This is a genomic window from Paraburkholderia sp. MM6662-R1 (assembly GCF_050436245.1).
Taxonomy (GTDB): Bacteria; Pseudomonadota; Gammaproteobacteria; order Burkholderiales; family Burkholderiaceae; genus Paraburkholderia; species Paraburkholderia tuberum.
The window spans coordinates 3143000-3197934 of record NZ_JBNDLV010000001.1; the positions used below are offsets into that span (position 1 = coordinate 3143000).

A 54935-nucleotide genomic window follows, 5' to 3' on the forward strand; every position below is an offset into this window, starting at 1 on the left:
TAAGCGGATTTTGCAGGCGCGCGAGATGCGCGGCTTGTATCCCTGATGGACCGTGTCCTATCTTGTTTGAAACGGCGGTGACGCGGCCCGGTATCCGGGCCGGGAGGCGCACACCGCCGAAACTTCGTGCATCAACGCGGTCCACAAGACGGCGTGTTTGACCGGCGGGCGGCATCCTATCGATGCCGCCCGCCTTCTCATATGCACGAAACGGCCGTGCCACGGCGCCGCGAGCCTATCGCGGCGTGCGCGCAACAGAATGGTTAATAGCGATACTTTCAGAAAAATTACTTTGTTACACTGGCGCCGGTTCTTGCCAAGGAGATCTAGATGAAGATTAAAGAAGCTGCGCTGCTGCTCGCGACTCTCGGACTGTTTACGGTTGGCGCGCATGCGCAAGACTCGGGCACGCTGAAAAAGATCAAGGATACGGGCGTCATTTCGCTGGGCCATCGCGAATCGTCGATCCCGTTCTCCTATTACGACGAAAAGCAGAACGTGATCGGCTACTCGCAGGATTACGCGATGAAGATCGTCGAGGCCGTCAAGCAGAAGCTGAACATGCCGAACCTGAAGGTGAAGCTCGTGCCGGTTACGTCGCAGAACCGCATTCCGCTCGTGCAGAACGGCACGGTCGACATCGAGTGCGGTTCAACCACGAATAACCTCGAGCGTCAGCAGCAGGCTGCCTTCACGAACACGATCTTCGTGATCGGCACGCGCCTGATGACCAAGAAAGATTCCGGCATCAAGGACTTCCCGGACCTGAAGGGCAAGACGGTCGTCACGACCGCCGGCACCACGTCCGAGCGCCTGCTTCGCAAGATGAACCAGGACAAGAACATGGGCATGAACATCATCAGCGCGAAGGATCACGGCGAATCGTTCCTGACGCTGTCGACGGGCCGTGCCGCCGCGTTCATGATGGACGACGCGCTGCTCGCGGGCGAGCGCGCGAAGTCGAGCAACCCGGGCGATTTCGTGATCGTCGGCACGCCGCAATCGAGGGAGGCGTACGGCTGCATGCTGCGCAAGAACGACCCCGACTTCAAGAAGGTCGCCGACGACGCCATCGCGAAGGTGCAAACGTCGGGCGAAGGCGAACAGATCTACAAGCGCTGGTTCGAATCGCCGATCCCGCCGAAGGGCCTGAACCTGAACTTCCCGATGAGCGACGATATGCGTGCGCTGTTCAAGAACCCGAACGACAAGGCAATCGACTAAACTAGCTGCTTTTTCGACACTTTCAAAACGCTGAAAGGAACGGAAGGGGCCGCGCGCTTCTTCCGTTTCTTTTTGCCGGAGTCTTGGTCATGTCATATCACTGGAACTGGGGCATTCTGCTGAGTCCCGTCTCCACGGGCGAGCCGACCACCTACCTGGGCTGGCTGCTCTCGGGGCTGTGGGTGACGGTCACCGTGTCGCTGTCGGCATGGGTGATCGCGCTGATCGTCGGCTCGCTCTTCGGTGTGCTGCGCACGGTGCCCAACAAATGGGCGTCGGGCGTCGGCACCGTCTACGTTGCGATTTTCCGTAACATTCCGCTGATCGTGCAGTTCTTCATCTGGTATCTGGTGATACCGGAGCTGCTGCCCGTGTCGATCGGCAACTGGTTCAAGCAATTGCCGCCGGGCGCGCAGTTCTTCTCATCGTCGATCGTGTGTCTGGGCCTCTTCACCGCCGCGCGCGTGTGCGAGCAGGTGCGCTCGGGCATCAACGCGTTGCCGCGCGGCCAGCGCGCGGCCGGTCTGGCGGTAGGCTTCACGCAGTGGCAGACGTATCGCTATGTGCTGCTGCCGGTCGCGTACCGCATCATCGTGCCGCCGCTCACCTCCGAGTTTCTGAACATCTTCAAGAACTCCGCGGTTGCCTCGACGATCGGTCTGCTCGATCTGTCCGCGCAGGCGCGCCAGCTCGTCGACTACACGTCGCAAACTTACGAGTCGTTCATCGCGGTCACGGTCGCATACATGCTGATCAATCTGATCGTGATGCAACTGATGCGCTGGGTCGAAGTGAAGGCCCGGCTGCCTGGCTATATCGGAGGAAAGTGATGCATCATTTCGACTGGAGCGGTATTCCGGGCGCGCTGCCTACGCTATGGACCGGCGCGATCATCACGTTCAAGATCACGCTGATCGCGATCGTATTCGGCATCATCTGGGGCACCATTCTCGCGATGTTTCGACTGTCGCCGATCAAGCCGCTCGGATGGTTCGCGCAGGCTTACGTGACGCTCTTCCGTTCGATCCCGCTCGTGATGGTGCTGCTGTGGTTCTTCCTGATCGTGCCGCAGGTGCTGCAAAGCGTGCTCGGTCTGTCGGCCGACATCGACATCCGGCTCGCCTCGGCGATGGTCGCGTTCTCGCTGTTCGAGGCCGCGTATTATTCGGAGATCATCCGCGCCGGCATTCAGGCGGTGCCGCGTGGTCAGGTCAACGCGTCGTTCGCGCTCGGCATGACCTATGGGCAGGCGATGCGCCTGATCGTGCTGCCGCAGGCGTTCCGCGCGATGGTGCCGCTGCTGCTCACGCAGGGTATCGTGCTGTTTCAGGATACGTCGCTCGTCTACGTGATCAGCCTCGCCGACTTCTTCCGCACGGCTACGAATATTGGCGATCGTGACGGCACGAACGTCGAGATGGTACTGTTCGCGGGCGCGTGTTATTTCGTGATCTGCGTGATCGCGTCGAGCCTCGTCAAAGGTCTTCAGAAAAAGGTCGCAAGATGATCTCTATCAAGAATGTTTCGAAGTGGTACGGCCATTTCCAGGTGCTGACCGACTGCACGACGGAAGTCAAAAAGGGCGAAGTGGTCGTGGTGTGCGGGCCGTCCGGTTCGGGCAAGTCCACGCTGATCAAGACCGTCAACGGACTCGAGCCGTTCCAGAAGGGCGAGATCGTCATCAACGGCCAGTCGCTGACCGACAAGAAAACCAATCTGTCGAAGCTGCGCTCGAAGGTCGGCATGGTGTTCCAGCACTTCGAACTGTTTCCGCATCTGTCGATCGTGCAGAACCTGACGCTCGCGCAGGTCAAGGTGCTCGGCCGCTCGAACGACGAGGCGACCGCGAAGGCCCTGAAGCTGCTCGATCGCGTCGGCCTGCGCGCACATGCGGACAAGTATCCGGGGCAGCTGTCCGGTGGTCAGCAGCAGCGCGTGGCGATTGCGCGTGCGCTCTCCATGGACCCGATCGCGATGCTGTTCGACGAGCCGACCTCGGCGCTCGATCCGGAGATGATCAACGAAGTGCTCGACGTGATGGTCGAACTCGCGCAGGAAGGCATGACCATGATGTGCGTGACGCACGAAATGGGCTTCGCGAAGAAGGTCGCGCATCGCGTGATTTTCATGGACAAGGGTTTGATCGTCGAAGACGACCGCAAGGAAGACTTCTTCGCGAATCCGAAGTCGGATCGCGCGAAGGATTTTCTCGCGAAGATTCTGCACTGAGGGTGGGTGCGCAGGCCTCGTTTCGGGGCTCGCGCGGGACGAAAAAAAAGCCGCTCCACGGAGCGGCTTTTTGTTTCGCAGGCGTAAGGTGACGCGGCGGCTTACGACTCGAACGCTGCCGTGTCATCGGCGGCTTCGAGATCGGTTTCGCTGTCGGGTGAAAGCGTGGTTGCGCTCGTGCCCACCGCGTGCGCGCCGTTCGACGCCGCGATCGTCGTGGCCGACGCCGATGCGTCGAGTGCCGGATTGCGCAACTTTTCGAGCACCGACTTCGGCACCGGGATATTGGCGCGGCCGATCACGTCGCCATGCTGGAACATCAGCAGATCGCCGGGCTTGAACGCGGTCCACACTTCGTTGTCGGTCAGCGGCTTGGTCGCGATCACCGCGACGCGGTCTTCGGGTGTCGTGTATTTGGCGAAATCGATCGACACGTCCGCGTCGACCAGATGCGCGGTCGAAAACGGCCAGCGACGCACGACGTAATGCAGATGCGTCGAGCAATGCGCGAACAGGGCCTGGCCGTTAGACATCAGGAAATTGAACACGCCGTACTGCGTGATTTCACGCGTGAGCGTCTCGAGCGCGGCGAACAGCTCGTGAAGCGGCGGCTGCTGCGGGCCCGGAAAAGCCTTACGCAAACCTTCCAGCAGCGCGCAGAACGAGAGTTCGCTGTCGGTCGTGCCGACCGGCTGATACACGCCGTTCAGTTCCGGCGCGTAAGCCTGCAGGTCGCCGTTATGCGCGAAGATCCAGTGACGCCCCCACAGTTCGCGCATGAACGGGTGGCAGTTTTCGAGCAGGATGTGCCCTTGCGTCGCCTTGCGGATGTGCGCGATCGTGTTTTTCGATTTGATCGGATAGCGCTTGACCATCTCGGCGATCGGCGACGTGGCCGACGATTGATGATCGATGAACAAGCGGCACGCCTTGTCTTCAAAGAAAGCGATGCCCCAGCCGTCGGCGTGGTGATCGGTGACGCCGCCACGCGCCGCAAAGCCGGTAAAGGAAAACGTGACGTCCGTCGGCGCGGCGCAGTTCATTCCGAGAAGTTGGCACATGTTGCAGGTGAGCCTGTGAACGGAGTGAGCCGTTACAATGATGATTTCCCAAGCATATCACCGAGCCGGAGACGCCAAATAGCAAAATTGACATGTGTTTGGGCCGCTACAACGCGGTTTGACCGGTCGATCAGCGAGGCGCGCGAAGTCTCGTATTCCTGCCATGACTGCTTCCAACGTTTCCCCCGATTCCATCACACTGGTCCGCCCGGACGACTGGCATCTGCACGTGCGCGACGGCGCGATGCTCGCGGCCGTGCTGCCTGACACCGCGCGCCAGTTCGGTCGCGCGATCATCATGCCGAACCTGAAGCCGCCGGTCGCGACGACCGCGATGGCGGAGGCATATCGCGAGCGCATCATCGCCGCGATTCCCGAGGGCGCGAAATTCGAGCCGCTGATGACGCTGTACCTGACCGACAACACGCCGCCCGACGAGATCCGCCGCGCGCGAGAGAGCGGCTTCGTGCACGGCGTGAAGCTGTACCCGGCGGGTGCGACGACGAACTCCGACGCGGGCGTCACCGATCTGATGAAGTGCGCGAAGACGCTGGAAGTGATGCAGGAAGTCGGCATGCCGCTGCTCGTGCATGGCGAGGTGACCGATTCGGACATCGATCTGTTCGATCGCGAAAAGGTCTTCATCGATCGCGTGATGATGCCGCTGCGCCGCGCATTTCCGGCGCTGAAAGTCGTGTTCGAGCACATCACGACGAAGGACGCGGCCGACTACGTCCGCGAAGCGGGCGTCGCGCCGCAACTGCTTGGCGCTACGATCACCGCGCACCATCTGCTGTACAACCGCAACGCGATTTTCCAGGGGGGCATCCGTCCGCATTACTACTGCCTGCCGGTGCTCAAACGCGAGACGCATCGCGTCGCGCTGGTCGAGGCGGCGACCTCGGGCGATCCGCGCTTCTTCCTCGGCACCGACAGCGCGCCGCATCCGAAGGGGCTGAAGGAACACGCGTGCGGTTGCGCAGGCTGCTACACCGCGTTGCACGCGCTCGAGCTCTATACCGAAGCATTCGACAAGGCGGGCGCGCTCGACAAGCTCGAAGGCTTCGCGAGCTTCCATGGTCCGGACTTCTACCGTCTGCCGCGCAATACGGAGAAGGTCACGCTGCGTCGCGAGGAATGGACGCTGCCGGCCGAGCTGCCGGCCGGCGATACGCCGGTCGTGCCGCTGCGAGGCGGGGAGTCGATTGGCTGGCGTCTCGTTTGAGGCTGCGGTAGATGCGGGAGCGTGAGGCGGGGCAGCGCGCTGCCAAGATTGATAAGGCGGCGAAAGCGGGCTCCGCGGTAGCGCATGAAGCCGCGGCAACCAAAGCTGCGCGCGGCATGGCACCCGAGCCTCTGCCACCGTGCTTCGCCGCAATCGACTGGTCGAAGCCGTGGTTCGCGCAATTCGCCGCACGCGGTCAGCGTTGGCAGCAAGCCGCGCTGACCGGCTACGCGGACCTTCTCGCCGCGATGAACGCCGACGCCGCCCAGATGCAACAGACCACCGGCCGCGGCCAGCCTCTTGCGTTCATCGCGCAGGACGACCTGCCACCGGGTGCCGCGTACGAGGGGCATATAGCGTCGACCGGTTGCGTGCCGACGCGCCACAATCTGCACGACTTCTTCAACGGTTCGATGTGGTTCGCGTTTCCGCGCATCAAGGCGGCGCTGAACGCGCGCCAGTCGGCGGAACTCGACGTGCTCGGCGTCGGCCCGACGCGTGGCGGTGTGCGCGATATGCTGACCCTCTTCGACGAAAACGCGCTGCTGTTCGCTTGCGCCGATTCTTCGCTGAACGCCGCGCTACGCGGCTTCGAGTGGCAGACGCTGTTTGTCGCGTGGCGCGATGCGTGGGGGCGGCGCTGCGAAGTGCGGTGCTTCGGCCATGCGCTGCTCGAAAAGCTGATCGCGCCGTTCAAGGGCTGCACCGGCCATGCATGGATCGTCGACGTTCCGGCAGAGTATTTCGAATGGGACACCCCGCCGCGCGACGCATGGCTCGATGAAGCCGTCAGCGCGGCGCTGCTCGGCCCCGACGCTTTGACGAGCCGCATGTTCGCGCCGCTGCCGGTGCTCGGCATTCCGGGCTGGTGGCCCGAGAACGAATCGCCGGCGTTCTACGACGACGCGTCCGTGTTCCGCACGGGGCGGCGCAAGCGCTAGGCGCTTCCAAGTTCGGTGTTAAAATTCGCGCCAGCAAAGCAGGCCAGGCAGTCGCGGCCTCGACGGCTTCGGCCAACGAGGGCGAGGAAAGTCCGGACTCCACAGGGCAGGGTGATGGCTAACGGCCATCCGTGGCGACACGCGGAACAGGGCAACAGAAAGCAAACCGCCGATGGCCCGGCGCAAGCCGGGATCAGGTAAGGGTGAAACGGTGCGGTAAGAGCGCACCGCGGCTGTCGCAAGGCAGACCGGCACGGTAACCTCCACCCGGAGCAATTCCAAGTAGGCAGGCGCGCATCTTCGCGATGCAGGACGGGGCCCCCGTCTCGTCTGCGGGTAGGAAGCTTGAGCGCGTCAGTAATGGCGCGCCTAGAGGAATGGCTGCCACGCGGGTCGAGTCTTCGGGCGCGGCGCGTGCACAGAATCCGGCTTATCGGCCTGCTTTGCCGCTGTATAAGGAAAGCCGGCGTCCGTTGGGACGCCGGCTTTTTCATTTGGGGCGGGGTGGCGGCCGTGGCCGCCATCGCTTTCGCGCTCAGAGCGCGACGATGTCGAACGAATGCGTGAGCTCGGCGGTCTTCGCGATCATGATCGACGCCGAGCAGTATTTGTCGTGCGAGAGGTTGATCGCGCGCTCGACGGTCGCCGGGTTCAGATTCTTGCCCGTCACCGTGAAGTGGAAGTGGATCTTCGTGAACACCTTCGGATCTTCGCTCGCGCGCTCGGCCTTCAGTGTCACCGAGCAGCCGGCGATCTCCTGGCGGCTCTTCTTCAGGATCATCACGACGTCGTAGGCGGTGCAGCCGCCGGTGCCGAGCAGCACCATTTCCATCGGGCGCGGCGCGAGGTTGCGTCCGCCACCCTCGGGTGCGCCGTCCATCGCGACCAGATGACCGCTGCCCGTCTCGGCCGCGAACGCCATCCCGTCTTGTCCCATCCAGCTTACTTTGCATTCCATGCTGTCACTCCCACCGCGCATCGCTTTGTCGAGACGGCATTGTAGCCCGGTGTCTGACGATTGGCGCACGCTGAGCGCATCCCGCGTCCATGCACGGTGATTGCTTTCTTGTTGCGGTGCGGAATGGGCGGGTGGTTCCAGAATTCCTCGGACAGTTTAGGGTACTTACTCTAAGGCATGTCTGATGCGATTCGAATTTTTTGGCCTTTAGTGCTTGAGCCAAAAGGAGTTTCGTCAAATGTCCTCCCTGCATCGAATCTGTCACATTGTGAAAACTAATTTCACAATGCAAATCTTCTTGCGTTGCACAAGGGTGACTCTTATAATTTACTCCATCGTTGCAGCAGTTCTGCAACCTCCGCTGTCTCCTCCACCTCCTCCTTTGGTGGATTAAACCCGAGCCGCTCGTTCGGGTTTTTTTTCGCCCCCGTTTGTCAGGCGTTTCGCCCCGTTTCCTGGCCGCTCGCGGCGAGCGCATCGCACGTTTTGACTTGCCAGCACAAATTCCTTTATAATTCAGGGCTTTTCCGCATCCGCGCCCGCGGAAGAAGAACCAGGGAGAGCCTGCACGCGCCTCGATGCGCACACTACAAGCAGGAAAGAACACATTGGGCGCAGCAATTTTTTTGGATCGATCATGAAGACGTTTTCCGCAAAAGCCCATGAGGTGACGCGCGAATGGTACGTGATTGACGCGACGGATAAGGTTCTCGGGCGTGTCGCCAGCGAAGTGGCACACCGTCTTCGCGGCAAGCACAAGCCTGAATTCACTCCCCACGTCGACACCGGTGATTTCATCATCGTCATCAACGCCGGCAAGCTGAAGGTCACGGGCAACAAGGTTACCGACAAGAAGTACTACCGTCACTCGGGCTACCCGGGCGGTATCTATGAAACGACGTTCGGCAAGATGCAGGAACGCTTCCCGGGCCGTGCGCTCGAGAAAGCGGTCAAGGGCATGCTGCCGAAGGGTCCGCTCGGCTACGCGATGATCAAGAAGCTGAAGGTCTACGCTGACGCAACGCATCCGCATTCGGCACAACAGCCGAAGGCGCTCGAGATCGAGATCTAAGGGGAGCCCACATGATCGGTAACTGGAATTACGGCACGGGCCGCCGCAAGAGTGCCGTCGCTCGCGTGTTCATCAAGGCAGGCAAGGGCGACATCGTTGTGAACGGCAAGCCCATCGCCGACTACTTCTCGCGCGAAACGTCGCTGATGATCGTGCGTCAACCGCTGGAGCTGACGAACCACGGTGTCACGTTCGACATCAAGGTCAACGTGACCGGCGGCGGTGAAACGGGTCAAGCCGGTGCGGTTCGCCACGGCATCACCCGCGCGCTGATGGACTATGACGCAACGCTGAAGCCGGAACTGTCGAAGGCTGGCTTCGTCACGCGTGACGCTCGTGAAGTCGAACGTAAGAAGGTCGGCTTCCACAAGGCACGTCGCCGCAAGCAATTCTCGAAGCGTTAATCGTTTCGGGCGCGAACCGGCCTTCACGCCGGTTTGCAGCAAAAGCCGCCAACGCCACGCGCGAAGGCGGCTTTTTTTATGGTTTGCCGGGGTTCGCGGGCCGGTCTCGTTCGCTCAAGCGGCATCGGCTCGCCTTGCATCGACCTTGCAGCAAGAACCCATTGATTTTGTGGGCTTCAGCACGATATCCGGAACAGCCCTACAATATCGGCTAAAGCTATTTGGAGAGTTCGAATGAACGCAGTCACCGACACCCCCGTGACCGAGATGCCGGCCCCCTTCGTCTTCACCGACGCAGCGGCTGACAAGGTCAAGCAACTGATCGATGAGGAAGGCAACCCGGAGCTCAAGCTGCGCGTGTTCGTGCAGGGCGGCGGCTGCTCGGGCTTCCAGTACGGCTTCACGTTTGACGAAGCGATCAACGAAGACGACACCGTGATGAACAAGAGCGGCGTCCAGCTGCTGATCGACTCGATGAGCTACCAGTACCTGGTCGGCGCAGAGATCGACTACAAGGACGACATCAACGGCGCGCAGTTCGTCATCAAAAACCCGAACGCGAGCACGACCTGCGGTTGCGGTTCGTCGTTCTCGGTCTGAGCGGACAGGCTCTTCGTGCCACAGTGAAAACGGTGCCTCGGCGCCGTTTTTTTATTGTTTTCGCGCCGCAGAGGCAACCCGCGACGTCAAGAGGCGTGGGTTTGTTCGCATCTGCCTTTTCTCAGCGCGGATAAATAGCCCCCAACACCCGCTCCGCGGATGCCCCGGTCACGCTTGGCAGACTGCCCGGCAGACGCGCGATGCAGCGCATCGCGAGCCACGCGAACGCGAGCGGCTCGACCTGGCTCGGCGGCACGCCGAGCGCGTCGGTCGTCATCACGGGCACGCCGCTTACGCCGCTGTCTTCGAGCGCCTGCTGCAACGCCTTCATGATCTCCGGATTGCGCGCGCCGCCGCCGCACACGTACACGGCCCGCGCATCGGATGCATGCCGCTCAATCTCGCGCGCGACCGTCACCGCGGTCAGCGCGACGAGCGTCGCCTGTACGTCGGCTGCTGCGAGCGCGGAGAACGGCTCGAGCTTCGCATCGAGCCATGCGGTGTTGAACAGATCGCGGCCGGTGCTCTTGGGCGGCTGCTCTGCGAAGAATGGTTCGTCGAGCAACGCGTTCAGCAGCTTGCGATCGACCTGGCCACTCGCCGCGAAATGACCGTTTTCGTCGAATGGCTTGCCGAGCTGGCGCTCGGCCCACGCGTCGAGCAGCGCGTTCGCCGGCCCGCAGTCGAAGCCGCGCACGCCGCCGGTCGCGTTCAGGATCGTGATGTTGCTGATTCCGCCAAGATTGCAGACGACGCGCGTTTCGTCCTTCGCACCGAAGATCGTCGCGTGAAAAGCGGGCACGAGCGGCGCGCCCTGGCCGCCTGCCGCGACGTCGCGGCTGCGGAAATCGGCGACCACGTCGATATGCAGCATTTCCGCGAGCAGCGCCGGGTTGTTGATCTGTCGCGTGTACCCCTTTTCCGGCCGATGCCGCACGGTCTGCCCATGCACGCCGATCGCACGGACGTCATTGGCCGATACGCGGCTGTCGCGCAGCAGATCGTGGCAGCACACCGTGTAGCGCGTCGCGAGCGCGTTGGCGGCGAGCGCCTCGCGCTCGATCTCGTTGTCCCCCGGCTGTTGCAGCGCGAACAGCGCTTCGCGGATGCCGGCCGAAAAGCCGACGAACGCTTCGGCCAGCACCTCGGGCGGCTTCCCATTGGCAAACCGGACGGCCACGCCGTCCACACCGTCCATGCTGGTTCCCGACATCAGTCCGAAATAGATGCCGTCTGCGGGATCTTGCGTCACGTCGCTGCTCCTGTCGATGTTCATTCCGATTTGTTGTAGCAGATTATCGGCGCAAACGGCGAAGGTGACGCGAGCCGCAACGAATTGGCCCGTCGCGGGGCCGTGCGGGGCGCGTGAGAGGGCGCGGCGGCGCGCATCTATGGGACAATCCTGTTTTTTCGCGACTTCACGTTTCCAGCATGAGCACCGAGTCCACCCAGCCCAATCCCGCTTCCGCCTTCCCGATCACCGACGAAGTCCGTCACGCGCTCGCCGTGACCAGGCGCGGCGTCGACGAACTGCTGATCGAAGACGAATTCGCGCAAAAGCTCGCGCGCAGCGCGGCGACGGCCAAGCCGCTGCGCATCAAGCTCGGGCTCGATCCGACTGCACCCGACATCCACATCGGCCACACGGTCGTGCTGAACAAGATGCGCCAGTTGCAGGACCTCGGCCACACGGTGATTTTCCTGATCGGCGACTTCACGTCGCTGATCGGCGACCCGTCCGGGCGCAACGCGACCCGCCCGCCGCTCACGCGCGAGCAGATCGAATCGAACGCGAAGACCTATTTCGAGCAAGCCGCGCTCGTGCTCGATCGCGACAAGACCGAGATTCGCTACAACAGCGAATGGTCGATGCCGCTAGGCGCCGACGGCATGATCAAGCTTGCGTCGCGCTACACGGTCGCACGCATTCTCGAGCGCGAGGACTTCACGAAGCGCTTCCAGGGCGGCGTGCCGATCTCGATCCACGAATTCCTGTACCCGCTGATGCAGGGCTACGACTCGGTCGCGCTGAACGCGGACCTGGAGCTCGGCGGCACGGATCAGAAGTTCAACCTGCTGGTGGGTCGCGAGTTGCAGAAGCAGTACGGCCAGGAGCAGCAGTGCATCCTGACGATGCCGCTGCTCGAAGGGCTCGACGGCGTCGAGAAGATGTCGAAGTCGAAGAACAACTACATCGGCATCAGCGAAAAGCCGACCGACATGTTCGGCAAGCTGATGAGCATCTCCGACACGCTGATGTGGCGGTATTTCGAACTGCTGTCGTTCCGTCCGATGGACGAAATCGCCGGCTTCAAGCGCGAGGCCGACGCGGGCCGTAATCCGCGCGATTTCAAGGTGATGCTCGGCCAGGAAATCGTCGCGCGTTTCCACTCGCAGGCGGACGCCGAACGCGCGCTCGAGGACTTCAACCATCGCGCGAAGGGCGGCGTGCCCGACGACATCCCGGCCGTGACGCTCGCGGGCGCACCGCTCGCGATCGGCCAGTTGCTGAAGCAGGCGAACCTCGTACCGTCGACGAGCGAGGCGCTGCGCAACATCGAGCAAGGCGGCGTGAAGATCGACGGCGCCGCGGTGTCCGACAAGGGCCTGAAGGTCGAAGCGGGCGAGTACGTCGTGCAGGTCGGCAAGCGCCGTTTCGCGCGCGTGACGCTGACGGCGTGATCGCGCTGATCCAACGCGTGCGGCGCGCCGAAGTGCGCGTCGCCGATCGCGTGACCGGCGCGATCGACGCGGGCCTGCTCGCGCTCGTCTGCGCGGAGCGCGGCGACACCGAGGCCACGGCCGACAAGCTGCTCGCCAAGGTGCTCGGTTACCGCGTGTTCAGCGACGCGGCCGGCAAGATGAACCTGTCGGTGCAGAATCTCGACGGCGCCGGACGCGCGGGCGGCCTGCTGCTCGTGTCGCAGTTCACGCTCGCGGCCGATACCAACAGCGGCCTGCGCCCGAGCTTCACGCCGGCCGCGCCGCCCGACGAGGGCAAGCGCCTGTTCGACTACTTCGTCGCGGCCGCGCGCGCGAAGCATCCGATCGTCGAGACTGGCGAGTTCGGCGCGGATATGCAGGTGTCGCTCGTCAACGACGGGCCGGTCACGTTCTGGTTGCAGACCACCGCGTAAAAGAACGCGAACGTTCGAGCCCGCCGTCGCCGCAGGCGGGCCGTGCCGCTGCTTTTTGCGACAATAGTCGCTCGACACAACCGCGAACGGCACCTCTCTCTCATGACGACGCAGATCCTGTTTATCCGGCACGGCGAGACCGACTGGAACCGCATCAAGCGCATTCAAGGCCACATCGACATTCCGCTCGCGACGACCGGCGTCGCGCAGGCGCGACGTCTCGCGCGGCGCCTCGCCGACGAGGCGAAGCAGGGCGCGCGGCTCGACGCGATCTATTCGAGCGACTTGCAGCGCGCGCAGCAGACCGCGCAGCCGATCGGCGAGGCGCTCGGCCTGCCGCTGCAGCCGCGCGAGAACTTGCGCGAGCGCTCGTACGGCGCGTTCCAGGGCCATGACAGCGACGAGATCGCGCTGCGTTTCCCCGACGAATACGCGCAGTGGCAAACCCGCGATCCTGGCTTCGCGCCGCCCGAGGGCGAGTCGCACCGCGTGTTCTACCACCGCATCGTGCATGCGATCGAGCCGCTCGTCGCCGCGCATCCGGGCGGGCGCATCGCCTGTGTCACGCATGGCGGGGTGCTCGACTGCGTGCGCCGCTTTGCAACCGGCATGCGGCTCGACGCACCGCGCGACTACCCCCTGCTGAACACCAGCCTGAACGTCGTGGATTACGGGGACGGTCGCGCGACGATCGTGTCGTGGGCGGACGTAACGCATCTCGACGCGGGCAGCGCCGACGATGATGGTTTCAGGAAGGGACCGGGGCGGTAAGCAAGGGCGGGCTATGGCCCGAGACGCGTGCCGCAATCAATCCTGCTCCCGCACCGCCGCCGCCGCGCGGCGCCGAGCCCGCTTCGATACCCCATTGACCAGCGCCCAGCGGATCACCGGCGCGACGAACCGCACGCCAGGCCGCGCGAAGGTTCGACGCAGCGCCGCGTGGCGATTCAAGCCGAGCATCGTCTGCGCCCAGTCGGGCAACAGATCGACCCCCGCGTTGAGCATTAGCGTGCCAGCGGGCCGCATCGCGAAGCTCGGTGCCGGCGCGTTCATCAGAATCCTCACGACTTCGCGCGTGCGCTCGCTCGCGACGAGCGCGGGCCGCATCGCGAGCAGGTACGCCTCGATCTCGGCGCGCGAGCGCGGAATATCGACGGCGCCGAGCATTTCCGCGATGCGCGCGGTTTCCGCGAAGTATTGATCCTGCGCCGCGACGGACAGCACCGGATTCACATAGCGCAGATGCGCGGCCATGAAGCTCGACACTTCCGCGACGTGCACCCACGTCAGCAGCGCGGGCTCGCTCGCGCGATACGACTGGCCGTCCGGTGCGACGCCGGTCACGTCGAGATGAATGCGCTTCACGCGCTCGATCAGCGCGAGCGCATCGTTCTTGCTGCCGTACGTTGTGCCGGCGATGAACGTCGCCGTGCGACGCAGCCGGCCCAGGATGTCGGTGCGAAAGCTCGAGTGATCCCAAACGCCCGCGAGCGCGAGCGGATGCAGCGCCTGAAGCAGCAGCGCGCTGATGCCGCCGGTCATCATCGACGCGAAGTCGGCGTGGACCTTCCAGCAGACGGAGTCCGGCCCGAACAGACCGGGGTCGCCCGGCGGCAACGAGTAGTCGAGCACCGGTCCGCTGCCGGTCGTCAGATGCGTGACGCCGGCGGCGAGCTTCGAGCGCAGGCGGTGGGTGAGGCGCCGCGTGACATTGCCGGACGGGTCGCCGGCGGGATTGACAGGTGAACGGTTGGAAGGGCCGGGTTGCTGGGTCTGGTCTGACATCCTGGTCGGCCTCGTCGCGTGACTCAGTTCGTGGAATCCCACAGACCCGGCCGCGCGCTCGCCGAATCCGGCGCGGCCAGCCCGAAATGCCGGTACGTGAGCAGCGTGGCGATGCGGCCGCGTGGCGTGCGCTGCAGGAAGCCCTGCTGGATCAGATACGGCTCGAGCACGTCTTCGATCGTGTCGCGCTCCTCGCCGATCGCCGCGGCGAGGTTGTCGACACCGACCGGGCCACCGTCGAACTTGTGCAGGATCGCTTCGAGCAGCTTGCGGTCCATCAGGTCGAAGCCGACCGCGTCGACGTCGAGCATCCTGAGCGCGGCGTCGGCCACCTGCGCGGTGATGTTGCCGTCAGCCTTCACTTCGGCGAAGTCGCGCACGCGCCGCAGCAAGCGGTTCGCGATACGCGGCGTGCCGCGCGCGCGACGGGCGATTTCGACCGCGCCGTCCGGATGGATCTGCGCGCCGAGCAGCGCGGCCGAACGCGTGACGATGCGCGCGAGCTCCTCGGCGTTATAGAACTCGAGTCGCGCGACGATGCCGAAGCGGTCGCGCAGCGGATTGGTCAGCATACCAGCGCGCGTGGTCGCGCCGACCAGCGTGAACGGCTGCAGATCGAGCTTCACGCTGCGCGCGGCCGGCCCTTCGCCGATCATGATGTCGATCTGATAATCCTCGAGCGCTGGATACAGGATTTCCTCGACGACCGGCGAGAGCCGGTGGATTTCGTCGATGAAAAGAACGTCGTTGGCTTCGAGATTGGTCAGCAGCGCGGCGAGGTCGCCGGCGCGTTCGAGCACCGGCCCCGACGTTTGCCGCAGATTGACGCCCATCTCGCGCGCGATGATGTGCGCGAGCGTGGTCTTGCCGAGGCCCGGCGGCCCGAACAGCAGCACGTGGTCCAGCGATTCGGAACGGCGCTTCGCGGCCTCGATGAAGATTTCGAGCTGGCCGCGCACTTTCTCCTGCCCGACATATTCGTCGAGCTGACGCGGGCGCAGCGCGCGCTCGAACGCTTCTTCGTTCGGCGACACGGGCGTGGCCGCAATGATGCGCTCGGCGGCGAGTTTGTCGGTTTCGATCATGCGGTCATTGTACCGCGCGCGGCTTGGCGCTTAGCCCTTCGACAGCGCCTTCAACGCGAGCTTGATGCCCTCGGACACGCCCGTACCGGCCGGCACGTTCTTGATTGCCGCGAGCGCTTCTTTTTCCGAGTAGCCGAGCGCGAGCAGCGCATTGAGGATGTCGGAGGCGTGGTCGGATGGCGACGCGGCGCCCGCCATCGCGCCGAGGTCGGCGCCGAGCTTGCCCTTCAGTTCGAGCAGCAGCCGCTCGGCGGTCTTCTTGCCGATGCCCGGTACACGCGTGAGGCGCGCGGCGTCCTGCATCGTGACAGTCTGCGCGAGCTCCGCGACGCTCATGCCCGACAGCACCGCGAGCGCCATGCGCGCGCCGATGCCGGAAATCTTCAGCAGCTCGCGGAACGTCGAGCGTTCCTGCGCGGTGCCGAAGCCGTACAGCAGATGCGCGTCCTCGCGAACGATCATCTGCGTGAGCAGCACAATGCGCTCGCCGGTCGACGGCAGGTTGTAGAAGGTGCTCATCGGCACGTCCACTTCATAGCCGACGCCGTTGCAGTCGACGAGCAGATGCGGCGGATTTTTTTCCAGCAGAACGCCGGCAATGCGACCGATCATGGCGGATTAGTTTTCAGAGTCGGATGGGAAAGCGCGAGTGTAGCGCAGCGGATCGGCGGCGCGGGGCATAGTTGCGCTAGCCGACCAGACGCCCGCGCCGCACGCGCAACCCCTTCTTCGCGAGCGCCGGTGCGATGCCGCCAAGCGTGCTCAGCGTCGAGCCGCCGTGCGCGTGGCAGATGGCCATGCCGAGCGCGTCGGCGGCGTCGGTGCCGGGCACGCCCGCCAGGCTCAGCAGCCGCACGACCATCTGCTGCATTTGCTCCTTGGTCGCGCGGCCATAGCCGACCACCGACTGCTTCAGCTGCAGCGCGGTGTATTCGGCGACCGGCACGCCGCCCGCGACGAGCCCGCAGATCGCGGCGCCGCGCGCCTGGCCGAGCAGCAGCGTCGACTGCGGATTGACGTTGACGAAGACTTTTTCGATGGCCGCCTGATCCGGCGCGTGCTCGCGGATCAGCGTCGAGATGCCCGCGAAGATGGTGCCGAGCCGCGACGGCAGATCGGCGTCGGCGGTGCGGATCACGCCGCTCGCGACGTAGCTCAGTGTATGGCCGTGTTGTTCGATCACGCCAAAGCCGGTCACGCGCAGGCCGGGGTCGATGCCGAGAATTCTCATGAGGTGCCGCACAAGCGATAAAAACCAGGTGCCTGCGATACTACAACGAACGCGGCGCGCGGCGACCCGCTGGCAGCATGCTTAGCGGAATAAAAGCTGCTAAAGGCTTTGCGCAAGGAGGGCGATCGAGAATGGAGCGCTACCGCAATCTCAGCGGCGACTCGGGTGTCGACGCTTACGAAATCGGCGACGATTTCATCAAGGTGCGCTTTCGGCCGGGCGTCGTGTATTGGTACACAGAGGCAAGTGTCGGCGCCGAACATGTCGCAGTGCTGAAGCGTCTCGCGCGGCGGGGCCGGGGTTTGGGCACGTACATCAGCCAGCATGCGCAGGTGCGGGACGGTTATGCGCGCAAAGAGCCGGACGATTGAACGCGTCGCCGCGAAACAAAAGGCCCGGCGGGACAACCCGCCGGGCCTGTCTTGCGGCTACCGAACTTCAGCCGATCAATGACGGAAGTGACGCACGCCAGTCAGCACCATCGCGATGTTGTGCTCGTCGGCGGCGCTGACCACTTCGTCGTCGCGCACCGAGCCGCCCGGCTGGATCACGCAGGTCGCGCCTGCCGCGACGACCACGTCGAGACCGTCGCGGAACGGGAAGAACGCGTCCGATGCGACCGCCGAACCGGCCAGCCTCAGACCGGCGTTCTGCGCCTTGATGCTCGCGATGCGCGCCGAGTCCACGCGGCTCATCTGACCCGCGCCGACGCCGAGCGTCATACCGTTCGCGCAGAACACGATCGCGTTCGACTTCACGTACTTCGCGACTCGCCATGCGAACAGCAGGTCGTCCATTTCCTTCGGCGTCGGATGACGCTTCGTGACGACGCGCAGTTCGCGCGGCTGCACGTTCTTCGAGTCGAGCGACTGCACGAGCAGACCGCCGCCGACGCGCTTCAGATCGAACGTGTTATGGCCTTCGCCCAGCGTGATTTCGAGCAGACGCACGTTCTGCTTCGCCGCGAACACCTGACGCGCTTCGGCGCTGAACGACGGCGCGATCAGCACTTCGACGAACTGCTTCGCCACCGCTTGCGCGGTCGCTTCGTCGACTTCACGGTTGAACGCGATGATGCCGCCGAACGCCGAGGTCGGATCGGTCTGGAATGCTTTCGAATACGCTTCGTGAGCGTCCGCGCCGAGCGCGACGCCGCATGGATTCGCGTGTTTGACGATCACGCAGGCCGGCACGTCGAAGGTCTTCACGCATTCCCACGCCGCGTCGGAGTCGGCGATGTTGTTGTACGACAGTTCCTTGCCCTGCAACTGGTTGTAATTCGCGAGCGCGCCGGCCGGCACCGCCAGGTCGCGGTAGAACGCCGCGCTCTGATGCGGGTTTTCGCCGTAGCGCAGGTCCTGCACCTTGTCGAACGCCATGTTGAAGGTGGCCGGGTACTCGTTGCGCGACGAATGCTGCAACTCGTCGGTCAGGCTCGTCAGGTAGTTCGTGATCGCGCCGTCGTATTGCGCGGTGTGCGCGTACACCTTGGTCGCGAGGCGGAAGTTCGTCTTGTACGACACCGTGTTGCCGTGCGAGCGCATTTCGTCGAGCACGACCGCGTAGTCGGCCGGATCGACCACCACCGTCACGTCGCGGTGATTCTTCGCGGCCGAGCGCAGCATCGTCGGGCCGCCGATGTCGATGTTCTCGATCGCGTCCTCGAGCGAGCATTCTTCCTTCGACACGGTCTGCACGAACGGGTACAGGTTCACGACCAGCAGGTCGATGGTCGGAATGTCGTGCTTCTCGAGCGCGGCCATGTGCTCGGGCAGGTCGCGGCGCGCGAGGATGCCGCCGTGCACCTTCGGATGCAGCGTTTTCACGCGCCCGTCGAGCATTTCCGGGAAACCCGTGTAGTCGGCGACTTCGGTGACGGACAGGCCCGCGTCCGCGAGCAGTTTCGCGGTGCCGCCGGTCGACAGGATCTTGATGCCGAGGTCCGACAGCGATTTGGCGAAGTCGACGATGCCGGACTTGTCGGAAACGGAGATGAGCGCTTGCTTGATCATGATGAAGACGAAAAGCCGAAGGGAAACGTGGCAGGGCGCGAGAAACTACGACGCGCTACAGCAAACCGTGTTGTTGCAGCTTCTTGCGCAGCGTATTGCGGTTGATGCCGAGATACTCGGCGGCCAGCGACTGGTTGCCGCCGGCCTGCTCGAGCACCACTTCGAGCAAGGGTTTTTCCACGCATGAAATGACCATGTCGTAGACGTCGTGCGGATTGGAGCCGTCGAGATCCTGGAAATACACGTCCAGGCTGTCGCGGACAGATTGTTCGATGTTGTTCTTGCTCATGCTGCCAGTCGGTCGGAGTTGTCCTCGCTCTCGCTGTCGAGCCCGGGGTTGCCGGGCGCTTCGTCGACGTAGACGAGGCGGTCTGAGATCGCCTTTTGCGCGTCAAAGAACTCGTTGACGGCGAGGAGTTGTTCGCGCGTGGTGTCCAGCGTATTCATGCGATGCCGGAACAGGTTGGCGCCGGAAAGGCCGCGAGTGTACCAGCCGATGTGCTTGCGCGCAGTGCGGACACCGGTAAATTCCCCGTAAAAAGCGTAGTGATCTTCGAGATGTTCGTTCATCACCTGCTGGATTTCGTCGATGCGCGGCGGCGGCAGCAACTCGCCCGTTTGCAGGAAATGCTCGATCTCGCGAAAGAGCCACGGACGCCCCTGCGCGGCGCGCCCGATCATGATCGCGTCCGCGCCGGTCGCGGCGAGCACCTCGCGCGCCTTTTGCGGCGACGTGATGTCGCCGTTCGCGACGACCGGAATGCGCACCGCCGCCTTTACCGCGGCGATGGTTTCGTACTCGGCGTCGCCGTGGTACAGGTCCGCGCGCGTGCGGCCGTGCACGGTCAGCATCGAAATGCCCGCTGCTTGCGCGAGACGCGCGACGTTCAGCGCGTTTTTGTTCTCGCGATTCCAGCCGGTGCGGATTTTCAGCGTGACGGGCACCGCGTCGGGCCCGACGCCGACCGCGTTCACGACGGCCTCGACGATGCGCTGCACGAGCGGTTCGTTTTGCAGCAGCGCCGAGCCGGCCGCGACGTTGCAGACCTTCTTGGCTGGGCAGCCCATGTTGATGTCGATGATCTGCGCGCCGTTCGCGACGTTGTAGCGGGCGGCTTCGGCCATCATCTCCGGGTCCGCGCCGGCGATCTGCACCGCGATCGGCTCGACCTCGCCTTCGTGGTTCGCGCGGCGCATGGTCTTTTCGCTCTTCCACAGCTGCGCGTTCGACGCGACCATTTCCGACACCGCATAGCCCGCGCCGAGCCGTTTGCACAGCTGGCGGAACGGTCGGTCGGTCACGCCGGCCATCGGGGCGACGAACAGGTTGTTACGCAGATTGTGGGGGCCGAGAGGGGGCATGGCGTGAGCGCGCGCCGACGACGGGCCAGGATTTGACAATCGTGACAGCCGGCGCAGCGCGAAATGCGAGGGAAAACCGCTATTTTAGCGTTAACGGGTTGCCGGGACTCGCGAACCGAGTCTCGTAACCCGTTAAATCTTCTATGAAAGTCGCCCGGCTCATAGAACCGCGCAGCGATTTCTCGCGCTTAACGGCGCTGGCCGAACATCATCTGCCGGGCGAGCGCGGTTTTGACCGGCGGCACGAATTCGAGTGCGGTCAGGGCGAGGCCGCGCAGTACCGCGAGCGGCGCGAAGTCGACGGTAAAGAGGCGCGCGAGCGTGTCGGTCGAGCCGATCGTCAGGCGCCGGTCGAGCGCGCGGCGTTGCGCGAAGGTGGCGAGCGCGAGCGGGGTCGGGCCTTCGGCCGACAGCGCGTCGACGAGCGCGTGCGCATCGCGCAAGCCCAGATTGAGGCCCTGGCCGGCTACCGGATGCAACGTCTGCGCCGCATTGCCGATCGCGACGATGTGGCCGTTCACCAGCGTATCGACCGTGTTGAGACCAAGCGGGAACGACGCGCGACCCTTGATGTCCGTAAAGCGGCCCATGCGGTTGCCGAACGCGGCGTCGAGCTCGCGCAGGAACGCTTCGTCGGAAAGCTCCGCGCGGCGCGCGGCTTCGTCGGGCGCGCAGCACCAGACGAGCGCGTAGTCGGCACCACGCACGCCACCCATCGGCAGTAGCGCGATCGGACCTTGCGACGTGAAGCGCTCCCATGCGACGTGCGGCTGCGGCGCGGACACGGTGACCGTGCCGACCAGCGCGGTCTGGCCGTAGTCGCGCGAGCCGGCGCTGTTTTTACCGATGTCGCGTGCGCCGGCGTATTCGTCCGTGGCGCGGCTCGGATTTTTCGCGTGCTTCTGGTCACCGAACAGGCCGCCCTCGGCGTTGACCAGAATCCGCGTGCGCAACCGGCGCGCGACGCCCGCGGTTTCGATCGGCAGCGTGACGCCGTCGAGCTCCTGAACCGGCGCGCCGGCCGAGGTCGAGCGGAACCAGTGGACCGGCGTCGCATGCACGGCGTCGGCGAGGCCATGCACGATCGAGCCATAGCGCAGCACGTAGCCGAGCGCGGGCAGGCCGTGCTCGCGATGATCGATCAGCGTGCGACCGAAATGACCGCGTTGCGACACGTGGATGCGCTCGATCGCGGTGGCGTCGGCGGGCCAGCGCAGCGGCTCGAGGATCATCCGGCTGCCGTGCGAGACCGCGATCGCGCGCGGATCGGCGATCGAGTCCTCCGGCTCGCGCGCGTCGACGAGCGCGATCTTCAGCTCGCGCGTCATGCTGCGGCGCGCGAGCCAGCCGGCGAGCGCGAGGCCGACCGGCCCAGCGCCGACGATCGTCACGTCGAAATCGAACCCCTGCTGGCGGGAGGCGGGCCTCAGGATCACCGCCGAGGGAGATGCTTCGTTCATCGCGGATCAGGTCCTCTGTTGATGCGACGCTTGATGGAGGGCTCGTGCTTCCTGCATCAGCGCCTCGATCTCGTCGGCGGCGACCGGCACGTTGCGCGTGATCAGCTCACAGCCGGTCGGCGTCACGATCGCGTCGTCCTCGATGCGGATGCCGATGTTCCAGTAGCGTTCGGGCACACCCTCGGCCGGGCGGACGTACAAGCCCGGCTCGATCGTCAGCGTCATCGACGCGCGCAGCGTGCGCCACGGCAGCACGCCCGTTTCGTCGCGCGGCGCGCCGCGCTCGCGGTAGTCGCCGCAGTCGTGCACGTCCATGCCGAGCCAGTGGCCGGTGCGGTGCATGTAGAACGGCACGTAGGCGCGCTCGGCGATCACGTCGTCGACCGAGGCGAACTTCGCGCGCGGCACGATGCCGGTGTCGAGCAGCCCCTGCGACAGCACGCGCAGCGCGGCCTGATGCGGATCGTCGAAGCTCGCACCGGCGCGCGTCGCATCGGCGGCGGCCTGCTGCGCTGCCAGCACGATGTCGTACAGCTCGCGCTGCGCCGGCGTGAAACGCCCGCTCGCCGGAAACGTGCGCGTGATGTCGGACGCGTAGCCGTCGAGTTCGCAGGCCGCGTCGATCAGGATCAGGTCGCCGTCGCGCGCGATCGCGTTGCCGGCCGGGTAGTGCAGCACGCACGCGTTCGCGCCAGCCGCGACGATCGACGTATAGGCCGGCGCCTGCGCGCCAAACTTGCGGAACGTGTAGAGCAGTTCGGCCTCGAGTTCGTACTCGCGGATACCGGGCCGGCACAGCGCCATCGCGCGACGATGCGCGGCCGCCGAAATCTGTCCGGCGCGGCGCATGATCGCGAGTTCGTGGTCGTCCTTGACGAGCCGCATCTCGTCGAGCAACGGCAGCACGTCGCGCGCGGCCGTGGGCGCGACGGTGCCGCCACGGCTTTGCGCGCGCACCGCGTCGAGCCAGCCGCGCACCTGCTCGTCGAAATGCGCCGAGGTGCCGAACGCGTAGTGCAGCACCGGCTTGTCGGCGATGATGCGCGGCAGCTGCGTGTCGAGTTCGCCGATCGGGAACGCGGCGTCGAGCCCGAATGCTTCGCGCGCGCCCTCGGGGCCGAAGCGGAAGCCTTCCCATGTCTCGCGCTCGACGCTTTTCTCGCGGCAGAACAGCATCGACGCGGGCGCGCCGGGCGCGGCGCTGGCATCGAGCACCAGCAGCGCTTCGGGCTCGGTGAAGCCGGTCAGATAATAGAAGTAGCTGTCGTGGCGGTACGGGTAGTCAGTGTCGCGGTTGCGCAGCGCTTCCGGCGCGGTCGGGACGATGGCGACGCCGCCGCCCGCGGCGCGGAGCGCGGCGAGAACGCGCTCGCGGCGCGTGCGATAGACGTCGATGGCGATGGTGGGTTCGGTCGGCTGGTTCATCGTGCGATTGTAGCGCCGCGATTCTCCTGGCCCCATTCTCCGCGCACGACATTGACTCGCTTTGTGCGGCTCCGGACGGCGCGGCGGACGCCGTCATGTTGCAATCCGTCCACAGCGGCTAGGCGGGCGGTTCGCGAAGATGGCGCCAGCACGCTCGCGGAAGCCTTAGACCACTTATACTTTCGCCGGATTCAGAAAAAGGCAGAAGGTCATGATGAAACTCATCGGTTCGTTCGGCAGCCCGTTCGTGCGCAAAGCACGCATCGTGCTCGCCGATAAGAAGATCGACTACGAACTGGTGCCCGAGAACGTCTGGGCGCCGGATACCCGGATTCACACCTTCAATCCGCTCGGCAAGGTGCCGTGCCTCGTGATGGAAGACGGCGAGGCCGTGTTCGATTCACGCGTGATCTGCGAGTACGTCGATACGCTGTCGCCGGTCGGCAAGCTGATTCCGCCGTCGGGGCGCGAGCGCGTCGCAGTGCGCTGCTGGGAAGCGCTCGCCGACGGCATGCTCGACGCGGCCGTGCTGATCCGTCTCGAAGGCACGCAGCGCGCGCCCGAGCAGCGCGTGGACGCGTGGCTCGCGCGGCAGCAGCGCAAGATCGACGAAGCGCTGATCGCGATGTCGCAAGGGCTCGGCAGCAAGCCGTGGTGCGCGAGCAATCACTACACGCTGGCCGACATCGCGGTGGGCTGCGCGCTCGGCTATCTGGACTTCCGTATGCCGGAACTGAACTGGCGCGAATCGCATCCGAACTTGGACAAGCACTTCCAGAAGCTGTCGCTGCGGCAGTCGTTCATCGATACGGTGCCGAAGGATTGATGAAGCTCGAACGAGCATGAAAAAAATGCGCCTGCATGTCAGGCGCATTTTTTTTGCGGGTGTCGTGCCTTTGGCGTCGGCGTTACCGCTTGCCGTTGCGTCGCCGCGCGAGCCCCGGTCCGAACGCGAAACCGAACGCGAGCAGCAGCGCCGACACCGCGAGCACCGTGTTGTTGCCGCTCGTCACGTAAGGCGTGTAGCCTGAGGTGCCTTGCACGCGCACGTCGAGCGAACCGACCGTGTAGGGCGTCAGGCGCCCGATCACGCGGCCGTTCGCGTCGATCGCGGCGGTGATGCCGGTGTTGGTTGCGCGCAGCATCGGCCGGCCGGTTTCGAGCGAGCGCATGCGCGCGATCTGCAGATGCTGGTCGAGCGCGATCGTGTCGCCGAACCACGCGAGATTGGTCGAGTTGATCAGCACGCCGGCGGGCGTCGCATTCTCGCGCAGCGTGCGCGCGATCTCCTCGCCGAAGATGTCCTCGTAGCAGATGTTCACCGCGACCGGCTGGTTATGCACCATGAACGGCTTTTGTACCGGCGGGCCGCGGAAGAAATCGCCGAGCGGAATGTTCATCAGGTTCACGAACCAGCGGAAGCCCCACGGCACGAATTCGCCGAACGGTACCAGATGGTGCTTGTCGTAGCGATAAATCTCGTGCGAGCCGGGCGTGACGCCGAACAGGCTATTGGTGTAGTCGACCACCCGGCCGTCCGGCGTGATCGTGCCGCCGATCGCGCCGAACAGCAGCGCGCTGCCGGTCGAATCCGTGAACTGGCGGATCGCGGCCGCGAAGTTCGGCGGAAGCTGCTGCGCGAGCACGGGGATCGCGGTTTCCGGCGTGACGATCAGATCGGCCGGCTTCGACGTGATCATCTGCTGATACTCATCGACCGCCGCGCGCAAGCCGGCTTCCTCGAACTTCATCTCCTGCTTCACGTTGCCTTGCAACAGCCGCACCGACAGCGCCGCGTTGGCGGGCGTGGTCCACTGCACGAGCGGCAGCAGCAGGCCGATCACGAGCAGCGCGAGCGCGACGCCAGCAGGCACGACGATGGGGGCGATGCGCGTGCCGCGGCCCCGCGCGGCGCGGCCGCCGGCGTCATCAGCGGCGCTGGCGTTCGGCTCGAGCGATTCATTCGCCCGCCCGGAGCGCCACGACGGCGGCAGCGCCAGCAACGCCTGCACGATCAACGCGGCCGTCAGCGCAACCATCCAACCGACGCCATATACGCCGACCACCGGCGCAAACCCCGCCAACGGGCCGTCGACCTGCGCATAACCGGTGGCGAGCCACGGAAAGCCGGTGAACACCGTGCCGCGCAGCCATTCGCCGATCGCCCACGCGCTCGCAAAGGCGAGCGCGCCGTGCCAGGTCGGCGAGAATGGCGCGCGCTCGTCGGCCGCGCCCTTGCGCGCATGGCCCGCGCAGAACGACCACACTCCCGCGGCGAGCGCCGGATAGACCGCGAGATACAGGCAGAACAGCACGAGCGCCGTGCCGGCGAGCGGTGCCGGCATGCCACCGTAGTAGTGCATGCTCACATACAGCCACCAGACCCCGCTCACGAAGTTGCCGAAGCCGAACGCGCCGCCCGTCAGCGCGGCGCTTTTCCAGCCGGTGCTGCGCGTGAGCCACGCGAAGAAGAACACGAAGATCGCGAGTTGCAGCCAGCCGCCATGCGGCGTCGGCGCGAACGACAGCGTATTGGCCGCGCCAGCGGCCAGTGCGACGAGGTAGTGCCAGCGCGGCAGCGCGCGGCTGCGCGTGCCGTCTTCGGTGGAAGCGGGAGCGGGGGCGCTCACGCCGCGGTGCGAACGGGAAGTGATCGGGTCGGCCATTGTTGCGCGGTCGGCGTCGGTAGTTGAAAGGGCAACTCAGTACGCAAACGAGTTGGCAAATGGAGTTGGCAAATGCGTCGGCAATGAAAGCGCGCGGGCGCTCAGGCCGTGCATCGGCCCGAGCCGCCGGCTCAGGTCTGCGCGTGCTGTGACTCGCGCTCGCGCTCGCCCGCGAGCGGGTCGCGGCGCACCAGCAGCATGTGGATCTGGCGGGCGTCGCCGCGCAGGATCTCGAAGATCAGGTCGTCGAGGCGGACTTTCTCGCCCCGATGCGGCACCCGGCCGAAGTGATGCGTGACCAGCCCGCCGATCGTGTCGACCTCGTCGTCCGAATAATGCGTGCCGAAGGTGTCGTTGAACTGCTCGATCTCGGTCAGCGCGCGCACGCGGAAGCGTCCGTCCGGCGAAGCGATGATGTTGCCGCTCTCCTCGTCGAAATCGTATTCGTCCTCGATGTCGCCGACGATCTGCTCCAGTACGTCTTCGATCGTGATCAGGCCCGCGACGCCGCCGTACTCGTCGACGACCACCGCGAGGTGGTTGCGGTTCACGCGAAAGTCGTGCAGCAGCACGTTCAGCCGCTTCGACTCGGGGATGAACACGGCAGGGCGCAGCATGCCGCGCACGTCGAACTCTTCTTCGGCGTAGTAGCGCAGCAGATCTTTCGCGAGCAGCACGCCGATGATGTTGTCGCGATTGCCCTCGTAGACCGGATAGCGCGAATGCGCCTTGTCCAGCACGTAGGGGATGAATTCAGCGGGATTGTCCGCGATGTTGATCGCGTCCATTTGCGCGCGCGGCACCATGATGTCGCGTGCGCTCAGTTCCGACACCTGGAACACGCCTTCGATCATCGACAGCGAGTCGGCGTCGATCAGGTTGCGTTCGTGCGCGTCCTGCAGAATTTCCAGAAGTTCGGCGCGCGAGTCGGGCTCGGGCGAGATGAAGTCGGTCAGGCGCTCGAGCAGCGAGCGCTTTTCCTGCGGTTTGTCGAGTTGACGTCCGGTATGGCGTCGACTGGGATACGTGTCGTTCATGGTAGTGCGCCCGGCGAGACTGGGCGCGCTGTTGCAGAGCGTTAAGGATACACCAGGCGCATGGCGGAACCGTGTCCCGCCGGGCCCGGCGATGAGCGAAGCCAGGGTGAAACGGCCCCGCCGCGACGGCGGAGCGTGGAATCATCCTAACCGATTACGCGGGCAAAAGCGCTCGCTGGCAAAAAAGTCGCGGGTGGGGTTTTCGCCGAGATGCCGCGGTCACACGGCCGGCTTGCAGCGCGCGAGCAGCGCTTCGAGCGCGCGGTCCGGCATGCCGCTTTCGCGCAGCGCGTGCACGGTGCGGCTCACGTAGTCGAAGGTCGTGCCGTAGCGGCCGCTCGCACAGCCCAGCACGGTCTGGATGATGTCGTCGCGCAGCTTGCCGGTGTAGCTCGGCACGTCGCGGCGCATCACGAATGCGAGCGCGTCGACGCGCCGGCCGTCCGCGAGCACGCACGGCAGCCACGCGGGACGGTACGAGCCCATCGGCATTTCGCGGCGCCACAGTGCTTCGAGATGCGGCCTCGAGCCATCGGCCGCGAGCCGGAAAGCCATGCCGGTGCACGAGCCGCCGCGATCGAGCGCGAGCACGAGGCCGGGCTGCTCTAGCGTGCCGCGATTGACTCGCGACCACAGATAGAGTCCGCGGTGATAGCCGTGCACCTTCGAGCGCATCGCCTCGACGGTCGGCAGGCCCGGGTTCCAGATCAGCGAGCCATAGCCGAACAGCCACAGATCGCTTTGGCGGTCCCAGCCGCGCAACGTGGATTCGAGCGACGCGCGCAGTTCGTCGTCCGTCAGGAGCCGCGAGTCGCCGAGCACCGGCGGGTAGTCCGGACAGCGCACGGGGATATCGGCTTCGGGGGACGGAGTGCTCACGGTGGGTTCGGGCGGGCTGGCGTCGAGGAGGGGCGGAACGCCTATTGGTAAGGGTCCGCAAAGCCGAGCTTGCCGAGGATTTCGGCTTCGATCGCTTCCATTTCCTCGGCTTCTTCTTCGACCTCGTGGTCGTAGCCCTGTGCATGCAGCGTGCCGTGCACGAGCAGGTGCGCGTAATGCGCGGCGAGCGGCTTGCCCTGCTCGGCGGCTTCCTTCTCGACCACCGGGCAGCACAGAATCAGATCGCCCGTGACCGGATCATCTTCCGATTCGGCATAGGCGAAGGTCAGCACGTTGGTCGCGTAATCCTTGCCGCGATAGGTGCGATTCAGCGTGCGGCCTTCTTCGGCGTCGACGAACCGAACCGTCAGTTCGCCGTCCGCGAATAGCGCCGCCTTGATCCAGCCGGCCACCGTCGCGCGCGGCAGCAGCGCCTTGTGTTCCGGCCAGGCTTTGGCGGCGGGGAATTGCAGGCTCAACGTCAGTTTCGGGGTGCGGCTCATGCGGTTTCTATGCGTGGCATTCCTGGCTCAGTCTTTTTTTGCGGCGAGGCGACGCGGGCCTCGCGCTGCGAAGCGCATCGCTTTAGCGCGGATCGACCGCGGCCGGCGACTTCTGCGCATGCGCATCGTACGCCTCCACAATTCGCGCGACCAGCGGATGCCGCACCACGTCCGCGCTCGTGAAACGCGTGAGCGCGATGCCGCGCACGTTCGCGAGCACCTGTTGCGCTTCGATCAGCCCGCTCTTCTGGCCGCGCGGCAGATCGACCTGGGTCGTGTCGCCGGTGACGACCGCCTTCGAGCCGAAGCCGATTCGCGTGAGGAACATCTTCATCTGCTCGGGCGTGGTGTTCTGCGCCTCGTCGAGGATGATGAATGCGTGATTCAGCGTGCGGCCGCGCATGTATGCGAGCGGCGCGATTTCGATCATCTGCCGCTCGAACATCTTCGCGGTTTTGTCGAAGCCGAGCAGGTCGTACAGCGCGTCGTAGAGCGGGCGCAGATACGGATCGACTTTCTGCGCGAGATCGCCCGGCAAAAAGCCGAGCCGCTCGCCCGCCTCGACGGCCGGGCGCGTCAGCACGATGCGTTTGACCTGGTCGCGCTCGAGCGCGTCGACCGCGCAGGCCACCGCGAGATAGGTCTTGCCGGTGCCGGCCGGGCCGACGCCGAACGTGACGTCGTGCGACACGATCTGCTTCAGGTACTCGCGCTGCGCCGGCGTGCGGCCGCGCAGATCCGCGCGTCGCGTGTACAGCTTCGGGCCGTATTCCTCGAAGTCGTCCTCGCTCGCAGTGGCGTCGGCGGGCTGGTCGAACGGGTGATCGGGATTGCCGGCGAAGTGCGCGTCGACGGTGTCGCCATTGCCATTGCCGTTGCCATTCGAACGATGACGCACCGGATGACGCACTTCGATGAGCGCGAGCTGGATGTCGTCGACCGACAAAGGCTCGCGCGCGTTGTTGTAGAAGTTTTCGAGCGCGGTGAGCGCGAGCTTCGCGCCGCGCCCGCGGATCGCGATGCGGTGGCCGCGGCGCTGCAGGGTCACGTCGAGCGCCTGCTCGATCTGCCGCAGATTTTCGTCGAGCGGTCCGCAGAGGTTGGCGAGCCGCGCATTATCTTCGCGCGGTGCGGTGAATTCCAGAGGCTGCTGAGTGGTCTTCAAGGCGGTGAGTCGATCCTGTCGGTTGCGGTACTCAGAATGTCGTTCAATGCGTCGTCGCGGCGCTGTCGTCGTGAACCATCACGAGTTCACCACGCAGCGAGTGCGGATACGCGTGCACGATCTTCACGTCGACCATCTGACCGATCAGCCGTGCATGCGACGCGACCGGCGCCGGGAAATTGACGACGCGGTTGTTCCCGGTGCGGCCCGCGAGCTCGTTCGGGTCCTTGCGCGCCGGGCGCTCGACCAGAATGCGTTCGACCTTGCCGACCATCGCGTCGCTGATGCGCTGCACGTTCTCTTCGATCGTGGCCTGCAGATGTTGCAGGCGCTTGAGCTTCACCTCGCGCGGCGTGTCGTCGTGCAGGTTCGCGGCCGGCGTACCGGGACGCGGGCTGTAGATGAACGAGAAGCTCGTGTCGTACTTCATCTCTTCGACGAGCGCCATCATCTTCGCGAAGTCTTCCTCGGTCTCGCCGGGGAAGCCGACGATCATGTCCGTCGACAGCGACAGGTCCGGGCGAATCGCGCGCAGCTTGCGGATCACCGACTTGTACTCGAGCACGGTGTAGCCGCGCTTCATCGCCATCAGGATGCGGTCGGAGCCGTGCTGCACCGGCAGATGCAGGTGGCTGACGAGCTTCGGCACCTTCGCGTAGGTGTCGATCAGGCGCTGCGTGAACTCCTTCGGATGCGACGTCGTGTAGCGGATCCGTTCGATGCCGGGGAGGTCCGCGACGTATTCGATCAGCGTCGCGAAGTCGGCGATCTCGGTCGAACCCACGGTCGGCGCGCCGCCGAATTTTCCACGATAAGCGTTCACGTTCTGACCGAGCAGCGTGACTTCGCGCACGCCCTGGTCGGCGAGGCCGGCGATTTCGGTCAGCACGTCGTCGAGCGGGCGCGACACTTCCTCGCCGCGCGTGTACGGCACGACGCAGTAGCTGCAGTACTTGCTGCAGCCTTCCATGATCGACACGAACGCGCTCGGACCTTCGACGCGCGCCGGCGGCAGGTGATCGAACTTCTCGATTTCGGGAAACGAAATATCGACCTGCGCGCGGCCGCTCGCGCGGCGCTCGTCGATCATCTGCGGCAGGCGGTGCAGCGTTTGCGGACCGAACACGATATCGACGTACGGCGCGCGCGCGATGATCGATGCGCCTTCCTGACTCGCGACGCAGCCACCCACGCCAATGATCAGATTCGGATTCGCGTCCTTCAGCTCGCGTACGCGGCCGAGGTCGGAGAAGACTTTTTCCTGCGCTTTTTCGCGCACCGAGCAGGTATTGAACAGGATCACGTCGGCGTCTTCCGGCGTGTCGGTCTTGACGAGTCCTTCAGCGGCACCGAGCACGTCGACCATCTTGTCGGAGTCGTACTCGTTCATCTGGCAGCCAAAGGTCTTTACATAAACTTTCTTGGTCATCGAATTTCGCCGGTCGCAGTGGTTAACCTGGGGGCGTCGTAAAAAGGTGAAGGAGGCCGCGGCGCGGGGCAGCGCGGCGCGTGATGGCCAGCTTGAGCGTGTCTTTGCAGCGTAACTGCATATTATAGCCCTTCACGCAACGGGGGTTTCGGCGCTCATTGGCCGGTCCGGCGGCAGTCCCAGCAGGCTTTCCAGTTCATCCGACACCTGCGCGAAGCGCTCGGCGAGGAAATCGAGCAGCACGCGCACGCGCGGCGCCATGAAGCGATTGCGGTGATACAGCGCGTGCAGCGGCGCATCGGGGTAGCGCCATTCCGGCAGCAGGATCTTCAGGCGGCCGGCGCGCAGGTCCGCTTCCACGTCCCACATCGATTTGATCGCGATGCCGTAGCCGCGCAGCGCCCATTCGCGCGCGACCGCGCCGTCGTTGGTTTCGCGCGCCGCTTCGAACGGCACGCTGTAGTGCTGCACCTCGTCACCGCGCGTGAAGCGCCATTCGCTGGCCGGCCCCGATGCGGTGCCGAGCACGATGCAGTCGAAATTGGCGAGGTCGAGCGGGTCCTTCGGCTCGCCGCGACGCCCGACGTATGCCGGTGATGCGCACAGCACCCGCCGGTTCGGCGCGAGCCGGCGCGCGACCAGCGAGCTGTCCTGCGGCACGCCGAAGCGGATCGCCAGATCGATGTCCTCCTGCACGAGATTGGCCAGCGCATCCGACAGCGTCAACGCGAACGTCACGTCCGGGTACAGCGCGTTGAATTCGTCGAGCCAGTGCATCAGCAGGTTGCGGCGTGCTGTCGCTCGCGGGCATCAGCGCGCTGGTGCCGAACCGCCACGACACCGGCCCCGCCGGCCTCGCCCACGAAGTGCGCGTGCTGCAAGACCCGCAAGTGTGGAGCGCCCTCGCGATGACGGTGCTCGGCTTCGGGGGCGTGTTCGTCGTGTTCACCTATATCGCGCCGATCCTCGAGCAGGTGAGCGGTTTTTCGCCGCGCGGCGTGACGCTGATCCTCGTGCTGTTCGGCGTGGGCCTGACGGTCGGCAACATGGTCGGCGGCAAGCTTGCGGACCGCGCGCTGATGCCGTCGCTGATGGGCATTCTCGCCGCGCTCGCGGTCGTGATGGCGATCTTCGCGCGCACCAGCCATTCGCAAGCGGCTGCCGCGATCACGGTGTTCGTGTGGGGCATCGCGGCGTTCGCGACGGTGCCCCCGTTGCAGATGCGCGTGGTCGAGAAGGCGGCCGCCGCGCCGAATCTCGCGTCGACACTGAACATCGGCGCGTTCAACGTCGGCAATGCAGCGGGTGCGTGGCTCGGCGGTCTCGTGATCAATCACGGCCACGCGCTCGATACCTTGCCGTGGGTCGCGGCCGCGGTCAGCGTCGCCGCGCTGCTGCTGACGTGGTTCGCGGCGCGCATGGATGCGCCGGCGCGCGCGCTCGCGCAAAGCGCGTGAGTCGTCTGTTGCTTGCCTCCGCCATGCTGATAACAGTGTGAAGATAACTTCGTTGGGTGCGGCCAAAGCCGATGCTATCTTGCTTCCACCTTACTGCTCTTGCGCCGCCTGGCGGCGCTCTGGAGGCCAATATGCATTCCCCGCTCGCGCTGGTCCGCGATCCCTCTGCCGATGCCGACGCGGCGCCGCGCTCGGCCGAACCCTTCGATGCGCTCGAACAGCTGGTCGGCGTGAATCTGGCGCGGCTGCGCGCCGAACGGCAGCTTTCGCTCGATGCGCTGGCGCGCGCGTCAGGCGTGTCGCGCGCGATGCTCGCGCAGATCGAGTCGGCGCGCAGCGTGCCGTCGATCAAGGTGCTGTGCAAGGTGGCGGCGGCGCTGAAGGTGTCGGTGGCGGCGTTCCTGCGGCGTCACGCGACCAACGGCTTCGAGCATCTGCCGGCCGAGCGCTCGGCCCGCGTGGTCAGCGCGAACGGTCGCTACTCGGTGCGGCCGCTCTATCCCGACGACGAGTCGATCGCCGCCGAGTTTCACGAACTGCGGATCGCCCCGCTGCATACCGAAGCGGGCGTGCGCCGCGCGCCTGGCACGACGGTGAATCTGGTGGTCAGCGACGGTACGCTCGAAGTCAGCGTGCACGACCAGCGTCAACTGCTCGCGACCGGCGACGCGATCGTGTTCGACGCCGACCAGCCGCACAGCCTGCGCAATCCCGGCGACACCGAGGCGCGCGCGTTTCGCGTGACGCTGCGGGCTGAGACGCCGCCGCGCTGGGAAGTGCCGGCCGCGGGCGCCGCACGCGACGAAGCCGCGCGCGAAGACGTGCCGGGTTGAGAATCGACGCGTTCGAGGTTCAAGCGCGGCTCAGGGCGTCGATGCAGGTCCAATGCAGTGAGTAGGGTCTTTGTGCGTCGCGCTGCAGCGCTCGCGCGACTGTTGTATGCTTCGGCCGCCGGTCGAACCGGCAATCAGTGCGTCTTCAGGGCGGGGTGAAATTCCCCACCGGCGGTAGGCCGGCAGCGCGACAGCGTGAGCCGGCAAGCCCGCGAGCGCCCGCATCGCTTAGCCTTCGGAATAGCGGAGACAGCGGCGGGGTCAGCAGATCTGGTCAGAAGCCAGAGCCGACGGTCATAGTCCGGATGGAAGAAGATGTGCAGACAGTCATGTGCGTTCCGCGACGCCGCCTGTAGCCTGGGTGGCGTATCAGCGTCCGCTTTCGCGCGGCGCCTGGGCGGCGCGTGTCAGTCTGTTTGCAATGCCCTGAAACGTTTCTCGCCCAACTTTTGCGATGAGCGTTTCAACTATGTCCTTTGCTACTTTTCCTGCTCCGTCGACGATTGCAGACGATGCCTTCGCCGATCTCCCGCTGCTTGCCACCGAAGCCGTTCCGCCGCGTATCGCCGCCGCCTTGCAGGCGCTGCGCGAGGGCCGCGCCGTGGTGCTGCAGGACGACCACGACCGCGAGAACGAAGCCGATCTGATCGTCGCGGCCGAGCGCCTGTCGGTCGAAACGATGGCGCTGCTGATCCGGGAATGCAGCGGCATCGTCTGCCTGTGCCTGCCCGACGACAAGATCCGCGCGCTCGAACTGCCGCCGATGGCCGTCAACAACGAAAGCCGTCACGGCACCGCGTTCACGGTGTCGATCGAAGCGCGCGAAGGCGTCAGCACCGGCGTGTCCGCGCAGGATCGCGTGACCACGATCCGCGCCGCGATCGCCGATACGGCCAAACCCGCCGACATCGTGCGCCCCGGCCACGTGTTCCCGCTGCGCGCGATGCCGGGCGGCGTGCTGGCGCGGCGCGGCCACACCGAAGGCACCGTCGATCTGGCGATTCTCGCGGGCCTGAAGCCGGCCGGCGTGCTGTGCGAACTGATGAACGCCGACGGCACGATGACGCGTGGCGCGGACGTCGAGCGCTTCGCCGCGCAACATGATCTGCCGATGCTGACGATCGCCGAGCTGGTCGAGTTTCGCGAGTCGCTCGCGCAGGTGCGCGAGGGCGCGATGGCCGAGGCTTGACGGGCCATCCATCGAGCGGCACGCGACGCCATGACGCAAAAAAGCCGGTTCTTCTTCCGAAGAACCGGCTTTTTTATCGGCGTTGCGCAAAACCGCTACGACTGCACGTCGCCGAATTCGCCGCCCACGCCCGCCTCGATGAGCGCCGGCAGTTCATCCATATGCTTGATGATTCGCGTGATACCCATCGCGCGCAGCGCATCCGCGTAGCCGTCCGGAATATGGCTCGCGCCGACGAACGCGATCGTCTTCATGCCGGCCGCGCGCGCCGCGTTCAACCCCGCGACGCTGTCCTCGACGACGAGGCAACGCGCCGGCACGACGCCAAGCGTAGTGGCCGCGAACAGATAGACGTCCGGATACGGCTTCGGCCGCGCGACCTGCTCGGCGCTGAACACGCGCTCGCCGAAAATCTGCTGCAGACCCGCGCGCCGTACCGATGCGGCGACGCGCGACATACGGCTGTTCGACACGACCGCAGCCGGTAGCGTCACGCGTTGCAGCGCGTCGCGCACGCCGTGGATCGGACCGAGCGACGCGGCGAGCGCGAGCTCGACATGGTGCTCGATCGTGTCGAGGAAGTTTACGGGCAGCGTGATGTCGAACTGCGTTTCGAGGCCGGCGAGAAAGCGCGAGGTTTGCTGGCCGAACGCGGTTTTGACGACGGCGGCGAAATCGATGCCGGGGAAAGTGGCCGTCAGCGTGTCGAACATCACGCGATCGGCGATGACTTCACTGTCGACGAGCACGCCGTCGCAGTCACAGATGAGGTGGTCGATCATGCCTGAAAAACGGTAAGCGCAAAGCGCGCGGGCGGCGGGTTGCGGGCCCGCGCGCCGGGATGAAAAGCGTCATCATACGTACTTTCGGACCGCGTCCTTTTGGCGTTCTGCGCGCCCGCGGCCTTACGGCGTATCGGCCCAGGCCTTCGCCGCGCGGATCGCGCGCTGCCAGCCATCGAGGCAGGTCCTGACCTCCGCATGCGGTAGCGCCGGCGTGAAGCGGTGCTCGAGCTTCCACTGGCTTTTCAACTCGTCGATGTCCTTCCAGTAGCCCACCGCAAGACCGGCCAGATAGGCGGCGCCGAGTGCGGTGGTCTCGGACACCTGGGGGCGCACCGTGTCGACGCCGAGGATGTCGGCCTGGAACTGCATCAGCAGATTGTTCGCGCAGGCGCCGCCATCCACGCGCAACTCGCCGATGCGAATGCCCGAGTCGGCTTCCATCGCCTTCAGCACATCGAGCGATTGATAGGCGATCGAATCGAGCGCCGCGCGCGCGAGATGCGCGGAGGTCGTGCCGCGCGTGACGCCGAACAGCGTGCCGCGCGCATGCGCGTTCCAGTGCGGCGCGCCGAGGCCGGCGAACGCGGGCACGAGATACACGCCGTCGCAATGCGGCACGCCGCGCGCGAGCGTTTCGATTTCCGCCGCGTTCCTGATGATGCCGAGGCCGTCGCGCAGCCACTGCACCACGGCGCCGCCGATGAAGATGCTGCCTTCGAGCGCGTAGTCGATACGCTCGCCGATCTGCCAGGCGATCGTCGTGACGAGATTGTTGTTCGATTCGATCGGTTTGGCGCCCGTGTTCATCACGAGGAAGCAGCCGGTGCCGTAGGTGTTCTTGACCATGCCGGACTCGGTGCACATCTGGCCGAACAGCGCGGCGTGCTGATCGCCGGCGATGCCCGCGAGTGGAATCTTCGACGCGAACACGGTGGTCACTGTCGGCCCGTACACCTCCGACGACGGCCGTACTTCCGGCAGCATGCTGCGCGGAATGTCGAGCGCGGCGAGCAGTTCGTCGTCCCACTTCAGGGTGTGGATGTTGAACAGCATCGTGCGCGACGCGTTGGTCACGTCGGTGACGTGCAGCGCGCCCTTCGTGAAATTCCACATCAGCCAGCTGTCGACGGTGCCGAACGCGAGCCGGCCCTGACGCGCTTTTTCGCGCGCGCCTTCGACGTTGTCGAGAATCCAGCGGATTTTGGTCGCCGAGAAATACGAGTCGATCGGCAAGCCGGTCTTCGCGCGCACGCTCGCTTCGAGACCCTGCGCTTTCAGGTCGTCGCAGAAGTCGGCGGTGCGGCGGTCCTGCCAGACGATCGCGTTGTAGATCGGGTGGCCGGTTTCGCGATCCCACACGATCGTGGTTTCGCGCTGGTTCGTGATGCCGATCGCCGCGATCGACGTGCCGTTCATGCCGGCTCGCGTGACCGCCTCGGCGGCGACGCCGGCCTGCGTCGACCAGATTTCCTGCGGATCGTGCTCGACCCAGCCCGGGTGCGGGTAGATCTGCTGGAATTCCTTTTGTGCGGTCGACACGACGTTGCCGCGCCGGTCGAACAGCATCGCGCGCGAGCTGGTGGTGCCTTGGTCAAGCGCGAGAACGTACTGATCCAGCATTGTCTCTTCTCCATGCATGTTACGGATCGCCGGATTGCTGGCCGGCGATGCGAGCGGCGTGTTGTTGTGAGCGGGCCGCCATAGTGTGAGGGCGCGTGCCGGTGTCGTCCAGCCGAAGCTGCGGTGGGGCCGGCCCGGGACGCGCGGATGGTGTGCGCCGTTTCTACGGGCTCGCGCCGTTTGCTTCACCCGGCATTGGCGCCGCGTTGTGTTTGCCGCCGCTTTTGTCGGGGCATGCCAGTTTGCCCGGCCGGGCCGCCTACGCGCTCTGCCGGGCCGGTTCGCGCGCGAACCACGCGTCGATATCGCGCGTAACCTCATCGAGCGTGCCCGGCTCGACGTGCAGGCCGAGCTTCGAGCGCCGCCACAGCACGTCTTGCGCGGTGCGCGCCCATTCGGTATCGCGCAGATAAACCAGCTCGGCTTCGTGGAGTCCCGGCGCGAACTCGCGACCGAGCTCGGTGCGCGAGCGCGCGAGGCCGATCACGCGATTCGCGCGCGTGCCATACGCGCGCGCGAGCCGATGCGCGAGCGACGCCGGCAGCCACGCATGCTCGCGCGAGAATTCTCCGAGGAAGCGATTGAAGTTCGCCTGTGCGATGTCGCCGCCCGGCAGCGGCGCGTCGACGGTCCACGCGGAGCCGCCGTGGCGCAGCGCGTCGGTGAGCGTATCGACGGCCTGCTCGGCGAGCTTGCGAAACGTCGTGATCTTGCCGCCGAATACCGACAGCAGCGGCGCCTGTTCCGCGGGCGCGTCGAGTTCGAGCGAGTAGTCGCGCGTGACCGCCGACGGATTGTCCGCGTTCTCGTCCTCCAGCAGCGGGCGTACGCCCGAATAGCTCCAGCGCACGTCGGCCGGCGAGATCTTCTGCCTGAAGTAGCGGTTGATCGAATCGCACAGATACTGCGTTTCGTTGGCGTCGATCGCGACTTGCGACGGGTCGCCGCGATATTCGAGGTCGGTGGTGCCGATCAGCGTGTAGTCGTGCTCGTAGGGAATCGCGAAGATGATCCGCTTATCGGCGTTCTGGAAGATGTACGCGTGGTCGTGCTCGAACAGGCGCCGCGTGACGATGTGGCTGCCCTTGACGAGCCGCACGCTATGCGCCGATGGCCGGCCGAGCGCGCCCTTCAGCAGCTCGCCGACCCACGGGCCCGCCGCGTTGGCGATCGCGGCGGCGCGCACGTCGAGCGTCGTGCCGTCCGCGCGTTGCAGTTGCGCACGCCACTCGCCGCCGGCGCGCTCTGCGTTGACCAGCTTCGTGCGCGTGAGGATCGTCGCGCCGCGCTCGTGCGCGTCGAGCGCGTTCAGGACGACGAGGCGCGCGTCGTTGACCCAGCCGTCCGAATAAACGAAGCCGCGCTTGATCGTTTCGACGAGCGGCGCGCCGGCCGGATGCCGGCTCATCACGATGCCGCGCGAGCCCGGCAGCAGCTCACGTTTGGCCAGATGGTCGTACAGGAACAGACCCGCGCGGATCAGCCAGGCGGGGCGCAGATCCGGCATATGCGGCATCACGAAGCGCAGCGGCCAGATGATGTGCGGCGCCGCGCGCAGCAGCGTCTCGCGCTCCTGCAGCGCCTTGCGCACGAGCCCGAACTCGCGGTACTCGAGGTAGCGCAGGCCGCCGTGGATCAGCTTGGTACTCGCCGACGAGGTGTGCGCGGCCAGATCGTCCTGCTCGCACAGCAGCACCGCCAGGCCGCGGCCGGCCGCGTCGCGGGCGATGCCAGCGCCGTTGATCCCGCCACCGACGACGAGCAAATCGTATTTCGTGCCTTGCGTCACCTGGTGAGCCTCTGCATCGAATCTGGGAGTAAGTTGGAAAGCAAATTGAACGAAGCATGTTCGTTTTCGAACTCTAATGAACATATTCGAAAAAGTAAAGTTCGCTTCGACCCGAGCGAGCCTGGGTCGAATGGCACGGAGTGGCGCAACGCGCGACCGCGGACGATACTCTCGGTAGCAGCCATTTCGAGGTGATGTATGCGTGGACTTTTGATGATCGGCGCGGCGGCGCTGCTGGCGGGATGCGTGAGTACGCCGAGTCTGGAAGGGACGAGGGGCGCAACGTCGTTCGAGGCGTTACAGAAGATGTGCTCGCCGCAAACCGTCGACTACGGCAGCGACGCGCAGAACGTCTATGAGACGTTCTTCGATGCCTATGTGGCGAACCGGCGCGGCCGGCTGTCGAACGACGACTTCTGCGCGTTCCAGGCATCGATCGCGCAGCGCCATGCGAGCGAGGCGACGAGCAGCGATCCGAAGGTGCGCAACCAGTGGGTCGAGTTTTTCAACGAGCAACGCGCAAGGGCGATCAGCTGGCGTGCGAGTGCCGATCCGACCTTGCGTAACGGTTAAGCAGCAACGGGTTGACCGGCGAGCCGGTTCACTTGTGCGGCGCCAACGCTCCGCGCCACAGCATGCGCAAAAGCTGCGCGAACACGGCTTCACGTGATGGCTGCGGCGCTCCGTCGCCGGCGGAATCGGCCTGTTGCGCGGCCGACGGCGGTAGCTGGTTCGCGAGCGCAAGCATCGTGAAGCCGTGCAGGCTCGTCCAGTACGCATAGCCGATCAGGCGCGGATCGCCTTCGAGAATACCCGCCTCGACGAGCCGCTCGAAGTGCGCTTCCAGCAGACGCCACGCGTGCTGTGACGCCGCGGCCAGTTCAGGGTAAGCGCCTCGCTGTTGCGGCGTCTGATCGAACATCAAACGGTAGGCGTGCGGTTCATCGAGCGCGAAGTCGACGTAGGCCCGGCCGACGGCGCTGTGATCGATGGCGGGGGCGTTCGCGGGGATGCCGCGCGCGGCCGCTTCGAGGCGCGCGGCGAAGCGGTTGAACGCGGCGGCGCGGACCATCGCCAGAATTTCTTCCTTGTCGCGGAAATAGCGATACGGTGTCATCGCACTGCAGCCGAGCTCCTTCGCCAGCTCGCGCATCGTCACGCCTTGCGCGCCGCGCGTTGCAAATGCGTTTTCGGCGACGCGTCGCATGGCTTCGCGAAACTGCTGGATGTCGTCGGCGGAGAGCGTCTTGGGCATGCGCGAGGGCGGGGAAGTCCGTCGCGTGAATTTACTGTGTAAATGAGATGCGCACAACAAAGGGCCGCGAAGGCGGCCCGCTGTCAGGGAATTGAACGATACGAGCCCGGCAGTCGCGAGCGAAGCGCGCGGCGCATCCGCCAGGGCGGCGCGGATACGCCGCCAACGGCTCTCGGATCGAACGACAGGGAATCTCAGGAAAAACGTTTGATGGCCCGCAATGCGGTGTCGCCGGTTTCGGTCACGCGCCATTCTTCGTTGCCCGATGCGAGGCGCTCGAGTTGCACCAGTTGGCGTTCGAGCAACGCATCGAGTTCTTCTCGGTCCATTTCGACCTGGTTGGGGGCGTCCTTGACGAGTAACAACGTGGCGAATTCATGCGGACTCAGCATCGTTCTCTCCATGTCAGCAAATTGCGGACAGCCTTGCAGTCGACCGGCAGGCCGGGGCGGGGTCCGCTAAGGATCAGGGCGGGAGGTACGGCTTACACGACAGATTCACAAACCGACGCCGTGCGAAACTCGCAACGCACGTTGGGGAACTGGAGTGTAGGCGAGCACCGATGAAACGCCAACCTGGTCCCCGTAAATTTTCCATTTGACAATTGGTCGCGCGATAGGCGGTCCGGCCCCGCAGCCAGATTCTTGATTTCACGCGAGGTTTTGCGTGCACCGCAGCATGGCGGAGATCGCCTGGAATTATCCGGCGCATATAGATTTGACAATTCGCGGCGTTCAGCGCCTCGGTCATGTCGGCGGGCGGCGCGGCGTCGGTGAACAATGCGTCGATCTGTTCCAGATGTCCCTGGCGAACTAGCGCCGGGCGGCCAAACTTGGAGTGATCCGCGGCGAGGAACACGGTGCGTGCGTGCTCGATGATCGCCTCGGCGACACGCACTTCGCGCGTGTCGAAATCGCGCAGCGTACCGTCCGTTTCGATGCTCGACGTGCCGATGATCGCGAAATCGACTTTGAACTGCCGGATGAAGTCGATCGCCAGTTCACCGACGATGCCCTTATCCCACGGCCGCACGATGCCCCCCGTCACCAGCACTTCGCAATCCGGGTAGCCGCTCATCATGCTCGCGACGTTCAGATTGTTCGTGACCACGCGCAGTCCACGGTGGCGGTTCAGCGCGCGTGCCACTTCCTCGGTGGTCGTGCCGAGATTGATGAAGAGCGATGCCTGATCGGGAATGTGAGTGGCGACTAGCGCCGCGATGCGTCTTTTCTCTTCATGAAACATGCGCTGGCGCGCGGTGTAGGAGACGTTCTCGGAACTGGTCGGCAGACTGGCGCCGCCGTGATAGCGGCGCAGCAGATTCATATCGGCGAGCCAGTTGACGTCGCGGCGGATCGTCTGCGGGGTGACGTCGAAGTGGCTCGCGAGGTCGTCCACGGTCACGAAGCCGTCGCGTTGCACCCACTCCAGCAATTCCTGTTGCCGGGCGTTGAGAGTCAGGCGGGGGTCTCGTGTCATGTGTCTCGGGTGGTGGCTGTCGTGTCGGCGTGGTCCGTCGCGATCATCGAGCGGCTGGCAGAAAGCCCGCCGTCGACGAACGCGATTGCGGCTATTGTAAAACCATCGTGCCCCTTGTCCGCCAACTGGCCGCGAATGCTCCGAACCTGCTCGAACCTTCATTCAGGTGCAATACGCATTTATTCATTTGATAAATGAATTTGTTTTTTGGTGCGCTTCGCGATGCAATCCTCCGTTCCGCGATTTACCTGCCTTACAACCTTTCCCATGATGTCCGGCGATTTTTTCGTGCCGGCCCGCGCTTTCGAGAGTGTTCGACATGACTGGCTTCAGCAACTGGCAAAACCCTTATCCGACGCAACGTCTGCCCGTATTCGCACGCAATATCGTTTCGACCTCGCATCCGCTCGCGGCGCAGGCCGGGCTGCGCATGTTGTGGAAGGGCGGCAATGCCGTCGACGCGGCCATCGCGGCGGCCGCAGCGATGACAGTGGTCGAGCCGGTGTCGTGCGGCCTGGGCGGCGACGCGTTCGCGCTCGTGTGGGACGGCAAGAAGCTGCATGGTCTGAACGCGTCGGGCGTGTCGCCGGCTGCGTGGAACGTCGATTACTTCAAGCGCAAATACGGCGAGGAAAACGGCTTCGCGAAACAGCCGAAGCGTGGCTGGGACGCCGTCACGGTGCCGGGCGTGATCGCCGGTTGGGAAGCGCTGCACCAGAAGTTCGGCAAACTGCCGTTCGCCGACCTGATGGAGCCGGCCATCGAGATCGCCGAGCGCGGTCACGCGGTGGCGAGCATCGTCGCGTACAAATGGGCGGCCGCGGTGCCGGAACTGAAGGATCAGCCGGGCTTCGCGCAGACCTTCATGCCGCGCGGCCGCGCGCCTGAGGTCAGCGAGCTGGTGCGCTTGCCCGGCCACGCGAAGACGCTGCGCCTGATCGCCGCGCAGGGCCCGCGCGCGTACTACGAAGGCGAGATCGCCGAGCGGATCGCCGCGTTCGCACGCGAAGGCGGCGCCGCGCTGAGCGCCGACGATCTCCGCAACTACCGCGCGGACTGGGTCGAGCCGATCGGCAAGGACTATCGCGGCTACACCGTGCATGAGATTCCGCCGAACGGCCAGGGCATCGCGGCGCTGGTTGCGCTCGGCATCCTCGAGAAGTTCGACGTGAAGTCGCTGAAGGTCGACAGCGTCGAGTCGCAGCATCTGCAGATCGAAGCGATGAAGCTCGCGTTTGCCGACCTGTATCGCTATGTGGCCGACCCGCGGTCGATGGAAGTCACGCCCGAGCAGATGCTCGACGACGCGTACCTGAGCTCGCGCGCGAAGCTGATCGATCCGAAGCGGGCGACGCACTTCGACTTCGGCATGCCGAAGGCGGGCGGCACCATCTACATGTCGGCCGCGGACGAGAGCGGCATGATGGTCAGCTTCATCCAGTCGAACTACATGGGCTTCGGCTCGGGTGTGGTGGTGCCGGACAGCGGCATCGCGCTGCAGAACCGCGGCTGCGGCTTCTCGATGGATCCGAAGTCGCCGAACGTCGTCGAGGGCGGCAAGCGGCCGTTCCACACGATCATCCCGGCGTTCCTCACGCAGCAGGTGAACGGCCAGCAGGAAGCGGTGATGAGCTTCGGCGTGATGGGCGGCGACATGCAGCCGCAAGGCCATCTGCAAACGGTGGTGCGCATGCTCGACTACGCTCAGCAGCCGCAGGCCGCGTGCGACGCGCCGCGCTGGAAGGTCAACCGCGACTTCACGGTCGATATCGAGTCGACGCTCGATCCGAAGACCACCGAGGGCCTGCAGAAGCTCGGCCACACGATCAAGTCGGTCGACGATCCGTACATGGACTTCGGCTCCGGCCAGTTCATCTGGAAACTCGATCGCAACGAGCCGGAGCGCGGCTACGTGGCGGCCAGCGACAGCCGCCGCGACGGTCTCGCCGCCGGCTTCTAGGCCATAACGAGGCGACGCCCGGGGCCGAGGTCCGCACCGGGACTCAGGTCCGATACCCGGGTAACACGTAACGAACGCGCGGCATGGCATATGCCGCGCTATTGCGCGCCCGCCAGCCGCCTCGCTGACCCAGACGGTGCCGGACCTACCACAGCTATCACGCAGCAGACAGGCAGAAGACCATCATGAATACCCCCGCGTCGCACTCGACGACCGCTTTCCCCCACGCCGCGCCGCTTTCGAAAGCGATGGTGCGGCGGATCGTTTTCTCGTCGTCGATCGGTAACGCGCTCGAGTGGTTCGACTTCCTGGTCTACGGCTACTTCGCGACGATCATCGCGAAACAGTTCTTCCCGATGCAGGACGAGTCGCTGTCGACGCTGCTCGCGATCGCCACTTTCGGCCTCTCGTTCCTGATGCGCCCGCTCGGCGCGGTCGTGCTCGGCGTGTACGGCGACCGCAAGGGCCGCAAGGCGGCGCTCACGCTCGCGATCGCGCTGATGATGGTCGGTACTTTCACGATGGCCGTGATGCCGCCGTTTTCGACGATCGGTCTCGCGGCGCCGCTGCTGGTGCTGCTGGCGCGGCTCGTGCAGGGCTTCGCGGTCGGCGGCGAGTTCGGCAGCGCGACGGCGTTCATGGTCGAGCACAGCGCGACTCGGCGCGGCTACTACGCGAGCTGGCAGTTCGCGAGCCAGGGTCTCGCGGCGATCACCGCGGCGGCCTTCGGTTCGCTGCTGACCGCGTGGCTGCCGGCCGAGCATCTGAACAGCTGGGGCTGGCGTGTGCCGTTCGTGTTCGGTCTGCTGGTCGGGCCGGTCGGCTACTACATCCGCTCGCATCTCGACGAGACGCCCGAATTCCTGGCATTGCGTGAAGAACGCGCGGCTCGCGACGCGGCTGGCGAGCACAAGGTCGTCAGCGGAACGAAGGACGCGTCGTTCTCGAATCAGTGGGTCAACCTGCTGCTCGCGATCGGCATGGTTGCGCAGTCGACGGTCGGCGTGTACGTGCTGCAGCTCTACATGCCGCTTTACGCGGTCAAGCAGCTGCATATGGCGGCGGCCGCGTCTTTCGGCGTGGTCGTGCTGAACGGCGGCATGCAGTTCATCTTCTCGCCGATCATGGGCGCGCTGTCCGATCGCATCGGCCGAATTCGCATCATGCTGAGCACGTCGATCCTGATGGGCCTGCTGATCTATCCGATGTTCGCATGGCTGCAGACACATCCGACGATTGGCTGGCTGCTCGTGCTGCAAGGCGTCGCCGGTATTTTCAAGGCCTCGTACTCGGGGCCGATGCCCGCGCTGATGTCGGAGATCTTCCCGACCCAGATGCGCTCGACTGGCCTTTCAATCGGTTACAGCATCGGTGTGACGATTTTCGGCGGCTTCGCGCCGACCATCGTCGAAACCTTCATTCATTTGACCGGCGACAAACTCGCGCCAAGTTATTACGTCCTGCTTGCGGCGGTGCTTTCGGGCGTATCGCTGATCATCGTCGCGCTGCGCATGCGTCGCGTGCGTCCCATCCCGGGCGACGTCCAACCTGCCTGAGGAAGAGGGGGCCCGCCCAGGGGGCCGCCCAAGGGGGCCCGCGTAGGGCGCCCCGCCCGTGCCCCAACCCCGCCGGGTCTGATGTCTGTCCGAAAAGCCAGCCTTTTGGGCTGGCTTTTTTTGCCTTGCGCACATGTTTTAACACGTTGGAAGATTTCGACTATCTTGAAATCGGAACTGCGTCGATGCGGCATGGTCTGTGCTGTGTGATCTGCAAGGTCGGATATCTCCGGCTAAGATGCAGAGTACAAGGGCCCAACTCTAATTCACGGTGTTGTATCCGACCCGCAGAAACATCACGGCGAGCGCGGTGGCAGTTGCGAAGAACTCCACGGGTCGGTACAGCATGGGAGCAAGACACGATGCACACAGAGCTGAACCATGTCATGCCCTGGCGGATCGAAGACATCGATCTGACGCGCATTGACCGTCAGAAGGCCGCGGCCAACGAGGACCTGCTGCTGTTGCTGTGCGCGGCTTCGTTCATCGAAAGCGGCACCGATCTCTACACCAGCAATCTGAGTACGTTTTTCAACGACGATCCCGAGGTCTCGGCCTGGCTCAACCACGAGTGGGAGCCCGAGGAAATGCAGCACGGCCGGGCGCTGAAGACCTATATCGCGTATGTATGGCCCGAGTTCGACTGGGACACCGCGTTCCGCAATTTCATGGGCGAGTATTCGCTCACGTGCTCGGTCGAGGATTTCGAAAAGACCCGCGCGCTGGAGATGGTCGCGCGTTGCGTAGTCGAAACGGGTACCGCGACGCTGTACCGCGCGATCAACGAGTGCTCGGACGAAGCGGTCCTCAAGCAGATCACCGACAACATCCGCACCGACGAGGTCCGTCACTACAAGCACTTTTTCAGGTACTTCAAGAAGTACAACCGGATCGAGGGCAACGGTCGGCTCGCGGTGCTGGGCGCGTTGATGCGTCGCGTGATGGAAATCAAGAACGAAGATTCGGAGATCGCGTTGCGGCACGTGTTCGCGATTCGCTATCCGGAGCGCGTGCACGACTCCGCGTATAACCGCGAGCGCGCGGCGCGCATCAACAAGCTGGTGCGCCGCAATCTGTCCGCCGACATGTGCGTGAAGATGCTGCTCAAGCCGCTCGATCTGCCGGCGCGCATTCAGCCGGGCGTGCATTATCCGCTCGCGAAGATCACGCAGCACGTATTCTTTCGCTGAGCTATCGAACGTTGCGCGAGGCATCGGCTGAATGCAGCTGCAACGACCTGACGAAGCGAACCGGAGCCCGCTCATGCGGGCTTTGGTTTTTCCGAGGCATGATGGAGCTTTACCGACTACTTCGACTGGATCGATGGCATGAGCGCTTCCTCCTCCGCATCTACGTCCGCGCGTCCGCTCGAACAGATCGTGTTCGACGAATGGCCGGCCAACGTGCGCGCGTTGTTCGACGGTTCGTCGCTTGCGGACAAGCTGGGCTTCACCGCGTCGCTACTGAGCGTCGATGCGAACGGCCACGTGCGCACATCTCTGCTGAGCGTCGGCGAACTCTATGCGCCCGACTCGCGCACGCTGTGCATCGCGCTATGGCCGCAGGCGCGCGCGACGCGCGCGATCGCGCAAAGCGGGCGCGCGGCGCTGAGCTTCGTCTGCGATGCGGCGTTCTATCAGGTGCAGTTGCGTGTCGCGCCGCTGCCCGGTGTTGCTGGCGACGACAGCGGCCTCGTCTATCTGCTCGGCTCGATCGACACAGCGGAAGCGCAAAGCGTCCGTTATGCGCGCCTCACGGGCGGCATCACGTTCGAATTGCAAGGAGAGGGGAGTGTGGTGCTCGAGCGATGGGAACGGCAGGTCGAGCATTTGAAGCAGGCTGCCGCCGCGAGCAGCCGTTAGTCTTCGAGCAGGGAAGCGCTAACGGCTGATGCGCGGGCAGCCTTTAGGCCGCGCGACGCTTAACGGCCACGGTCGCCGTTGCGCGACGGTTGCGCACCACGCGGCGCATCGTTGCGCTTCGCGCCGCCGCCGAGCAACGCGCCCGGATTGCCGTTGCGCGAACGATTGCCCTGCGGCTTGCGCGGCGCATGGGGCGCGGGAGCGCCATCATGCGCGGCGGTACGCGGCCGATCGTCGTGACGCTGCGTATCGCGACGCGGCTGATTGCCATTGCCGGCCGGCTTCGCACCTTGTGGCCGCGGCGTGGGCTGAGCGTTCGACGCACGCTGGCCCGAACGCTGACCCGTGCCTTGTCCCGAACGCTGACCGGAGCCTTGAGCCGGCTTGGCCGGTGCGCCACCACCAGCACCGCCGTCACGACGCACCGCACCTTGTCCCTGGCGCGGCGAGCGCCCGCCGCCGCCCTGCCCGCGTCGCAGGATCGGCTCCGGCTTCGCGGTCGGGTCCGGCTCGAAACCGGCGATCACTTCCTGCGGGACCGGACGCTTGATCAGCTTCTCGATGTCCTTCAGCAACTGCAGTTCATCGACGCACACGAGCGACACCGCCTCGCCGGTCGCACCCGCGCGACCCGTGCGGCCGATGCGATGCACGTAGTCTTCCGGCACGTTCGGCAGATCGAAGTTGACCACGTGCGGCAACTGATCGATATCGATGCCGCGTGCGGCGATGTCGGTCGCCACCAGCACCTGCAGCGTACCGTCCTTGAACTCGGCGAGCGCGCGCGTGCGTGCCGACTGGCTCTTGTTGCCGTGAATCGCGAGTGCGCTGATGCCGTCCTTCGCCAGCTGCTCGGCGAGGCGATTCGCGCCGTGCTTGGTGCGCGTGAACACGAGCACCTGGAACCAGCTGTGCTGACGGATCAGATGCGTGAGCAACTCGCGCTTGCGGTCGCGATCGACGGGGTGAATCTTCTGCGCGACCGTTTCTGCCGTCGTGTTGCGGCGCGCGACTTCGATCAGCGCCGGCGAGTCGAGCAGGCCATCGGCGAGTGTCTTGATCTCGTCGGAGAAGGTCGCCGAGAACAGCAGGTTCTGGCGCTTCGGCGGCAGCTTCGCGAGCACGCGCTTGATGTCGTGGATGAAGCCCATGTCGAGCATGCGGTCCGCTTCGTCGAGCACGAGGATCTCGAGATGCGACAGGTCGATGGTCTTCTGCTGCATGTGATCGAGCAGACGGCCCGGCGTCGCGACGACGATATCGATGCCGCGCCTGAGCGCATCGATCTGCGGATTGATGCCGACGCCGCCGAACATCACGGTCGACTTCAGCTTCAGATACTTGCCGTAGGCGCGCACGCTTTCTTCGACCTGCGCGGCAAGTTCGCGCGTCGGCGTGAGGATCAGCGCGCGCACCACGCGCTTGCCGCCGGCGGCCGGCGGCATCGAATTCAGGCGCTGCAGGATCGGCAGCGTAAAGCCGGCGGTCTTGCCGGTGCCGGTTTGCGCGCCGGCGAGCAGATCGCCGCCGTTGAGCACGGCCGGGATCGCCTGAGTCTGGATCGGAGTCGGGCTGGTGTAGCCGAGTTCATTGACAGCGCGGACCAGCGGTTCGGACAAGCCGAGGGAATCAAAAGACATAAAAGCTCTTTGCAATGCAGTGTCGCGAACGGCCCCGCTGGGCCCAAAGGACCCCAACGCGGAAAAACCAGCGCGGCATCGACACGCCCGCATGGCGTGTTCGAGGCCGAGGCCCGGTTCCGTTCACGGAGAAATCGGCGGCACGCTCACAGATGTGCCGAATGTTTCAACGCGCTATGCAGACACGTCGACTGGCCTTAAGTTGCAATTCGTCGCCGTGGAATGTCACGCGACATAGCGCGCGACACTGACGAATTGACACAGACTGCCCGCCAGTACGAACAGGTGCCAGATACCATGTCCGTGGCGGATGCGCTCGTCGTTGATGAAGAAATAGATGCCGACGCTATAGATGACGCCGCCGGCCACGAGCCACGCGGTCCCCGCGGCCGGCAACGCCTGCACCAGCGGGTGGACGGCTACGAGCGCGAGCCATCCCATCAACACATACAGCACCATCGACACGCTGCGGGTGCGTCGCCCGAGCGTGAGTTCCTGCACGATGCCGAGGGCAGCGAGCCCCCAGCTCACGCCGAATAACGACCAGCCCCACGGTCCACGCAACGTGACGAGCGTGAACGGCGTGTAGCTGCCGGCGATCAGCAGGTAGATCGCCGAATGATCGCATTTCTGCAGAATCGCCTTCAGACGCGGATGGCTGACGCTGTGATACAGCGTAGAGATCGCGTACAGCACGAACAGCATCGCACCATATACGGCGAAGCTGACGACCTTGTACGCGTCGCCGGCGAGCGCGCCCATCGTGACGAGCGCCGCCAGCCCCACCACCGACAGCACGGCGCCGACGAGATGGGTGATGCTGTTCAAACGCTCACCGAAGGGCACAACTCTTTCCTCCTGCACGGTCCCGCGAGGGCGACCACCAACACAAACAGGCCCACATGATACCGGTCCTGAAAAAACGAAGGGCGCGGCCGCGAATTTCGCAGGCCGCGCCCGGGGTGCGTCGAACCCTGCTTAGTCGAGCGGCGCCGAACGCAGTTCGGCCACCTGCTGCGGCGACACGGCCGTGCCGTGGTTGCCCCAGGACATACGGATGTACGTCACGACCGCTGCGACTTCCTGATTCGACAGAGCCTGCGCGAACGGCGGCATGCCATACGGACGCGGGTTCCCTTCCGTGCTCGGCGGATAACCACCGTTCAGCACCATGCGGATCGGGTTGACCGCGGACGGCATCTGGATCGACTGGTTATTCGCGAGCGGCGGGAATGCCGGCGGCCGGCCGAGACCGTTATCCTCGTGGCACTTCGCGCAGTTGTCAGCGTAGATCTTCTGACCTTGCTTCAGCAGTTCGCCGCCGAATTTTTCCGAGGTTTCGAGCTGCAGCGGTTCCGGTGCTTCGCTCTTCTGCGGAATCGTCTTCAGGTACGTCGCCATCGCGTTGATGTCTTCGGTCGACAGATACTGCAGGCTGTTGTGAACCACTTCGGCCATCGGACCGAACACCGCACCGCGGCTCGACACGCCGGTCTTGAGCAGGTCGGCGATGTCCTTGAGGTCCCAGTCGCCGAGGCCGGCTTCGCGGTTCGACGTCAGCGACGGCGCATACCAGTTCTGCAGCGGAATCAGGCCGCCCGCGAACGCGGCCGAGCTGACCGGGGCGCCCATCGCATTGATCGACGTGTGGCACATGCCGCAGTGACCAAGGCCTTCGACCAGATACGCACCGCGGTTCCATTCGACCGACTTGGTCGGATCCGGCTTGAACTCGCCTTCACGGAAGAACAGCGTGCGCCAGCCGATCAGCATGTTGCGCTGGTTGAACGGGAATTTCAGTTCGTGCGGACGGCTCGGCACGTTGACCGGCGCGACCGAGCGCAGGTACGCGTAGATCGCGTCCGAGTCGGCGCGCGTGACCTTCGTGTAGCTCGTGAACGGGAAGCCCGGATAAAGCAGGCTGCCATCTTTCGAGCGGCCGGTGTGCATCGCGCGATAGAAGTCGTCCTGGGTCCACTTGCCGATGCCGTACTGGTCGTCCGGCGTGATGTTCGGCGTGAACATCGTGCCGAACGGCGTGGCCATCGGCAGGCCGCCGGCGAACTGCTTGCCGCCGCGCACCGTGTGGCAGGCGATACAGTCGCCGGCGCGGGCGAGGTACTCGCCCTTCTTGATCAGGTCGGCCTGGTCCGCGGGCGTTGCCGCCACGGCTGCGCCGCTGCTATGCAGATTGTCGCCGCCCGACCAGAGGACGGGAACGAGTGCGGCGGCCGCGACCACGACGACTGCCGAGAGGGCGAACAAAGACTTGTGTTTCATTTGAATGTCTCTCCCGGCGCCTTATTGCGGTTCGCTGCCGCAGGCAAGCGGAGTCTTCAAGGAGCGGGCCGGAGCCGGCACGGGGTTTGGGGGAGCCTGCTGCGTGGAAAGCCAGGCCGCGACGGCGTTCACGTCTTCGTCGCTGAGGCGCGTGGCGATGGTGTGCATGCAGTCCGGCGCGATCGCGTGACGCGTGCCCGAGCGCCATGAACCGAGCTGCGCGCTGATGTAGTCGGCGTGCAGACCGACGAGACCCGGAATTGCCGGTTCCATACCGGTCAGTGCCTTGCCGTGGCAGGCCGCGCAAGCGGGCACCTGCTTCGATGCATCACCGTGCAGCACGATCTGCTCACCGCGCGCGAGCGTGGCGGCCGAGACCGTCGGCTTGGCCGGCGTCGGATACGGCGGGCGTTGTTGCGAGAAGAAGGTGGCGATCTGATGCAGGTAGTCGTCGGAGAGATACGTGACGAGGTAGTTCATCGGCGGGTACCTGCGGCGCCCCTCACGGAAGTTCTGCAACTGATTGAACAGATATTCCGCCGGCTTGCCGGCGAGGCGCGGGAAGTAGTCGTTGTCGGTACCTTGCCCATGCGAGCCGTGGCAGGCCGTGCAGGCTTGCACGCGCGCTTCCATCGTGTCGGGGGCCTTCGGTTGAGTCTGCGCTTTCGCTGCGCTATAGACACCCGCGGCGCCGATCAACAGAAGGGCAAGCAACGGGCGGAAGAGGCGTCTTGAAGACACGCGTAACTCCATCGGAATCGGGGACCTGACCGAACTTCGGGCGGCTCGGTGTGAAGGACAGCCGTCGCTGCGGCGACGCAGCATTCTATCATCGAAGGGTAATCGTGACTATTTGCCGCATTAGAGACGGTTCCAGGTGTGACCGCCACGCGACAGTATGTCGCGTTATGCCGGTTTCGGACTTTGGTTGCGTCACGGATCGTGGTCGACGTCTTTGCCTCAAAAATAATCACGGCGTCGCCGCCGCAAGCGTGATGCCGCGTGACGCATTCGATCAAGCCAGGTTGAACCGATCCCCGCGCGCGCCATCGAAGCGTACACTTCCGGGCTCGCCGGCCGTCGTGCAGACGATGCGCCTCGCCGGCCCGCCTATGTTCCGTTCGTTCTCATCCGCTATCGGCCTTACATGAAGCTATTCGATTTCTCCTCGTCGACGCTGCGAGCGTTGATGTCCGGCGCGGTGGCGCTGGCCATGTCGTCCACCGCGTTCGCGCATGCGCATCTGATCTCGAGCGTGCCGGCCGCGAACGCCGACGCCGTCGCGCCTACCGACCTGACGATCCATTTCACCGAGCCGCTCAAGCCCGCATTCAGCAAGATCACACTCGCCGATGCAAGCGGCAAGCCCGCGACGCCGGGCGCGTCGACGGTCGATAGCGCGGACGCCCGCGTGATGCACCTCGCGCTGCCTCAGTTGACGAGCGGCCGCTATGCGGTGCACTGGATCGCGGTGGCCACCGACGGCCATCGTACCCATGGCGACTTCGCGTTCAACGTCAAATGAACTTCGACGGACTGTGGATCGGGCAGGTCGCAATGGCCACGCTCATGAACGTCTCGTTCGGCTTCGCCGTCGGCTCGGCGCTACTCGGCGCATGGCTCGCGAGGGACGGGCTCCAGCGCACTTCACCGGCGCGTCCCGGCTGGATGCGCGCGCAACGCTCGATGCTCGCGGCCACCATCGTGCTGGTGCTCGCGGATCTCGGCTGGCTCCTGTATCAGGCGGCGTCGATGAGCGGTGTCGGGTTGTCCGCGGCGTTCGGCGTGGTGCCGACGGTGCTGACGCAAACGCATGTCGGCTATGGCTGGAGCGTCGCGTTCGGCGGCGCGCTGGTGCTGCTCGGCACCGCGCTGAGCCATGGCACGGGCATGCTGCGCAATACGCTGCTGTGGCTCGCGGTGCTCGCGATCGCGGCGGGTAAGGCGTCGCTCGGTCATGCGGCCGATGCCGGCGTGGTGTCGGCCGCGATCGGCATGCAGACGCTGCACGTGCTCGCAACGAGCGTATGGGGCGGACTCGCGATGGCCTCCGGCCTGGCGGTGCTGCCGGCGCTCGGGGCATCCACCGCGCGGGGCATGCTGATCCGCACGGCGACCCAGGTGTCGAACGTGTCGATCGTCGCGGTCGCGTTGGTGTTGCTGTCGGGCGTCTTCAATGCGGTGCGCGACTCGGGCAGTTCGTTCGAAGCGATTCAGGCGAGCACGTGGGGTCATGTGCTGACGTTGAAGCTCGTGCTGGTCGCGCTCGCGCTGGTGCTCGGCGCGCTGAACCGCACATCGGCGCTGCCACGCCTGCGTCGCACCGCATCGACGATGGATGCGCACACCTTCGTCAACGTGATGTATTTGGAAGCGCTCGTGATGATCGGCGTGTTCGTCGTCGCGGCCGCGTTGTCACACACCGTGCCGGCGTTCGCTGCGCTCGGTTGAACGCGCGGCGCGGCATAGGCGATTGACCAATCGGCGATGGATGCGCGCCGCGTAAAAAAGCGCCGCACTGCGAAGCCCGCTTACTCGAAGCCGAGGCGATGACCGAGAATCGGCGCGCAGAACAACGCGATCGCGCAGCCCGCGGCCTTGCCTTCGAGTTCGGCGCCGGCCGCGTGCGAGCCGACCATCTGCGTGAGCAGATCGAAGACCTGCGGCAGGCAGTACAGCACCGCCGCGGCGATAAAGCATTTCCCGACTACCGAGATGTTCCATCCGCGCTCGTACGCGAGCATCGCGCCGATGATGCGCAGCACGCCGAACGCAACCAGCGCGCCGACCGCCGCCTGTTCGCGGATCAGATAGTCAGGAAGGAATTCGCCCATGGTGCTCCTCGCTGCATGCGTTGTTGGCATGCATTTCAGCAAGGAGCAGGACATACGTATGTCCGATACCGAACAAACGTCGCGAAAGCGGGGCGGGATAAGGCTCGGCGCGGAGTGATGCAGGTCGGGGGGCACCGCTCGAACGCCGGTTCGAGCCGGCTGGTCCGGGAAGTTACGTTACTGCGACGGCCCGCGCGTCACGTGGCCCGCCGGCGGCGTTCCGCCTGCTTCGCTCAGGTGTTCAGATCACCATTCGGCGACGCTGCCGTCCGCGTGACGCCACACCGGATTGCGCCAGCGGTGACCGACCTTCGCCATCTCGCGCACTTTCTCTTCGTTGACCTCGATGCCGAGTCCGGGGCCCTGCGGAATCGACACGAAGCCGTCTTCGTACTTGAAGACTTGCGGATTCTTGATGTAGTCGAGCAGGTCATTGCCCTGGTTGTAGTGGATGCCGAGGCTCTGTTCCTGGATGAACGCGTTGTAGCTGACCGCGTCGATCTGCAGACAGGTTGCGAGCGCGATCGGGCCGAGCGGGCAATGCAGCGCGAGCGCGACGTCGTAGGCTTCCGCCATCGCGGCGATCTTGCGGCACTCGGTGATGCCGCCCGCGTGCGACGCGTCCGGCTGGATGATGTCGACGTAGCCGCCCGACAGGATGTGCTTGAAGTCCCAGCGCGAATAGAGACGCTCGCCGAGCGCGATCGGCGTGTTGGTCTGATTGACGATGTCGCGCAGCGCCTCGGCGTTTTCCGACAGCACCGGCTCTTCGATGAACAGCAGCTTGTACGGGTCGAGTTCCTTGGCGAGCACCTTCGCCATCGGCTTATGCACGCGGCCGTGGAAGTCCACGCCGATGCCGATGTTCGGCCCGACCGCCTCGCGCACCGCCGCGACGTTGTTGATCACGCCTTGCACCTTGTCGAAGGTGTCGATGATCTGCAGCTCTTCCGAGCCGTTCATCTTGACGGCCTTGAAGCCGCGCTCGACCACCGCGCGTGCGTTGTTCGCGACATCGCTCGGACGGTCGCCGCCGATCCACGAGTACACCTTGATTTTGTCGCGCACCTGGCCGCCGAGCAGCGCATGCACCGGTACGCCGTGATGCTTGCCCTTGATGTCCCACAGCGCCTGATCGACGCCGGCGATCGCGCTCATCGTGATCGGGCCGCCGCGATAGAAGCCCGCGCGGTACATCACCTGCCAGTGATCCTCGATCAACAGCGGGTCCTTGCCGATCAGATAATCGGACAGTTCCTCGACGGCCGCGGCGACCGTATGCGCGCGGCCTTCCACCACCGGCTCGCCCCAACCGACGATGCCCTCGTCGGTCTCGATCTTGAGGAAGCACCAGCGCGGCGGGACGATAAAGGTTTCGAGCTTGGTGATTTTCATGGTGTGTGTCTCCGGTGTCGATCGAAGTTGGCGCTTACTCCGAACCCATGCAAAGCAGGTCTGCGGGCATGCAAAATTTCGGGGAATTCCATGCTACAACAAAACTGCATT

At 65.0% G+C, this 54935-nt stretch carries 53 protein-coding genes, 1 other RNA gene, 3 pseudogenes and 1 riboswitch (1 of these 58 cut by a window edge); of the genes and pseudogenes, 26 read left to right on the plus strand and 31 right to left on the minus strand.

Annotation, left to right across the window (positions count from 1 at the left end; genetic code table 11):
- The 5 genes from OKW39_RS14855 to OKW39_RS14875 all read left to right on the plus strand — a co-directional run.
- Window positions 1–46, plus strand: the end of a protein-coding gene (locus OKW39_RS14855) for a Glu/Leu/Phe/Val family dehydrogenase (protein WP_429335313.1). The gene continues 1277 nt to the left of window position 1, outside the view; only the last 46 of its 1323 coding nucleotides appear in the window; its start codon lies off the left edge, out of view; it ends in the stop codon at window positions 44–46.
- 284 nt (window positions 47–330) lie between these two features.
- Window positions 331–1224, plus strand: coding sequence for a glutamate/aspartate ABC transporter substrate-binding protein (locus OKW39_RS14860; protein WP_429335312.1), 894 nt, complete (start codon window positions 331–333; stop codon window positions 1222–1224).
- An 89-nt stretch (window positions 1225–1313) separates the two neighbouring features.
- Complete coding sequence (locus OKW39_RS14865) at window positions 1314–2054, plus strand: amino acid ABC transporter permease (protein ID WP_090801827.1); 741 nt, start codon at window positions 1314–1316, stop codon at window positions 2052–2054.
- Entirely contained in the window at window positions 2054–2731 is a 678-nt protein-coding gene (gltK, locus tag OKW39_RS14870; protein WP_018421788.1) for a glutamate/aspartate ABC transporter permease GltK, read from the plus strand. Before OKW39_RS14865 ends, gltK begins: the two co-directional genes overlap by 1 nt.
- Window positions 2728–3453 carry an amino acid ABC transporter ATP-binding protein gene (locus OKW39_RS14875; RefSeq protein WP_090801826.1) on the plus strand — a complete coding sequence of 242 codons (726 nt, stop codon included), beginning with the start codon at window positions 2728–2730 and terminating at the stop codon, window positions 3451–3453. The genes gltK and OKW39_RS14875 overlap by 4 nt, the downstream gene beginning before the upstream one ends.
- 101 nt (window positions 3454–3554) lie before the next feature.
- On the opposite strand, the gene OKW39_RS14880 is transcribed toward OKW39_RS14875, so the two are convergent.
- Window positions 3555–4514, minus strand: a complete 960-nt coding sequence (locus OKW39_RS14880) for a class II glutamine amidotransferase (RefSeq protein ID WP_429562939.1) — start codon at window positions 4512–4514, stop codon at window positions 3555–3557.
- Between the two features lie 163 nt (window positions 4515–4677).
- Here OKW39_RS14880 and pyrC point away from each other — a divergent pair, with 163 nt between their 5' ends.
- The 3 genes from pyrC (at window position 4678) to rnpB (ending at window position 7129) form a co-directional block, all read left to right on the plus strand.
- Window positions 4678–5739 (plus strand): dihydroorotase, encoded by a 1062-nt coding sequence (pyrC, locus tag OKW39_RS14885; protein ID WP_429562940.1) that lies wholly within the window; start codon window positions 4678–4680, stop codon window positions 5737–5739.
- A gap of 11 nt (window positions 5740–5750) precedes the next feature.
- Window positions 5751–6680 (plus strand): DUF3025 domain-containing protein, encoded by a 930-nt coding sequence (locus OKW39_RS14890; RefSeq protein ID WP_429562941.1) that lies wholly within the window; start codon window positions 5751–5753, stop codon window positions 6678–6680.
- Window positions 6681–6715: 35 nt separating this feature from the next.
- Window positions 6716–7129: RNase P RNA component class A (rnpB, locus tag OKW39_RS14895), an RNA gene on the plus strand.
- 86 nt (window positions 7130–7215) lie between these two features.
- On the opposite strand, the gene OKW39_RS14900 is transcribed toward rnpB, so the two are convergent.
- On the minus strand, window positions 7216–7638 hold the full coding sequence (locus tag OKW39_RS14900) for an OsmC family protein (RefSeq protein WP_026226035.1): 423 nt from the start codon (window positions 7636–7638) through the stop codon (window positions 7216–7218).
- A gap of 637 nt (window positions 7639–8275) precedes the next feature.
- Here OKW39_RS14900 and rplM point away from each other — a divergent pair.
- The 3 genes from rplM to erpA all read left to right on the plus strand — a co-directional run bounded on the left by rplM (window position 8276) and on the right by erpA (window position 9714).
- A complete protein-coding gene (gene rplM / locus OKW39_RS14905) occupies window positions 8276–8710 on the plus strand; it encodes a 50S ribosomal protein L13 (protein WP_090801822.1) in 435 nt (144 codons plus the stop codon).
- Between the two features lie 11 nt (window positions 8711–8721).
- Window positions 8722–9114, plus strand: coding sequence for a 30S ribosomal protein S9 (gene rpsI, locus OKW39_RS14910; RefSeq protein WP_011489810.1), 393 nt, complete (start codon window positions 8722–8724; stop codon window positions 9112–9114).
- Between the two features lie 234 nt (window positions 9115–9348).
- Entirely contained in the window at window positions 9349–9714 is a 366-nt protein-coding gene (erpA, locus tag OKW39_RS14915; RefSeq protein WP_027198818.1) for an iron-sulfur cluster insertion protein ErpA, read from the plus strand.
- Window positions 9715–9835: 121 nt separating this feature from the next.
- Here erpA and OKW39_RS14920 read toward each other — a convergent pair whose 3' ends face one another.
- The gene (locus OKW39_RS14920; RefSeq protein ID WP_429335310.1) at window positions 9836–10966 is read right to left on the minus strand and encodes an anhydro-N-acetylmuramic acid kinase; all 1131 of its coding nucleotides are present in this window, start codon (window positions 10964–10966) and stop codon (window positions 9836–9838) included.
- Window positions 10967–11145: 179 nt separating this feature from the next.
- On the opposite strand from OKW39_RS14920, the gene tyrS reads away from it, so the two are divergent.
- The 3 genes from tyrS to OKW39_RS14935 all read left to right on the plus strand — a co-directional run bounded on the left by tyrS (window position 11146) and on the right by OKW39_RS14935 (window position 13622).
- Entirely contained in the window at window positions 11146–12396 is a 1251-nt protein-coding gene (tyrS, locus tag OKW39_RS14925; RefSeq protein ID WP_090801820.1) for a tyrosine--tRNA ligase, read from the plus strand.
- On the plus strand, window positions 12393–12851 hold the full coding sequence (gene dtd / locus OKW39_RS14930; RefSeq protein ID WP_090801819.1) for a D-aminoacyl-tRNA deacylase: 459 nt from the start codon (window positions 12393–12395) through the stop codon (window positions 12849–12851). The genes tyrS and dtd overlap by 4 nt, the downstream gene beginning before the upstream one ends.
- Window positions 12852–12953: 102 nt before the next feature.
- Window positions 12954–13622 carry a histidine phosphatase family protein gene (locus tag OKW39_RS14935; protein WP_090801818.1) on the plus strand — a complete coding sequence of 223 codons (669 nt, stop codon included), beginning with the start codon at window positions 12954–12956 and terminating at the stop codon, window positions 13620–13622.
- 36 nt (window positions 13623–13658) lie between these two features.
- Here the strand turns inward: OKW39_RS14935 and OKW39_RS14940 are convergent, their stop codons facing one another.
- From OKW39_RS14940 to ruvC, 4 genes are all read right to left on the minus strand, one after another.
- Window positions 13659–14636, minus strand: a complete 978-nt coding sequence (locus OKW39_RS14940; protein WP_429562942.1) for an oxygenase MpaB family protein — start codon at window positions 14634–14636, stop codon at window positions 13659–13661.
- Between the two features lie 23 nt (window positions 14637–14659).
- Window positions 14660–15721 carry a Holliday junction branch migration DNA helicase RuvB gene (ruvB, locus tag OKW39_RS14945; protein ID WP_090801816.1) on the minus strand — a complete coding sequence of 354 codons (1062 nt, stop codon included), beginning with the start codon at window positions 15719–15721 and terminating at the stop codon, window positions 14660–14662.
- A gap of 30 nt (window positions 15722–15751) precedes the next feature.
- The gene (gene ruvA, locus OKW39_RS14950; RefSeq protein ID WP_184022945.1) at window positions 15752–16333 is read right to left on the minus strand and encodes a Holliday junction branch migration protein RuvA; all 582 of its coding nucleotides are present in this window, start codon (window positions 16331–16333) and stop codon (window positions 15752–15754) included.
- Window positions 16334–16409: 76 nt separating this feature from the next.
- The gene (gene ruvC, locus OKW39_RS14955) at window positions 16410–16952 is read right to left on the minus strand and encodes a crossover junction endodeoxyribonuclease RuvC (RefSeq protein ID WP_090801813.1); all 543 of its coding nucleotides are present in this window, start codon (window positions 16950–16952) and stop codon (window positions 16410–16412) included.
- Between the two features lie 131 nt (window positions 16953–17083).
- Between ruvC and OKW39_RS14960 the strand changes: the two genes are divergently transcribed.
- Complete coding sequence (locus OKW39_RS14960) at window positions 17084–17323, plus strand: hypothetical protein (RefSeq protein WP_018421774.1); 240 nt, start codon at window positions 17084–17086, stop codon at window positions 17321–17323.
- 75 nt (window positions 17324–17398) lie between these two features.
- Here OKW39_RS14960 and purH read toward each other — a convergent pair whose 3' ends face one another.
- The 5 genes from purH to OKW39_RS14985 all read right to left on the minus strand — a co-directional run bounded on the left by purH (window position 17399) and on the right by OKW39_RS14985 (window position 23211).
- Window positions 17399–18964, minus strand: coding sequence for a bifunctional phosphoribosylaminoimidazolecarboxamide formyltransferase/IMP cyclohydrolase (gene purH / locus OKW39_RS14965; RefSeq protein WP_429562943.1), 1566 nt, complete (start codon window positions 18962–18964; stop codon window positions 17399–17401).
- A 55-nt stretch (window positions 18965–19019) separates the two neighbouring features.
- Window positions 19020–19253, minus strand: a complete 234-nt coding sequence (locus OKW39_RS14970; protein ID WP_008919619.1) for a Fis family transcriptional regulator — start codon at window positions 19251–19253, stop codon at window positions 19020–19022.
- Complete coding sequence (dusB, locus tag OKW39_RS14975) at window positions 19250–20326, minus strand: tRNA dihydrouridine synthase DusB (protein WP_090801809.1); 1077 nt, start codon at window positions 20324–20326, stop codon at window positions 19250–19252. Before dusB ends, OKW39_RS14970 begins: the two co-directional genes overlap by 4 nt.
- A 188-nt stretch (window positions 20327–20514) precedes the next feature.
- Window positions 20515–21786, minus strand: coding sequence for a UbiH/UbiF/VisC/COQ6 family ubiquinone biosynthesis hydroxylase (locus tag OKW39_RS14980; protein ID WP_429562944.1), 1272 nt, complete (start codon window positions 21784–21786; stop codon window positions 20515–20517).
- A 6-nt stretch (window positions 21787–21792) separates the two neighbouring features.
- Window positions 21793–23211, minus strand: a complete 1419-nt coding sequence (locus tag OKW39_RS14985; RefSeq protein WP_429562945.1) for an aminopeptidase P N-terminal domain-containing protein — start codon at window positions 23209–23211, stop codon at window positions 21793–21795.
- 211 nt (window positions 23212–23422) lie between these two features.
- Here OKW39_RS14985 and OKW39_RS14990 point away from each other — a divergent pair, with 211 nt between their 5' ends.
- Window positions 23423–24037, plus strand: coding sequence for a glutathione S-transferase C-terminal domain-containing protein (locus OKW39_RS14990; protein ID WP_018421769.1), 615 nt, complete (start codon window positions 23423–23425; stop codon window positions 24035–24037).
- 82 nt (window positions 24038–24119) lie between these two features.
- On the opposite strand, the gene lnt is transcribed toward OKW39_RS14990, so the two are convergent.
- The 7 genes and pseudogenes from lnt to OKW39_RS15025 form a co-directional block, all read right to left on the minus strand.
- On the minus strand, window positions 24120–25877 hold the full coding sequence (lnt, locus tag OKW39_RS14995) for an apolipoprotein N-acyltransferase (protein WP_429562946.1): 1758 nt from the start codon (window positions 25875–25877) through the stop codon (window positions 24120–24122).
- 131 nt (window positions 25878–26008) lie between these two features.
- Window positions 26009–26914, minus strand: coding sequence for an HlyC/CorC family transporter (locus OKW39_RS15000; protein WP_187609955.1), 906 nt, complete (start codon window positions 26912–26914; stop codon window positions 26009–26011).
- A gap of 219 nt (window positions 26915–27133) precedes the next feature.
- Window positions 27134–27793, minus strand: a complete 660-nt coding sequence (locus OKW39_RS15005; protein WP_429562947.1) for a gamma-glutamylcyclotransferase — start codon at window positions 27791–27793, stop codon at window positions 27134–27136.
- 41 nt (window positions 27794–27834) lie between these two features.
- Complete coding sequence (gene ybeY, locus OKW39_RS15010) at window positions 27835–28296, minus strand: rRNA maturation RNase YbeY (RefSeq protein WP_090801800.1); 462 nt, start codon at window positions 28294–28296, stop codon at window positions 27835–27837.
- 82 nt (window positions 28297–28378) lie between these two features.
- On the minus strand, window positions 28379–29461 hold the full coding sequence (locus tag OKW39_RS15015) for a PhoH family protein (RefSeq protein WP_090801798.1): 1083 nt from the start codon (window positions 29459–29461) through the stop codon (window positions 28379–28381).
- Window positions 29462–29504: 43 nt separating this feature from the next.
- Window positions 29505–30890: a tRNA (N6-isopentenyl adenosine(37)-C2)-methylthiotransferase MiaB gene (gene miaB, locus OKW39_RS15020; protein ID WP_429362979.1), complete on the minus strand. Its 1386-nt coding sequence runs from the start codon at window positions 30888–30890 to the stop codon at window positions 29505–29507.
- A 132-nt stretch (window positions 30891–31022) separates the two neighbouring features.
- Window positions 31023–31679 (minus strand): annotated as a pseudogene (locus OKW39_RS15025) (substrate binding domain-containing protein); the annotation flags it as partial.
- Between OKW39_RS15025 and OKW39_RS15030 the strand changes: the two are divergent.
- The 3 genes and pseudogenes from OKW39_RS15030 to ribB all read left to right on the plus strand — a co-directional run.
- Window positions 31670–32347: pseudogene (locus OKW39_RS15030) on the plus strand (MFS transporter); the annotation flags it as partial. The pseudogenes OKW39_RS15025 and OKW39_RS15030 overlap by 10 nt on opposite strands.
- A gap of 131 nt (window positions 32348–32478) precedes the next feature.
- The gene (locus OKW39_RS15035) at window positions 32479–33180 is read left to right on the plus strand and encodes a helix-turn-helix domain-containing protein (protein ID WP_429335301.1); all 702 of its coding nucleotides are present in this window, start codon (window positions 32479–32481) and stop codon (window positions 33178–33180) included.
- 137 nt (window positions 33181–33317) lie between these two features.
- Window positions 33318–33501: riboswitch (FMN riboswitch) on the plus strand.
- A gap of 148 nt (window positions 33502–33649) precedes the next feature.
- Window positions 33650–34369, plus strand: a complete 720-nt coding sequence (gene ribB / locus OKW39_RS15040; protein WP_176078967.1) for a 3,4-dihydroxy-2-butanone-4-phosphate synthase — start codon at window positions 33650–33652, stop codon at window positions 34367–34369.
- A 95-nt stretch (window positions 34370–34464) separates the two neighbouring features.
- Here the strand turns inward: ribB and OKW39_RS15045 are convergent, their stop codons facing one another.
- The 3 genes from OKW39_RS15045 to glpD all read right to left on the minus strand — a co-directional run bounded on the left by OKW39_RS15045 (window position 34465) and on the right by glpD (window position 38563).
- Window positions 34465–35151, minus strand: a complete 687-nt coding sequence (locus OKW39_RS15045) for an HAD family hydrolase (RefSeq protein ID WP_429562948.1) — start codon at window positions 35149–35151, stop codon at window positions 34465–34467.
- 123 nt (window positions 35152–35274) lie between these two features.
- Window positions 35275–36774 carry a glycerol kinase GlpK gene (glpK, locus tag OKW39_RS15050; protein ID WP_090805462.1) on the minus strand — a complete coding sequence of 500 codons (1500 nt, stop codon included), beginning with the start codon at window positions 36772–36774 and terminating at the stop codon, window positions 35275–35277.
- Between the two features lie 259 nt (window positions 36775–37033).
- Window positions 37034–38563 carry a glycerol-3-phosphate dehydrogenase gene (glpD, locus tag OKW39_RS15055; RefSeq protein WP_429562949.1) on the minus strand — a complete coding sequence of 510 codons (1530 nt, stop codon included), beginning with the start codon at window positions 38561–38563 and terminating at the stop codon, window positions 37034–37036.
- 198 nt (window positions 38564–38761) lie between these two features.
- Between glpD and OKW39_RS15060 the strand changes: the two genes are divergently transcribed.
- Window positions 38762–39136 (plus strand): hypothetical protein, encoded by a 375-nt coding sequence (locus tag OKW39_RS15060; RefSeq protein ID WP_184050855.1) that lies wholly within the window; start codon window positions 38762–38764, stop codon window positions 39134–39136.
- 28 nt (window positions 39137–39164) lie between these two features.
- Here the strand turns inward: OKW39_RS15060 and OKW39_RS15065 are convergent, their stop codons facing one another.
- From OKW39_RS15065 to OKW39_RS15075, 3 genes and pseudogenes are all read right to left on the minus strand, one after another.
- Window positions 39165–39818 carry a TetR/AcrR family transcriptional regulator gene (locus tag OKW39_RS15065; protein WP_429562950.1) on the minus strand — a complete coding sequence of 218 codons (654 nt, stop codon included), beginning with the start codon at window positions 39816–39818 and terminating at the stop codon, window positions 39165–39167.
- Between the two features lie 194 nt (window positions 39819–40012).
- Window positions 40013–40210 (minus strand): hypothetical protein, encoded by a 198-nt coding sequence (locus OKW39_RS15070; protein WP_167368606.1) that lies wholly within the window; start codon window positions 40208–40210, stop codon window positions 40013–40015.
- Window positions 40211–40526: 316 nt separating this feature from the next.
- Window positions 40527–41297 (minus strand): annotated as a pseudogene (locus tag OKW39_RS15075) (DeoR/GlpR family DNA-binding transcription regulator); the annotation flags it as partial.
- A 319-nt stretch (window positions 41298–41616) separates the two neighbouring features.
- Here OKW39_RS15075 and OKW39_RS15080 point away from each other — a divergent pair.
- The 4 genes from OKW39_RS15080 (at window position 41617) to OKW39_RS15095 (ending at window position 46675) form a co-directional block, all read left to right on the plus strand.
- Window positions 41617–43257, plus strand: a complete 1641-nt coding sequence (locus OKW39_RS15080) for a gamma-glutamyltransferase family protein (protein WP_090805460.1) — start codon at window positions 41617–41619, stop codon at window positions 43255–43257.
- A 185-nt stretch (window positions 43258–43442) separates the two neighbouring features.
- Window positions 43443–44813, plus strand: coding sequence for an MFS transporter (locus OKW39_RS15085; protein ID WP_429562951.1), 1371 nt, complete (start codon window positions 43443–43445; stop codon window positions 44811–44813).
- Window positions 44814–45175: 362 nt separating this feature from the next.
- Complete coding sequence (locus OKW39_RS15090) at window positions 45176–46003, plus strand: ferritin-like domain-containing protein (RefSeq protein WP_026226031.1); 828 nt, start codon at window positions 45176–45178, stop codon at window positions 46001–46003.
- A 138-nt stretch (window positions 46004–46141) separates the two neighbouring features.
- A complete protein-coding gene (locus tag OKW39_RS15095) occupies window positions 46142–46675 on the plus strand; it encodes a hypothetical protein (RefSeq protein ID WP_090801778.1) in 534 nt (177 codons plus the stop codon).
- A gap of 59 nt (window positions 46676–46734) precedes the next feature.
- Here the strand turns inward: OKW39_RS15095 and OKW39_RS15100 are convergent, their stop codons facing one another.
- The 4 genes from OKW39_RS15100 to OKW39_RS15115 form a co-directional block, all read right to left on the minus strand.
- A complete protein-coding gene (locus OKW39_RS15100) occupies window positions 46735–48315 on the minus strand; it encodes a DEAD/DEAH box helicase (RefSeq protein ID WP_429562952.1) in 1581 nt (526 codons plus the stop codon).
- Window positions 48316–48540: 225 nt separating this feature from the next.
- Window positions 48541–49161, minus strand: a complete 621-nt coding sequence (gene trhA / locus OKW39_RS15105; protein ID WP_035471054.1) for a PAQR family membrane homeostasis protein TrhA — start codon at window positions 49159–49161, stop codon at window positions 48541–48543.
- Window positions 49162–49293: 132 nt separating this feature from the next.
- Window positions 49294–50595: a c-type cytochrome gene (locus OKW39_RS15110; RefSeq protein WP_090801774.1), complete on the minus strand. Its 1302-nt coding sequence runs from the start codon at window positions 50593–50595 to the stop codon at window positions 49294–49296.
- A 21-nt stretch (window positions 50596–50616) separates the two neighbouring features.
- Window positions 50617–51348 carry a c-type cytochrome gene (locus OKW39_RS15115; RefSeq protein ID WP_429335296.1) on the minus strand — a complete coding sequence of 244 codons (732 nt, stop codon included), beginning with the start codon at window positions 51346–51348 and terminating at the stop codon, window positions 50617–50619.
- 394 nt (window positions 51349–51742) lie between these two features.
- On the opposite strand from OKW39_RS15115, the gene copC reads away from it, so the two are divergent.
- Window positions 51743–52120 carry a copper homeostasis periplasmic binding protein CopC gene (gene copC / locus OKW39_RS15120; RefSeq protein ID WP_429562953.1) on the plus strand — a complete coding sequence of 126 codons (378 nt, stop codon included), beginning with the start codon at window positions 51743–51745 and terminating at the stop codon, window positions 52118–52120.
- Entirely contained in the window at window positions 52117–53046 is a 930-nt protein-coding gene (locus tag OKW39_RS15125) for a CopD family protein (RefSeq protein WP_090801769.1), read from the plus strand. Before copC ends, OKW39_RS15125 begins: the two co-directional genes overlap by 4 nt.
- An 80-nt stretch (window positions 53047–53126) precedes the next feature.
- On the opposite strand, the gene OKW39_RS15130 is transcribed toward OKW39_RS15125, so the two are convergent.
- Both OKW39_RS15130 and dgoD read right to left on the minus strand, forming a co-directional pair.
- Window positions 53127–53429, minus strand: coding sequence for a hypothetical protein (locus tag OKW39_RS15130; RefSeq protein WP_184006488.1), 303 nt, complete (start codon window positions 53427–53429; stop codon window positions 53127–53129).
- A gap of 246 nt (window positions 53430–53675) precedes the next feature.
- On the minus strand, window positions 53676–54824 hold the full coding sequence (dgoD, locus tag OKW39_RS15135; RefSeq protein ID WP_090801766.1) for a galactonate dehydratase: 1149 nt from the start codon (window positions 54822–54824) through the stop codon (window positions 53676–53678).
- Window positions 54825–54935: the final 111 nt, after the last annotated feature.

What these genes read in the sequence shown, in the direction of transcription:
- OKW39_RS14860 (WP_429335312.1), top strand. Translation starts at nt 331, where the DNA reads ATGAAGATTAAAGAAGCTGCGCTGCTGCTCGCGACTCTCGGACTGTTT.
- OKW39_RS14865 (WP_090801827.1), top strand. Translation starts at nt 1,314, where the DNA reads ATGTCATATCACTGGAACTGGGGCATTCTGCTGAGTCCCGTCTCCACG.
- gltK (WP_018421788.1), top strand. Translation starts at nt 2,054, where the DNA reads ATGCATCATTTCGACTGGAGCGGTATTCCGGGCGCGCTGCCTACGCTA.
- OKW39_RS14875 (WP_090801826.1), top strand. Translation starts at nt 2,728, where the DNA reads ATGATCTCTATCAAGAATGTTTCGAAGTGGTACGGCCATTTCCAGGTG.
- OKW39_RS14880 (WP_429562939.1), bottom strand. Translation starts at nt 4,514, where the DNA reads ATGTGCCAACTTCTCGGAATGAACTGCGCCGCGCCGACGGACGTCACG.
- pyrC (WP_429562940.1), top strand. Translation starts at nt 4,678, where the DNA reads ATGACTGCTTCCAACGTTTCCCCCGATTCCATCACACTGGTCCGCCCG.
- OKW39_RS14890 (WP_429562941.1), top strand. Translation starts at nt 5,751, where the DNA reads ATGCGGGAGCGTGAGGCGGGGCAGCGCGCTGCCAAGATTGATAAGGCG.
- OKW39_RS14900 (WP_026226035.1), bottom strand. Translation starts at nt 7,638, where the DNA reads ATGGAATGCAAAGTAAGCTGGATGGGACAAGACGGGATGGCGTTCGCG.
- rplM (WP_090801822.1), top strand. Translation starts at nt 8,276, where the DNA reads ATGAAGACGTTTTCCGCAAAAGCCCATGAGGTGACGCGCGAATGGTAC.
- rpsI (WP_011489810.1), top strand. Translation starts at nt 8,722, where the DNA reads ATGATCGGTAACTGGAATTACGGCACGGGCCGCCGCAAGAGTGCCGTC.
- erpA (WP_027198818.1), top strand. Translation starts at nt 9,349, where the DNA reads ATGAACGCAGTCACCGACACCCCCGTGACCGAGATGCCGGCCCCCTTC.
- tyrS (WP_090801820.1), top strand. Translation starts at nt 11,146, where the DNA reads ATGAGCACCGAGTCCACCCAGCCCAATCCCGCTTCCGCCTTCCCGATC.
- OKW39_RS14935 (WP_090801818.1), top strand. Translation starts at nt 12,954, where the DNA reads ATGACGACGCAGATCCTGTTTATCCGGCACGGCGAGACCGACTGGAAC.
- OKW39_RS14940 (WP_429562942.1), bottom strand. Translation starts at nt 14,636, where the DNA reads ATGTCAGACCAGACCCAGCAACCCGGCCCTTCCAACCGTTCACCTGTC.
- ruvB (WP_090801816.1), bottom strand. Translation starts at nt 15,721, where the DNA reads ATGATCGAAACCGACAAACTCGCCGCCGAGCGCATCATTGCGGCCACG.
- ruvA (WP_184022945.1), bottom strand. Translation starts at nt 16,333, where the DNA reads ATGATCGGTCGCATTGCCGGCGTTCTGCTGGAAAAAAATCCGCCGCAT.
- ruvC (WP_090801813.1), bottom strand. Translation starts at nt 16,952, where the DNA reads ATGAGAATTCTCGGCATCGACCCCGGCCTGCGCGTGACCGGCTTTGGC.
- OKW39_RS14960 (WP_018421774.1), top strand. Translation starts at nt 17,084, where the DNA reads ATGGAGCGCTACCGCAATCTCAGCGGCGACTCGGGTGTCGACGCTTAC.
- purH (WP_429562943.1), bottom strand. Translation starts at nt 18,964, where the DNA reads ATGATCAAGCAAGCGCTCATCTCCGTTTCCGACAAGTCCGGCATCGTC.
- OKW39_RS14970 (WP_008919619.1), bottom strand. Translation starts at nt 19,253, where the DNA reads ATGAGCAAGAACAACATCGAACAATCTGTCCGCGACAGCCTGGACGTG.
- dusB (WP_090801809.1), bottom strand. Translation starts at nt 20,326, where the DNA reads ATGCCCCCTCTCGGCCCCCACAATCTGCGTAACAACCTGTTCGTCGCC.
- OKW39_RS14980 (WP_429562944.1), bottom strand. Translation starts at nt 21,786, where the DNA reads ATGAACGAAGCATCTCCCTCGGCGGTGATCCTGAGGCCCGCCTCCCGC.
- OKW39_RS14985 (WP_429562945.1), bottom strand. Translation starts at nt 23,211, where the DNA reads ATGAACCAGCCGACCGAACCCACCATCGCCATCGACGTCTATCGCACG.
- OKW39_RS14990 (WP_018421769.1), top strand. Translation starts at nt 23,423, where the DNA reads ATGATGAAACTCATCGGTTCGTTCGGCAGCCCGTTCGTGCGCAAAGCA.
- lnt (WP_429562946.1), bottom strand. Translation starts at nt 25,877, where the DNA reads ATGGCCGACCCGATCACTTCCCGTTCGCACCGCGGCGTGAGCGCCCCC.
- OKW39_RS15000 (WP_187609955.1), bottom strand. Translation starts at nt 26,914, where the DNA reads ATGAACGACACGTATCCCAGTCGACGCCATACCGGACGTCAACTCGAC.
- ybeY (WP_090801800.1), bottom strand. Translation starts at nt 28,296, where the DNA reads ATGAGCCGCACCCCGAAACTGACGTTGAGCCTGCAATTCCCCGCCGCC.
- miaB (WP_429362979.1), bottom strand. Translation starts at nt 30,890, where the DNA reads ATGACCAAGAAAGTTTATGTAAAGACCTTTGGCTGCCAGATGAACGAG.
- OKW39_RS15035 (WP_429335301.1), top strand. Translation starts at nt 32,479, where the DNA reads ATGCATTCCCCGCTCGCGCTGGTCCGCGATCCCTCTGCCGATGCCGAC.
- ribB (WP_176078967.1), top strand. Translation starts at nt 33,650, where the DNA reads ATGTCCTTTGCTACTTTTCCTGCTCCGTCGACGATTGCAGACGATGCC.
- OKW39_RS15045 (WP_429562948.1), bottom strand. Translation starts at nt 35,151, where the DNA reads ATGATCGACCACCTCATCTGTGACTGCGACGGCGTGCTCGTCGACAGT.
- glpK (WP_090805462.1), bottom strand. Translation starts at nt 36,774, where the DNA reads ATGCTGGATCAGTACGTTCTCGCGCTTGACCAAGGCACCACCAGCTCG.
- OKW39_RS15060 (WP_184050855.1), top strand. Translation starts at nt 38,762, where the DNA reads ATGCGTGGACTTTTGATGATCGGCGCGGCGGCGCTGCTGGCGGGATGC.
- OKW39_RS15065 (WP_429562950.1), bottom strand. Translation starts at nt 39,818, where the DNA reads ATGCCCAAGACGCTCTCCGCCGACGACATCCAGCAGTTTCGCGAAGCC.
- OKW39_RS15070 (WP_167368606.1), bottom strand. Translation starts at nt 40,210, where the DNA reads ATGCTGAGTCCGCATGAATTCGCCACGTTGTTACTCGTCAAGGACGCC.
- OKW39_RS15080 (WP_090805460.1), top strand. Translation starts at nt 41,617, where the DNA reads ATGACTGGCTTCAGCAACTGGCAAAACCCTTATCCGACGCAACGTCTG.
- OKW39_RS15085 (WP_429562951.1), top strand. Translation starts at nt 43,443, where the DNA reads ATGAATACCCCCGCGTCGCACTCGACGACCGCTTTCCCCCACGCCGCG.
- OKW39_RS15090 (WP_026226031.1), top strand. Translation starts at nt 45,176, where the DNA reads ATGCACACAGAGCTGAACCATGTCATGCCCTGGCGGATCGAAGACATC.
- OKW39_RS15095 (WP_090801778.1), top strand. Translation starts at nt 46,142, where the DNA reads ATGAGCGCTTCCTCCTCCGCATCTACGTCCGCGCGTCCGCTCGAACAG.
- OKW39_RS15100 (WP_429562952.1), bottom strand. Translation starts at nt 48,315, where the DNA reads ATGTCTTTTGATTCCCTCGGCTTGTCCGAACCGCTGGTCCGCGCTGTC.
- OKW39_RS15110 (WP_090801774.1), bottom strand. Translation starts at nt 50,595, where the DNA reads ATGAAACACAAGTCTTTGTTCGCCCTCTCGGCAGTCGTCGTGGTCGCG.
- OKW39_RS15115 (WP_429335296.1), bottom strand. Translation starts at nt 51,348, where the DNA reads ATGGAGTTACGCGTGTCTTCAAGACGCCTCTTCCGCCCGTTGCTTGCC.
- copC (WP_429562953.1), top strand. Translation starts at nt 51,743, where the DNA reads ATGAAGCTATTCGATTTCTCCTCGTCGACGCTGCGAGCGTTGATGTCC.
- OKW39_RS15125 (WP_090801769.1), top strand. Translation starts at nt 52,117, where the DNA reads ATGAACTTCGACGGACTGTGGATCGGGCAGGTCGCAATGGCCACGCTC.
- OKW39_RS15130 (WP_184006488.1), bottom strand. Translation starts at nt 53,429, where the DNA reads ATGGGCGAATTCCTTCCTGACTATCTGATCCGCGAACAGGCGGCGGTC.
- dgoD (WP_090801766.1), bottom strand. Translation starts at nt 54,824, where the DNA reads ATGAAAATCACCAAGCTCGAAACCTTTATCGTCCCGCCGCGCTGGTGC.